The following is a 57,671-nucleotide window of genomic DNA, read 5'->3' on the forward strand; positions in this document are numbered from 1 at the left end:
TGATGTGACAAAGGTGCTGGAACGCGCCCCAGTTCAAACCGGAAAGGAAGCAAACCCATCGAAAAACACATAATCACGGCAGAGTTGAAAATTCCCAAAAAGGGACCTATCGTTCCCTTTTTGGGACTTATAGAATTGACCATGCCCGCCATCCCGCTCAGCGATGCTCTGTTCACTGCTACTCAGCAAAAAGTGCTGGGCATTTTGTATGGCAAACCGAATCAGAGCTTCTATGCCAATGAAATATCCCGCTTGGCGCAGGTCGGCAAGGGCAGTCTGATGCGTGAGCTGGAGCGTTTGCACGGCGCGGGCATTCTCACAATGAGTCGACGGGGTAATCAGACCCACTACCAGGCCAACCCTGAGTGCCCCATCTATATGGAACTACTTGGGATCGTGCGTAAGACTTTTGGCATAGCAGAGCAGCTGCGTATGGCACTGTCTCCGGTGTCTGATCAGTTTGTATGGGCGTTCATCTATGGCTCCATTGCCAAGGGTAATGAGCATGCAGGCAGTGACATTGATCTGATGTTGATCGGCGAAAATCTCAGTTACAGCGACTTGATGGAACGGCTGTTACCCGTAGAAGAACAACTCGGCCGCACCATTAACCCAACGCTCTACACACTGGCCGACTGGCAAGCCAAGAAAGCGGCCGGCAACAGCTTTGTCGTGCGGGTTGAACAACAGGAAAAAATTGATTTGATTGGCCGTAATCCAGCGGAGATAGCTGTGTAAACCCACCACGTTGTTCACAAATGCTATCCGGCTAATCGGCGGCAAATAATTCAATCTGGCTGAGTACGAAGGTTATATGGATGTGGACGAAACCCTTCTGGCTGGGCTGCTAGCGGCGACTGATGCACTGTTGTTACTGGTGCAAGACGCGATGCTTGCTAGCAAATAACACTTCGACTCTTCGTTATTTCCAGGGCTGAACAGCCCCCTCGACACTGTCAGCCCAAACACCCACCAAAGGAATATCCCGCACCGCCCGCATCCGTTCCAGCATTGGCCCGGTGAACACAACTTCATACGTATCCGCCGGCCGCCCCCACTGCTCGACGATAGCCATGCCGTCGACCAACGCCACGGCCAACCCGGCAATCGTTTCGGCTTGATCCTCTATGATTTTTTGCGTCCGAACCCACACCCGATCCGTCATGGCTTTTAGCTGCGCCGCTATTCGCTCAGACGACGCCGGGTCGATTTCGGGATAGACGATGTTGCGCAGCAGATGTTGCAGCTCCCTGATTTTTGCGTAGTCCTGTTCCGCCCCCTGCTCGCCTTTGAGGATGGCTGTGGCTTTGGGCTTGTCGACGCGTTTCGGGGCTGAAGGTTTTGATGGGAGTGTCTGCGCCATCGCGCCCGCCAGGAGCACCATCATCCGGGCTTCGAGATGTTCTTTCATGGCGCCCAGCGATGAAATTGGCCGCACCAGCGTAATGCAGGCCCCGCCCTGGTGGCGCAAGTCCATGGTCACCGTCAGGGTTACGCCGCCCGTGGCAAAACCCAGGGCGCGGGCCACGACGTAGTGGCCCATTTCGTGATGGGCGATCTGCAATGCGCGTTCGCGTACTGCGGTCGGTAGCTTAGTTGTCATGTCCTTCGCCTCGCGCCCTCGACTGCCTCAATCCTAGCCGATTTCCACGCACACTTTTTCGCCCGACAAAACGCCTCAGCCCTTACTCGCAAGCGTCGTGCATTAACTGCCTGTAACATGCTTGCGCATCGATTCATGCCGCTGGAGACATTTCTTTGCCTGACACTCGCCCACCCGTTCTCGATGAAATCGATCGCCAGTTGATCGCGGCCCTGCAAATCAACGCCCGCGAGAGCGTGGCCATGCTAGCCCGGCAATTGGGCATCGCCCGCACCACCGTCACCTCACGCCTGGCGCGGCTGGAAAAGGCCAAGGTGATTACCGGTTATGGCGTGCGTCTCGGGCAACGCGTGGTGGATGGCGGGTTGCAGGCGTATGTCGGGATTACCGTGCAGCCGCGCTCGGGCAAGGAAGTGTTGCGACGGCTGAGCGCGATGGCGCAGGTGCAACAATTGTGTGCGGTGAGTGGTGAGTTCGATTATGTGGCGTGGTTACGCACCGATTCGCCGGAGCAGCTGGATCAGTTGCTGGATCAGATTGGCAGTGTGGATGGGGTGGAGAAGACCACGACGTCGATCATCTTGAGTAGCAAGATTGATCGGGGGCAGCCGGTGTGACATTCCCATTCAAGGTTCCTGGGTGTCTGAACTGACCGCTATTGCGAGCACGCTCGCTCCAACGTGGGCAGAATGCGCAACTCGATCGTCACACTGATAAGCAATCTAGCAAAACGACGACACTTTGCGTCTTATTAACGTGTTCTGTGCTCTCTAGAATGGCTGGCATCTTTTCCTATACTCAGATGCGCATTCCGCGTCGGGTCGCCAGCAAGGTCAGCCATGAACAAGAACAATCGCCATCCTGCAGACGGTAAAAAACCAGTCACCATTTTCGGCCCGGACTTTCCTTTCGCTTTCGACGACTGGATCGAACACCCGGCCGGCCTGGGCAGCATTCCCGAGCACCATCACGGTGCCGAAGTGGCGATTGTCGGCGCCGGTATCGCAGGACTGGTGGCCGCTTACGAATTGATGAAGCTTGGCCTCAAGCCCGTGGTCTATGAGGCGTCGAAGTTGGGCGGTCGCTTGCGCTCCCAGGCCTTCAACGGCACCGACGGCATCGTCGCCGAGCTCGGCGGCATGCGCTTTCCGGTGTCGTCCACCGCGTTCTATCACTATGTCGACAAGCTGAACCTCGAAACAAAACCCTTCCCCAACCCCTTGACCCCGGCCTCCGGCAGCACCGTCATCGATCTGGAAGGCAAGACTCACTACGCACAGAAACTGGCGGATCTTCCTGCACTGTTCCAGGAAGTCGCCGACGCCTGGGCCGACGCCCTGGAAGCCGGCTCGCAATTCGCTGATATCCAGCAGGCCATCCGCGACCGCGACGTACCGCGCCTCAAAGAGCTGTGGAACACCCTTGTACCGCTGTGGGACGACCGCACCTTCTACGATTTCGTTGCCACCTCCGAAGCCTTCGCCAAGCTGTCGTTCCATCATCGCGAAGTGTTCGGCCAGGTCGGATTCGGGACCGGTGGCTGGGACTCGGACTTCCCCAACTCGATGCTGGAAATCTTCCGCGTGGTGATGACCAACTGCGACGATCACCAGCACTTGGTGGTCGGTGGCGTGGAACAAGTGCCTCAGGGCATCTGGCGCCATGTCCCGGAACGCTGCGTGCACTGGCCGCAAGGTACTAGCCTGAAGTCGTTGCACAGCGGTGCGCCTCGTTCCGGCGTGAAGAAAATCGCCCACGCGCCGGACGGGCGTTTTGCGGTCACCGACAACAACGGTGACACCCGCGAATACGCCGCAGTGCTGACCACCTGCCAGAGCTGGCTGCTGACCACCCAGATCGAATGCGACGAAACCCTGTTCTCGCAAAAGATGTGGATGGCTTTGGACCGCACCCGCTACATGCAGTCGTCGAAAACCTTCGTGATGGTTGACCGCCCGTTCTGGAAGGACAAAGACCCGGAAACCGGCCGCGACCTGATGAGCATGACACTCACCGATCGCCTGACCCGCGGCACTTACTTGTTCGACAACGGCGACGACAAGCCGGGGGTGATTTGCCTGTCGTACTCGTGGATGAGCGACGCGCTGAAAATGCTTCCGCACCCAGTGGAAAAACGCGTGAAGCTGGCATTGGATGCGTTGAAGAAGATCTACCCGAAAGTCGACATCGCCGCACGAATCATCGGCGACCCGATCACTGTTTCGTGGGAAGCCGACCCGCACTTCCTCGGTGCCTTCAAAGGCGCCCTGCCCGGCCATTATCGCTACAACCAGCGCATGTACGCGCACTTCATGCAGGACGACATGCCAGCCGAGCAGCGCGGAATCTTCATCGCTGGCGACGACGTTTCGTGGACGCCAGCCTGGGTTGAAGGCGCGGTGCAGACCTCGCTCAACGCGGTGTGGGGGATCATGAAACACTTCGGCGGTGCAACTCACGCCGAGAATCCGGGTCCAGGAGATGTGTTCAACGAGATCGGACCGATCGCCCTGCCCGAGTAAGAGGAATCCGAAATGCGCGTAGCCCTTTACCAATGTCCACCGTTGCCTTTGGATGTCGCCGGCAACCTGCAACGCCTGCATCAGCTCGCACTGGAAGCCAAAGGTGCAGATTTGCTGGTGCTGCCGGAGATGTTCCTGACTGGCTACAACATCGGCGTCGATGCCGTCAGCGTGCTGGCGGAGGTGTACAACGGTGAGTCGGCGCAACAGATCGCGCGCATTGCCAAGTCTGCCGGGATCGCCATTTTGTATGGCTATCCCGAGCGCACCGAAGACGGGCAAATCTACAACGCCGTGCAACTGATCGACGCCACCGGCGAGCGCGTCTGCAACTACCGCAAGACGCACTTGTTCGGCGATCTCGATCGTTCGATGTTCAGCGCCGGCACCAACGATTTCCCGGTGGTTGAACTCAACGGCTGGAAGCTCGGTTTCCTGATCTGCTACGACCTGGAGTTTCCGGAAAACGCCCGACGCCTGGCGCTCGAGGGTGCCGAGCTGATTCTGGTGCCGACGGCGAATATGATTCCTTTTGATTTCATCGCCGACGTCACGGTCCGCGCCCGCGCCTTCGAAAACCAGTGCTATGTGGCGTACGCCAATTACTGCGGGCATGAGGGCGACATCCATTACTGCGGCCAAAGCAGCATCGCCGCGCCGGATGGCAGCCGCATCGCCCAGGCGGGTCTTGATGAAGCGTTGATCGTCGGTGAACTGGACCGTCAGTTGATGAGCAACTCGCGCGCCGCCAACCGCTACCTGCTCGACCGGCGCCCGGAGCTTTACGGCGACCTGAACAAGCGCTGATCCCCTGTTATCCGCTAGCATGGGCACTTCACTGTTCTGGAAGTGCCCATGCCTGCGCTGAATCACCTTCGCCCCCACACTGAAACCCTGGCCAACGGCTTGCGGGTGACGCTTCGTCATGCCCCGAACTTGAAGCGTTGCGCGGCGGCGTTAAGGGTCGCTGCGGGCAGTCACGACGTGCCGCTGGCGTGGCCCGGCCTCGCGCATTTTCTTGAGCACTTGTTGTTTCTCGGGACTGAGCGTTTTCCTGCGGGCCAGGGGCTGATGGCCTACGTACAGAGCCACGGCGGGCAAGTGAATGCGCGCACCAGCGAGCGCACCACGGATTATTTTTTTGAATTGTCCCCCTTGGCGTTCGCCGGTGGTCTGGAGCGTCTGTCAGACATGCTCGCCCACCCGCGTATGAATCTGGACGATCAGCAGCGGGAACGGGAGGTGCTGCACGCGGAATTTGTCGCGTGGTCGCAGGATCCGGCGGCGCAACAGCAGTTGGCGTTGTTCGAGGGGCTGTCCGAGCGTCATCCGCTGCGGGGTTTCCACGCCGGCAATCGCGATAGCCTGCCGCTTGAGCAACCGGAGTTTCAGCAGGCATTGCAGGCCTTTCATCAGCGGTATTACCAGACCGGACAAATGACCTTGAGCCTGGCCGGGCCGCAGAGTCTGGAAGAGCTGCGGGGGATGGCCCAAGCATTTGGCAATGTCCTCGCCCACGGTGAAAAAGTCCCGCAACAACGGCCCGTTCCGCTGATGACCACCTTAAATCGAAGTTATCAACAGGCTGGCGAACGTCGGCTGGATTTGCTGTTTGCCCTCGAAGCGCTGCCCGATGCCTCCAGTGAAGCCCTGGAGTTCCTGTGCCATTGGCTCAACGCCGAGAAACCGGGCGGTTTGCTGGCGGATTTGCGCGAGCGCGAACGGGCGGAAAAACTCAAGGCAGCGCTGTTGTATCAGTTCGCCGGACAAGCCTTGCTGCACATCGAATTCACATTGCCGGGGCAATCTCTGGTAACCGGCATTCGTGAGCGACTAAGCGACTGGTTGGGTTTCTTCGCCCGGCAAGACTGGAATACCTTGCGAGAAGAATACGCCGCCCTGCGCCAGCGCCAGCAACACGTCAGCCCTGCTTTGCAATTGGCCCGACTGGACAGCGAACAGCGCGATGTCGGGTTATCCGAAGCGGGGGTCAGAGCCCTTGAACATATCCTCAAACAGATCGGTGCTGTGGATAACTTCAGCGGTCCATGGCGGCTGCCCGCACCGAATCCGTTCCTGAGCACCGAAACGCCAGCGCCCAACGCCGGATTGATTCGCGGCCAGAACAGCGCCCACCGCGGCTTGCGCACATTTGCCCAGGATCGCTCGCGCAGCCGTCGCGAACGTTCGCCGATGCAATTCAGCCAGGCCTTGCCGGACAACGGCGTTGATGGCGCGATTTATCTACGCTGGCGCCTGGAATCAACACCCGGCAACCGGCTTCAAGCACGGCTGGACAACAACCTGCAAGCGTTAGGCGAAGATGCGCGTCAGGCGGGCGTGGACTTTTCCTTCAGCGCCTCGGGCAATGAATGGCTGCTGAAGATAACCGGTTTACAGGAGCCGATGCCCAAGGTCCTGGAGCACGCGCTGAAAACGCTGACAACGCCTGACGCCGACGTCTCACCATCAGAACCGCCAAGCGTTGCGCTCATACCGATTCGACAGCTGCTCAAGTCTTTACCGGATCACTGCCTTGAGCACACCGACAATACCGACGACCTGCAGCAACTATGGTCGAGTGCACGCTGGGACGGTCTGGCGATGGGCCTGTCCGCCCAGACTCAAGTAGCCATGGGCCTGGCCTTGAGCCGCATCCCCGGCACGCCGGACAGTCAGTTGACCCCGCCGCCTTCGATGCCGTCGCAACGTTTGTGGAGCGCTGTCGATACCGACTCGAGCGAGCATGCGATCCTGCTGTTCTGCCCTGCAGCCACCAACGAATTGGCCGACGAAGCCGCGTGGCGATTGCTGGCACATGTCTGTCAGACACCGTTCTACCAGCGCCTGCGGGTGGAGCTGCAGTTGGGCTATGCGGTGTTCAGTGCCCTGCGCCAGATTCACGGGCAAACCGGGCTGCTGTTCGGCGTGCAATCACCGACCAGGGCGCCGGCGGACCTGTTGCAGCACATCGAGCAATTCTTCAGCAGGTTGCCGGAGCTGATCAACGCCATCGACGACATCGCCTTCATCGCCCAGCGCCAGAGATTGGCCGAGCAGTTTTCCGGCGTTGCTCTGCCCACTGCCCTGGCGGCGGAATTGCTTTGGCAGGGCAAGTTGGCGGGCCGCTCGTCGGATTATCTGGCGCAATTGCCCGAGTCCATTCTGCAGATAGACCGGACCCTTTTGCTGGCCGCCGCACAACGTTTGAATCAGGCGTCGGGCGGCTGGCGCTGCCTGGCCAACAGCCCTGCACCGGGCGCGCCCTGGCAAGCGACAAAATGATCATTACCGGGGCTGCAATGAGCTTTCTCAAAGTTTCAAGGACAATCACTTTGAAATTTTGAGTAACATAGCAGCCTAACTATTTGGAACATCTCTGACTTGAGGTGGACTATACCTATAGATAGCGCTATCCCACCCTACCTGAAGGAGTTCAATTTATGGCCTGGACCAAACCGGCTTACACCGACCTGCGTATCGGCTTTGAAGTCACCATGTACTTCGCAAGCCGCTAATCTCTGCCCTGGCAGATGAGCAGCACAACGCCTCGGATATCCGAGGCGTTTTATTTTCAGCGTTGAAATGATGGAGCGCCCATGTTTGTCCAGATTCTAGGTTCCGCTGCCGGCGGCGGTTTCCCCCAGTGGAACTGCAACTGCGTGAACTGCGCGGGTTTTCGCGACGGCAGCTTGCGGGCCAAGGCGCGGACGCAATCGTCCATCGCGATTTCCGATGACGGCGTGAACTGGGTGCTGTGCAACACCTCCCCGGACATCCGCGCCCAGCTTCAGAGTTTCGCCCCGATGCAACCGGGCCGTGCCCTGCGCGATACCGGAATCAGCGCGATCATCCTGATGGATAGCCAGATCGACCACACCACCGGCCTGCTCATGCTGCGTGAAGGTTGCCCGCATCAGGTCTGGTGTACCGACATGGTCCACGAAGACTTGAGCACCGGTTTTCCGCTGTTCACCATGCTCAACCACTGGAATGGCGGGCTGACCTGGAACCGCATCGAGCTCGACCAGAGCTTCAGCGTGCCGGCCTGCCCGAACCTGCGTTTCACGCCGCTGCCCCTGCGCAGCGCCGCGCCGCCCTATTCCCCGCATCGATTCGACCCGCATCCGGGCGACAACATCGGCCTGATGGTCGAAGACCTGAACACCGGCGGCAAGCTGTTCTATGCACCGGGCCTGGGCAAAGTCGATGCCTCGCTGCTGGAGATCATGGCCGGTAGCGACTGCTTGTTGGTGGATGGCACGTTGTGGGACGACGATGAAATGCAGCGCCGCGGTGTCGGCACCCGCACCGGTCGCGAGATGGGGCACCTGGCACAGAACGGCCCTGGCGGCATGCTCGAAGTCTTCGAGCAACTGCCCCAGCCGCGCAAAGTGCTTATCCACATCAACAACACCAACCCGATTCTTGATGAAGATTCGCCGCAGCGCGCGGAGCTGGATCGGCGCAATGTTGAAGTGGCGTATGACGGCATGAGTATTGTGCTGTAAGCAGTCGAGACCGCTGCGCGGTCTATCGCGAGCAGGCTCGCTCCCACAGGGGCACGCGCTTCAATTGTGGGAGCGAGCCTGCTCGCGATGAGGCCAGCTCAGGCACTGAAGAATCCACCGGTCCTACCCGGAGAACCGAAATGACTGACACCCCGATGTCCCCCGCCGAATTCGAGGCCGCCCTGCGTGCCAAGGGCGCCTACTATCACATCTATCACCCGTATCACGTGGCGATGTACGAGGGCCGGGCGACCCGTGAGCAGATCCAGGGCTGGGTCGCCAACCGTTTCTACTATCAGGTGAACATCCCCCTGAAGGATGCGGCGATTCTGGCCAACTGCCCGGACCGCGAGATCCGTCGCGAGTGGATTCAGCGCCTGCTCGACCACGACGGCGCGCCCGGTGAAGACGGCGGTATCGAAGCCTGGTTGCGCCTGGGCCAAGCCGTTGGCCTCGACCCGGACCAACTGCGTTCCCAGGAACTGGTGCTGCCCGGCGTGCGTTTTGCCGTCGATGCCTACGTCAATTTCGCCCGCCGCGCCAGTTGGCAGGAAGCCGCCAGCAGCTCGCTGACCGAACTGTTCGCACCGCAGATCCACCAGTCGCGCCTGGACAGCTGGCCCCGGCACTACCCGTGGATCGACCCGGCCGGCTACGAGTATTTCCGCACTCGCCTGGGCCAGGCGCGGCGCGATGTCGAGCACGGTCTGGCGATCACCCTTGAGCATTACCAAACCCGGGAAGGCCAGGAGCGCATGCTGGAAATTCTCCAGTTCAAACTGGACATTCTTTGGAGCATGCTCGATGCCATGAGCATGGCCTACGAACTCAAACGCCCGCCGTATCACAGCGTGACCGGAGAACGGGTCTGGCACAAAGGAATCACCTTATGAGTTTCGATCGCAGCAAGACCCCGACCTGGCGTCCCGGCTATCGCTTCCAGTACGAACCGGCACAGAAAGGCCATGTGCTGCTGTACCCGGAAGGCATGATTAAGCTCAATGAAAGTGCCGCGTTGATTGGTGGTTTGATTGACGGCGAGCGCGACGTCGCGGCGATCATCAAGGCGCTCGACGAACAATTCCCTGGCGTGCCCGAGCTAGGTGATGACATCGAGCAATTCATGGAGGTTGCCCGTGCGCAGCACTGGATCGAACTTGCCTGAATCATCGGTGCAAGTACCGCCCAAACCTGAAATTGGCCTGCCGCTGTGGCTGCTGGCCGAGCTGACGTACCGCTGCCCGCTGCAATGCCCGTACTGCTCCAACCCGCTGGACTTCGCCGAGCAAGGCAAGGAGCTGAGCACCGAACAGTGGATCAAGGTGTTTCGTGAAGCGCGGGAAATGGGCGCGGCGCAACTGGGCTTTTCCGGTGGCGAACCGCTCGTGCGTCAAGACCTCGCCGAGTTGATTGGCGAAGCCCGCAAACTGGGCTTTTACACCAACCTGATCACCTCCGGCATCGGTCTGACCGAACAGAAAATCAGCGATTTCAAGAAGGCCGGGCTCGATCATATCCAGATCAGTTTCCAGGCCAGCGACGAGCAGGTGAACAACTTGCTGGCCGGCTCCAAAAAGGCTTTCGCGCAGAAGCTGGAAATGGCCCGCGCGGTGAAAGCCCACGGCTATCCGATGGTGCTCAACTTCGTTACCCATCGGCACAACATCGACAAGATCGACCGCATCATCGAGCTGTGCATCGCCCTTGAAGCGGACTTCGTCGAACTCGCCACTTGCCAGTTCTATGGCTGGGCACAGCTCAACCGCGTCGGGCTATTGCCGACCAAAGAACAACTGGTGCGCGCCGAACGCATTACCAACGAATACCGCGCCAGACTCGAAGCCGAAGGGCATCCGTGCAAGCTGATTTTCGTCACGCCAGACTACTACGAAGAACGTCCGAAAGCCTGCATGAACGGCTGGGGCAGCATTTTTCTGACCGTCACACCGGACGGAACCGCGTTGCCGTGTCACGGTGCCCGACAGATGCCGGTGCAGTTTCCCAACGTGCGCGACCACAGCATGCAGCACATCTGGTACGACTCGTTTGGCTTCAACCGCTTTCGCGGTTATGACTGGATGCCTGAGCCGTGCCGCTCCTGCGACGAGAAAGAAAAAGACTTCGGCGGCTGCCGCTGTCAGGCGTTCATGCTCACCGGTGACGCGAGCAACGCCGACCCGGTGTGCAGCAAGTCGGAACATCACGGCGTGATCCTCAAGGCCCGCGAAGAAGCCGATCACGCTACCCAGACCATCGAACAACTGGCCTTTCGCAATGAACGAAACTCACGCCTCATCGCCAAAAGCTGAACCTTTCAGTGCCGCCAACGCCGTGGCTGCCGGCATCGACTTTGCCGAGTTGCAAGTCGGCCAACACGGCTTGTTCTGGAACGAATATCGTCCCCAGGAAGCCGCGTGCCGGGTCTGGCATTGGCGCGCAGGCGCAGCGACATGCCTGACGCTGCCAGGGTTCAGTGTGCGCAGTCGGGTGTACGAATATGGCGGTGGCGCGTTTTGTCTGACGGACGACGGGATCGTCTTCGTCAATGAGACTGACCAGCAGCTGTATCGTCAATCACTCCAGGGCGAGACGCCCGAAGCGCTGACTTCCGGTGAGTGCCGCTACGGTGATTTACAGTTCGCCCAGGGGCAGGTGCTCGCCGTTGAGGAGAACCGCGACCGACACCGATTGGTGGCGATTGATCTGGCGGATGGCGAACGGCATCTGCTGGCCGAAGGCGCCGACTTTTACGCCGCCCCGACGCTCAGTCCTGATGCGAGTCGACTGGCCTGGATTGAGTGGAGTCGCCCGGATCAACCCTGGACCGCAACCCGCTTGATGGTTGCCGAACGCCAGCGTGACGGCAGCTTTGGCCCGGCCTCCTGTGTGGCTGGAGAGCACGCTGAAGAATCCCTGCAGCAACCGCGATTTGATAGCGCCGGCCGTTTGTTCTGCCTGACCGATCGGGGTGGCTACTGGCAGCCTTGGATGGCCTCGCATAACGCGCTGACCCCACTGCCGAGCGCCGCCGCCGATCATGGCCCGGCACCCTGGCAGCTCGGTGGCTGCACCTGGCTACCGCTGCACGACGGCAATTATCTGGCGAGTTGGACTGAAGACGGTTTTGGCCGGTTGGGTCTGCGCGGCAATTGCTGTGAAGACTTTACCGGCGACTACAGCCGCTTCCGTCACCTCGCCATGGATGAGCAGTTCATTTACTGCATCGCCGCCTCGCCAGTCAGCTCCGCCGCCGTGATCGCGATCGATCGCCAGTCGCGGCAAGTCAACGTACTGGCCGGTGGTGTTGCGCCGCTACCCGCTGAAAAAATCAGTCGCCCGCAAACCCTGCGCTATCCAAGCGGCTCGGGCGAGGCTCACGGTTTCTTCTATCGCGCGATGACCGGCGAAGCCAAACCACCGCTGGTAGTGTTCATCCACGGCGGCCCGACTTCGGCGTGCTATCCAATGCTCGACCCGCGTATTCAATACTGGACGCAGCGCGGTTTCGCCGTGGCAGATCTCAACTACCGAGGCAGCAGTGGTTATGGTCGCGCCTACCGTCAGGCCCTGCATTTGAGTTGGGGTGAGGTCGATGTCGAAGATGCGTGCGCGGTGGTCAGCCATCTTGCCGATCGTGGTTTGATCGATGGCGACCAGGCGTTCATCCGTGGCGGCAGCGCGGGGGGTTACACCACGCTGTGCGCGCTGGCTTTCCATGACGTGTTCCGCGCCGGCGCCAGTCTTTACGGGGTCAGCGATCCGGTCGCGTTGGGCCGGGCTACCCACAAGTTCGAGGGCGACTACCTCGATTGGCTGATCGGCGATCCCGTGCGAGACGCCGAGCGCTATGCCGCACGCACGCCGTTACTGCACGCGGGCAACATTCGCGTGCCGGTGATCTTTTTTCAAGGGGAACTCGACGCCGTCGTCGTGCCGCAACAGACCCGTGACATGGTCGATGCCCTGAAGAACAACGGCATCCTGGTTGAAGCGCATTACTACGCGGATGAACGCCACGGCTTCCGCAAGGCTGGCAATCAGGCCCATGCGCTGGAGCAGGAGTGGTTGTTTTATCGCCGGGTGATGGAGAGTACAGGCTGAAATCGATGGTGCTTCAATCGCTGGCAAACCAGCTCCCACAGAACGCTCATTTCCTGTAGGAGCCTCGTTTGCCTAATTCAGCGCTTGGCGATGATGTACACCGCGTGCACGATCCCGGGAATGTAACCGCACAACGTCAGCAGAATATTCAGCCAGAACGCCCCGCCGAATCCCACTTGCAGAAACACGCCCAGCGGCGGCAACAAGATGGCGATGATGATGCGAATGAAGTCCATGAACAGCTCCTGATTGAAGTGGACTCGTGCGAGCCCTACAGCTAATCGACCTTTACCGCTGGTCAGGGTTCAGCCCGACTCGTCAGGCCAGTATTTCCAGGCCGTGTTTCTGAACGATGCTCAGCAGCTTCAGCGCCATGCCGCTGGGGTGCTTAGCCCCTGCTTCCCACTGTTTGACCGTGGAGGCGCTGGTGTTCAGGTATCGCGCGAACACCGGCTGACTGACATTGTTGCGCTCGCGCAATGCCTTGATCTCTTCTGCTGCGATCACATCAGGGACTGTCGCGAGGCACGACTCATCGAACTCGCGCATGGTCGCTTTGCTAATGGCTCCGATGGCATACAAAGCGCTGGCTGATTCGTGGATTGATTCGAACGCCTCGCTCTTGAATTTCTTACTCATAAGTTATCTCCAGAAACGCCTTCGTATCCAGCAGGTACTGAACCTGCATCGCTGTCAGCCCCTCGTAGGTTTTTGCCATTTTTCGAAACCCGATTAGCTCAGCCTGGCTGATATTGGCCTGATCCGGCTTCGCGTACAGGAACTGATAAACCCAGTGATGGCCTCCTTTGGCTAAAACAATCGCTCGATGACGGTTGGCATTCAAATGTTTCTTCCAAACCCCGCCACCGAGATTGTCAGCCTGGCCGTTGAGCATTTCAGTGAATGCTTCCCGAAGCTCATCATCAATCCAGGCCTTCGCGGCCTGCATTGCAAAGCGTTTTGTCTTGAACAGCCTTGGTGACATCGGCATCCCGTCCTAAAACATACCACTGAGTGGTATAGAACTCAAAGCCAACGCCTTAAAGCCTCAGCTGCATTGGCATCGACACTCCTTGCCGATACCCACTAGAAAGACATTGATGCAGGCAACGCTCAAGTCGAATTCGCCGTTGGCAATACCCGGCCACAAAAAAGCGCCCCACGCCAAAAGAATCAGGCGTGGGGCGTGCGTTTTACCGCGAGACGGTTCGGAAAATTCTGTAGGGCGCGTCTGATCAGACGGCAATCCCTTTGCGGCACTGCAGTTGCGCAGTGCGCACGCGGGAGAAAGCGCGGGCCAGGCGCAGGAGCATTTCATCGATGTTGGCCTTGCTGACGGTGAGCGCCGGGGAGAAGCGCAAGCAGTCCGGCTGCGGGGCGTTGAACAGCAAGCCTTCGAACAACGCTGCCTTGACGACGGCATCAGCAGAATCTTCGGACAGCGTCAGCCCCCAGAGCAGCCCTTGTCCCCGCAGTTCGCCGTGGCCATAGCGATGGGACAAGCGCTGCAAACCTTCGCGCAGGTGCTGTGCGGTTTCGCCGACATGCTCGAGAAAGCCTTTGTCCTGCACGCTCTCGAGCACCGCCAAACCCGCCGCGGTCATCAGTGCATTGCCATGATGGCTGCCACTCAGTTCGCCGGTGTCGATACAGCACGCCTGGCCCCGCGCCAGTAACGCCGCCAGAGGCACGCCACCGCCCAGCCCTTTGCCAAGAACGACGATATCGGCGCGTACGCCGTAGGACTGTTCGGCAAGCAAAGTGCCGCAGCGCCCCATTCCGGTTTGCACTTCGTCGAGGATCAACAGGATCCCCAGCTCGCGACACAGACGTTCGACGCCTTTGAGGTAATGCGCAGCGGCCGGGATCACTCCGGCTTCGCTCTGAATCGGTTCGAGCATGATCGCCACGGTCCGCTCATCTACCGCCGCGTGCAACGCCGGAAGATCGTTGAAGGGAACATGACTGAAGCCCGGCAACTGCGGTTCAAATCGATTGGTCAGCGTCGAACTGTCCGACGCAGACATCGTCGCCAGGCTACGACCATGGCAGCCGTTATTGGCGACGATGATCCGCGAAGCGCCACCGCGATGCTGTTGACCCCATTTGCGCGCCAGCTTGATCGCCGCTTCACAGGCCTCGCTGCCCGTGTTGAGCAAGTAAGCCTGATCACTGCCGGTGCTCAGACACAGGCGTTCGGCGAGATTGAGCATGCCGCGGTTATGCAGGTTGCAACCGGGATTGATCAGCGTCTGCGCTTGCGCCGTGATGGCATTGACCAGCGCCTTTGGACTGTGGCCGAGGCTATTGGCCCCGCCACCCTGGGAAAAGTCCAGATACGCGCGACCATCGCTGTCCCACAGCCACGAACCTTGGCCGCGGACAAATATCTGTTGCGGCCGCTCGACACTGGGCATCAGGCACTCACTGGAGAGGTTGTCGTTTCTGGCGGCGAATGAAGCATCCGCTACCAGGTCATCAAGACACGGCGAAGCGCGGCGCAGGCTGAACAGACTCATCGATTCAACCCTCGTTTCGGGTTTTTTGCGTTACCTATGTAAACACCAGCAAAGCAAGCGGTATTCATCGCGTTCTGTGGCCCTGTACGCCCCGTAAATGCGGTTAGACTAGGCTCAGACCCGGCGTTGAGCCATTTCGATTTACCAGCATTTTCGATAAGTATTACTTATGGATTTCAAGCAACTGCGTTATTTCGTCGCGGTGTATGAAGAGGGCCATGTCGGGCGCGCCGCCGAACGGCTTTCCATTTCTCAACCGGCGCTGTCGCAGCAAATCCGCCACCTCGAACAAACCCTGGACGTGAGTCTGTTCGAACGCAGCAGTAAACGCCTGTTGCCGACGCTGGCGGCCCACACGCTGTACAACCACGCCCTGCCCTTGCTCGATGGCCTGCAACGGGCGCGCGAAGCGTTGGGTAACTTCAAGGGGCAAGCGCTGCGTACATTGGCCATCGGCGTCTTGCAAACCGTGCATACCAGCCTGGTGCCGCAGATGCTGGAACGCGTGCGCAAGGCGCAGCCGCATCTGGTGGTGCAGATCTATGAATTGACGGGCCTGGAAATCGAACGGCGACTGCTCAATGGCTCGCTGGACATTGGCATCAGCTATTTGCCACCTCGGCAGCCTGGCCTGCATGGCGTGATGTTGTATGAAGATGAGCTGACACTGGTCATCCCGGCGGACCACCCTTTGCGGGAATTCAAGAAGGTCTCGATGAGCCAGGCTGCGGAGTTGCCAATGCTGCTCTTGGGTGAGGAGTTCCAGATCCGCCAGATCTGGCAGGCGCAACTGGCCAATCTGGGACGGCGCCCACATGTGCAGGCCGAACTGAACAACATGGCGGGTATTCTCGACAGCCTGCCGCACACGCGACTGGCGACGGTATTACCCGGACGCTCGCAAAAGACCCACGGCAACGACGAACTGCTGTGGAAGCCGCTCAGTGAGCCGCGGGGGCCTTTAAATGTGGGTTTGGTGTGTCGCGATGTGCAACGGCAACAAGCCTCGCTGGCGTTGTTACGAACATTGCTGGAAGACGTGATAAATCGGCCGGATGAACGTTTGAACAGCCCGCCGACACGGGATGGACTGAGCTGAATACTTTTTCGCAGGCATAAGAAAACCCCGCCGAAGCGGGGTTTTGCAGACTGTTTCCCTGACATCCATTTCACTACGCCGTCCTGGCAGAATCCTACGTGTCCGTGTTGTTGCTTTTGCGCTTCCTGCGCTACGTCCATGTGAAGTAGATTAGCCGTGGATCCAATCTGCATCTATGGGAGATATGCAGCACGCCATGTAAGAGAAAGCTTACATGGCGTTACATCATCAGAACTGAGCCGCATCCAGCAGGAAAAGCGACTCGCTCCCGGCCTTCACCGACGCGCTCAATGAGTGAATACGCGGCAGCAGGCGTGCGAAATAAAACCGCGCTGTGCCCAGCTTGCTGGCATAGAAATCGTCCTGCGCTTCTTTGCCGAAAGCGGCCTTGGCCATCAATGCCCACATGTAAGCGTAAGCGACATAACCGAACGCTTGCAGATACTCGACTGACGCCGCGCCGATTTCATTCGGGTTGGATTTAGCCCGGTCGAGCAACCATGCGGTCAGTTCGTCGAGGGTGGTCACCGCGTCGTTCAACGGCTTGGTGAACTCGGCCAGATCGGCGCTGGCAGTGGCGGTGAAGTGACGAATCTCGTCGGCGAACAGGTTATAGAACGCACCACCGCTACCGACGATCTTGCGCCCGACCAGGTCCAGCGCCTGAATGCCGTTGGTGCCTTCGTAGATCTGGGTAATGCGCACATCGCGCACCAGTTGTTCCTGACCCCACTCACGGATGTAGCCGTGGCCACCGAAAACCTGCTGGCCGTGTACGGTGGTTTCCAGGCCGAGATCCGTCAAGAATGCCTTGGCAACAGGCGTCAGCAACGCCACCAGGTCTTCCGCGCGTTTGCGGGTGGCTGCATCTTCGCTGAACTTGGCGGTGTCCAGTTGCATGGCCACGTAAGTCGAGAATGCACGACCACCTTCGTTCGACGCTTTCATGGTCAGCAGCATGCGACGCACGTCCGGATGGACGATGATTGGGTCAGCCACTTTGTCCTTGTTTTGCGCGCCGGTCGGCGAACGGCTTTGCAGACGGTCGCGAGCGTATTCAACGGCGTTCTGATACGAGCGCTCGCCAGTGGCAAGGCCCTGGATGCCTACGCCCAGACGTTCGTAGTTCATCATGGTGAACATCGCGGCCAGGCCTTTGTTCGGCTCGCCGACCAGATAGCCCACGGCTTCATCGAAGTTCATCACGCAGGTCGCGGACGCCTGGATGCCCATCTTATGTTCGATCGAACCGCAGTTAGCCGGGTTGCGCGCGCCCAGGCTGCCATCGGCATTGACCATGAACTTCGGCACCAGAAACAGCGAAATGCCTTTCGGACCGGCCGGTGCATCCGGCAGTTTGGCCAAGACCAGGTGAATGATGTTTTCGGTCAGGTCGTGTTCGCCGCCGGTGATGAAGATCTTGGTGCCGCTGACTTTGTAGGAACCGTCAGCCTGAGGTTCCGCTTTGGTGCGGATGATGCCCAGGTCGGTGCCGGCGTGTGGTTCGGTCAGGCACATGGAACCGGCCCAGACACCGGCGTACATGTTTGGCAGGTAGGCGGCTTTCAGTTCTTCGCTGGCGTGGGCGTTGATCGACAGGCAGGCACCGGCAGTCAGCATCGGGTACAGACCGAACGACAGGCTCGCGGAGTTGACCATTTCTTCGACCTGGGCCGATACGGCTTTGGGCATGCCCATGCCACCGTACGCCGGATCGCCACCGACGCCGACCCAGCCGCCTTCAGCATATGTCTGATAAGCCTGTGGGAAACCGGCCGGTGTGGTGACGGCACCGTCCGCCCAGTGGCAGCCTTCTTCGTCAGCCGCACGGCTTAGGGGCGCGATGCTTTTGCTGGTGACCTTGCCGGCTTCCTCGAGAATGGCTTCGACGGTTTCCGCATCAACGGTCTCGGCCAGAGCAGGCAGTTCGGCCCAGAGTTTGGCGACCTCGAAAACTTCGTTGAGAACGAAGCGCATATCGCGCAGGGGCGCTTTGTAATCAGCCATGGCAAACCTCGCAAGATCTAAACAGGTGAATCGTAGGAGTGTGTTTTCGTTGGGTCCGAGTGTAACCCAACAACTTTTGTGACACATAGGGTCAGCTCATGACCTGTTTGTTATTTTTAGTCACCAGCAAAAAAGCCCGCACCAGGCGAGCTTCTTTAGTAACGGATTTACATGACTAAAGCGCAAACAACTCCGCGGGCAGTTGCATCAGGCAATCACTGCCCGCCTCGATGGCTGCCCGATGAGCGGCAGTGCGCGGCAGCAAACGCTTGAAGTAAAACGCGTTGGTTGCCAGTTTGCCCCGGCAGAAGTCGGCATCACCGCTACCGGCCTCCAATTGTGCCTGCGCCACCATCGCCATCCGCAACCACAAATAGCCGAGGATGATGTAACCGCTGTACATCAGGTAATCCACTGATGCCGCGCCAACTTCGTCCGGATTTTTCATCGCGGCCATGCCGATCTGGGTCGTCAACTCACCCCACTGCCGATTCAATTCGTTGAGCTGTGCGACGTAGACCGCCAGTTGCGGATGCGCGGCGTTCGTTGCACAGAATTTGTGGACGATTTTGGTGAAACCGCGCAGCAGTTTGCCTTGGCTGCCTAGAACTTTACGCCCGAGCAGGTCCAGCGCCTGAATACCGTTGGTGCCTTCGTAGATCGGCGCGATACGGCAATCACGCACCAGTTGCTCCATGCCCCACTCACGAATGAAACCGTGCCCACCGAATACCTGCATGCCGTGGTTGGTCACCTCCAGGCCGGTGTCGGTCATGAAGGCTTTGCAGATTGGCGTAAGGAACGCCAGCAGGTCTTCAGCATCCTGGCGCGCCGTTTCGTCTGCACTCAAATGCGCGACATCCAACAACTGCGCCGTGAAGTAGGTCAACGCGCGGTTGCCTTCGTTGAAGGCCTTCATGGTCAGCAACATCCGCCGTACGTCGGGGTGCACAATGATCGGGTCGGCGGCTTTGTCCGGCGCTTTCGGGCCGGTCAGGGCGCGCATCTGCAAGCGGTCGTTGGCGTACTTGATCGCGCCCTGGAAACTCGCCTCGCCCAGACACAACCCTTGCATGCCGGTGCCCAGCCGCGCGTGGTTCATCATGGTGAACATGCAATTGAGGCCCTTGTTCGGCTCGCCGATCAAGAAGCCCTTGGCGTCGTCGAAATTCAGCACGCAGGTGGCCGAGGCCTTGATGCCCATTTTGTGTTCGATCGAGCCGCAGGAAACGCCGTTGCGCTGACCCGCCTCACCCGTCGCGTCGGGCAGGAATTTGGGCACGATAAACAGCGAAATGCCTTTGGTCCCGGCCGGGGCATCCGGCAGTTTCGCCAGCACCAGGTGAATGATGTTGTCGCTCATGTCGTGTTCACCGGCGGAGATGAAAATCTTGCTGCCGGAGATCGCGTAGCTGCCGTCGGCCTGGGGCACGGCGCGAGTCTTGATGATTCCCAGGTCGGTGCCGCAATGGGCTTCGGTCAGGCACATGGTGCCGGTCCATTGGCCGGCGGTGAGTTTGCTCAGGTAGGTCTGTTTCTGCTCTTCGGTGCCGTGGGCGTGAATGGCCGACATGGCGCCATGAGTCAGGCCCGGGTACATGCCCCAGGAGGTGTTGCTGGAACCGACCATTTCGCTGATGACCAATCCCAGAGAACTGGGCAAGCCCTGGCCGCCGTAAGCCGGATCGGCCGCCAGGCCATGCCAGCCGCCTTCCACGTATTGTGCGAAAGCCTGCTTGAAGCCTGTAGGCGTCGTGACCACGCCATTGTCGAAATGGCAGCCTTCTTCGTCGCCGCTGCGGTTGAGGGGCGAGAGCACGTTCTCACAGAATTTCGCACCTTCTTCGAGGATCGCACTGACCATGTCCGGGCTGGCATCGGTCGCCCCCAGCGCCGCGTAGTTACTGTGAAAGTCGAAGACGTGGTCGATCAGAAAGCGCATGTCGCGCAGGGGAGCTTTGTACTCGGGCATGGTCATTTCTCCGTCAGCAGATTTCTTCAACCTACTGCCGCCGACCACGCCTCACAATCACAGTCCAGACGCTGAATGCGCCATCATCACTCAACCGTAGCGGCGTCCATGCGCACCGCACCACGGCGGTTCTGACCGAACGCCATCACGCAATTGCGCCCCGCACCTTTAGCGCTGTACAGCGCCTGGTCAGCGGACTTGAGCACTTCTTCCGGAGTGCGCTGCTCAATCCGCTCAGCGACACCAATACTGACGGTCACCGACACACTCGATGCGCCGGAACCCGCGCGACGCTGGCGACCCTGGCTGTCATCCTGAGGACGGCTGTCCTGATTGCGCAAGTGAATGTTGTAGGTGGCGATGGACTCGCGGATGACCTCCAGGTGCGGCATGCACTCTTCGAGGGTTTTGCCTGCAAACACCAGGGCGAACTCCTCACCACCGTAGCGATACGCTTTACCGCCGCCACCGATTTTCGCCAGTTTGCTGGCAACCAGCCGCAGCACCTGATCGCCGACGTCATGGCCGTGGGTGTCGTTGAATTTCTTGAAATGGTCGACGTCGCTCATGGCCAACACGTAACTGCGTCCCAGTCGCTGCATGCGTTCATTCAGCGCGCGACGGCCCGGCAACCCGGTCAGTTCATCGCGGAAGGCCATTTGATAGGCTTCGTGGGCAACAGCGGCGGCGATCATCAGCATCACCTGGCTGCACATGATGTTGAGGGTAAACGGCAGGATGAAGGTTTTCGGCAGCATCCAGAACAACCCGAGCAAACCCACAATCTGCGCGGCGTGGAGTGGCCTGGGGTTGCGCCAGTACTGATACGCCAGCAGCACGAACGATGCGATGAACACCGGATAGGACAGCTGGATCAGGCTCATCCAGGCACCGTGCAAGGCTGGCCAGCGAATCTCCGACAACCAGATCAGCAGCGCCTGCGGGTAACTCTGCTCAAGCCCCAATGCCACGCTGCCCACCGCCAGCAGCACAGCGAAGCGCGCCACCATGTCCTGAAACAGATGCGTGCGTTCTTGCCATGCCGCAAACACACCAAACAGCAACGGCAGCAACAAGCAACACAGATGGAAGACTACGGCCGCGTCTTCACGCACCTTGCCGTTGTCGCGATAGAAGTCAGTCTGAGTGTCGAGCAGGAAGTAGGCGATGTACACCGTGACCATCAGAAACAGTTCACGTTGGCGTCGGTAAACCGCGCAGTAGGCACCGCCGAGCAACAACACCAGGGTTGGCAGCACGTTGAACAGCGAAGTGAAGAATACGTTCAGGTCTTTGACATAGGCAGCCGCGAGGCCCGCCAGCAGAAGAAGTAATGACGGTAGGAAATGACTGAAACGTACAGCGGAAGAACGCGGCAAGGGTAAAGCTCCGACCCGTCATATCAATAGATGGCAATGTGCCCATTACTGTAACGGCAGAAACCCCGACTTGCTGAGCGTTTTACTGAGGTATTTTTCAAAGAGCGTCACTGGCGGCACCGGAGCTACCAGTGACGCAAGGGAATCAGGTCATAAGTCGTTGTTGAACGGCTGTAGCGGTCCTTTCTCGGGTTGGTCAAACCAAACTGCAAAAAAAACCGCCGCTCCCAAGAGAGCAGCGGTTTTTCAGAGTGCATCGTTAAGGCTTAGTAGCCCAGGTCGAAGTGCTCTTCTTTCATGTCCATCAGGTTGTTGGCGCCCGACAGCATGGTTGCCACGTGAGTGCGGGTACGCGGCAGGATGCGCTGGAAATAGAAGCGCGCAGTCTGCAGCTTGGCGGTGTAGAACGCCTCTTCGGAAGTGCCGGCAGCCAGTTTTTCGGCAGCCAGGCGCGCCATGTCAGCCCAGAAGTAGGCCAGGCAGGCATAACCGGAGTACATCAGGTAGTCCACGGAGGCCGCGCCGACTTCTTCGCGATCTTTCATGGCGGCCATACCGACCTTCATGGTCAGCTCGCCCCATTCCTTGTTCAGTGCAGCCAGCGGTGCGACGAATTCCTGAACGGCTTCGTTGCCTTCGTTGGTCTGGCAGAACTTGTGAACGATCTTGGTGAAGCCTTTGAGGGCTTCGCCTTGAGTCATCAGCACTTTACGACCCAGCAGGTCGAGAGCCTGGATACCGGTGGTGCCTTCGTACAGCATCGAAATGCGGCTGTCGCGAACGTTCTGCTCCATGCCCCACTCGGCGATGAAGCCGTGGCCGCCATAGATTTGCACGCCGTGGTTGGCCGATTCGAAACCGACTTCGGTCATGAACGCTTTGGCGATTGGCGTCATGAACGCCAACAGAGCATCGGCTTTCTTCTTCTCTTCTTCGTCCACGCCGTACTTGACGATATCGACCTGTTTGGCGGTGAAGTAGACCATTGCACGGTTGCCTTCAGCGAATGCCTTCATGGTCAACAGCATGCGGCGTACGTCCGGGTGCACGATGATCGGGTCAGCGGCTTTGTCTGGCGCTTTCGGGCCAGTCAGCGAGCGCATTTGCAGACGATCGCGAGCGTATTTCAGGCCGCCCTGGAAGCCGATCTCGGCGTGGGCCAGACCTTGCAGCGCAGTACCCAGGCGTGCGGTGTTCATGAAGGTGAACATGCAGTTCAGGCCTTTGTTCGCCGGGCCGATCAGGAAACCGGTTGCCGCGTCGAAGTTCATCACGCAAGTGGCGTTGCCGTGGATGCCCATCTTGTGTTCCAGGGAACCACAGGACACCGCGTTACGCTCACCGATCGAACCATCAGCGTTTGGCAGGAACTTCGGCACGATGAACAGCGAAATGCCTTTGGTGCCAGCCGGTGCGTCCGGCAGGCGGGCCAGCACGATGTGGACGATGTTGTCGGCCATGTCGTGTTCACCGGCCGAGATGAAGATCTTGGTGCCGGAAACTTTGTAGGAACCGTCGGCCTGAGGTTCGGCCTTGGTACGCAGCATGCCCAGGTCGGTGCCGCAGTGCGGTTCGGTCAGGCACATGGTGCCGGTCCATTCACCGGAAACCAGTTTGGTCAGGTAAGCGTTTTGCTGTTCCGGGGTACCGTGCTCGGAGATGGTGTTCATCGCGCCGTGCGACAGGCCTGGGTACATGCCCCACGACCAGTTGGACTCGCCAACCATTTCGCTGACTGCCAGACCGAGGGACTCCGGCAAGCCTTGGCCGCCGTGTTCTACGTCGTGCGCCAGGCTTGGCCAGCCGCCTTCAACGAATTGCTTGTAGGCCTCTTTGAAACCAGTCGGGGTCTTAACGCCAGACTCGCTCCAGGTGCAGCCTTCGGTGTCACCCACGCGGTTCAGCGGAGCCAGCACCTGCTCACAAAACTTGGCGCCTTCTTCGAGAATGGCGTCAACCATGTCCGGAGTTGCGTCTGCGCAAGCCGGAAGGCTCTGATAGTGCGCTTCGTAGCCGAGCAGTTCGTCACGAACGAAGCGAATATCACGCAAGGGGGCCTTGTAGTCAGGCATAGCGATAAACCTCTGCTGATGAAACCGGGAATGAGCGACCGTGTCGATTTGTTGTGACGGTCAAACAGTTGTTTGAAACATACGTTTACGCCCAAATCTTGTCAAGCGTCGATCTTTTGCCGTTCGTCATCCCTTACGAAAACACCAGGCACACGGCCGCTCAACGCCGCTGACAGAGCAACAACGCAGTGTAGGAAAGATTAGTTTAGGGAGAAGGACTTACGCAGAAAAACGCCGCGAAATATCGCGGCGTTCGCAGTACGGTTTCAGTCGCCGATCAGGCAAACGTATCGATCAGCGTTCCGAGCACTTCATCGGATGCCTTTGCGACCTTCGCGCCCAGTTCAACCTGGAATTTGCCCTGAGACATCTCGACCATGTTGCTGGCCAGGTCCGATTGCTGACTACGATCAACCGAACGCAAGCGATCGACCTGGGCGTCAGAGGACTGACTGGTGACCGAACGTTCGATGGTGTTGTTGGCGATTTGCCCTGCGGCTTGATCGACACGGTTCTGCCCTGTCTGAATAGTGCTCAGACCGGCATAAAAAGCGGTGTTACCTGAGATTTCCATGGGAGAACTCGTCCTTGCAAAGAATAACCAACACTCATTGAAGCAGACCTGCTGACAAAACGCCCGACAAAAACACTAATGGCACTGTGCCTTGTCATAGGCAAATTCTAGTCCAGCAGATCCAGCTGAAGATGTTCGGCCACGGCTTCGGCCGTCACCAGCTTGAGTTTAGGCACCCGCCCCAGGCACGGCGCTGGAATGCGTTCGGCCAAGGTGGCGAGGTTTTCTTCCAGACGCGAAGTCTTCGGATCGATGATATTGGCCACCCACCCCGCCAGTTGCAAACCGTCCTTGGCAATCGCTTCGGCGGTGAGCAGCGCGTGGTTGATGCAGCCCAAGCGTACGCCAACCACCAGGATCACCGGCAGTCCCAGTGCCATCGCCAGATCCGACAGATTGTCCTGATCGGCCAATGGCACGCGCCAGCCACCGGCGCCTTCGATCAAGGTGAAATCGGCCTGCCTGTCCAGAATCTGCCGCATCGGCGTAACCAGAGATTGCACGGTCAGCGCGATGCCGGCCTCGCGCGCGGCCAGGTGCGGCGCAATTGCCGGTTCCAGCGCCACCGGATTGACCTGCGAATAAGTCATCGGCAGCGAACACTCTGCCAACAATGCCAACGCATCGGCGTTACGCAGCCCCTTGGGGGTCACGGTGCATCCGGAGGCCACCGGTTTGCCTGCTGCGGTGCTCAGGCCCGCCACACGTGCGGCATGCAGCAAACCAGCGGCCACCGTGGTTTTGCCGACATCGGTGTCAGTACCGGTGATGAAATAGGCTGCGCTCATAAGGGTTTCTCCAAAACGGCGTACACCACTTGATAAGTCGCCGGCAGACCTTGGGCCTGACGAAACTGCTCATAAGCCTCAACCAACCCCAAAATCCGCGCCCGCCCCGTCAAACCGCCAGGCCGGCCGGGATTGAGGTTATGCGCGCCCAGGGCCTTGAGTTCATGGGTCAGGCTGCGCACGTCCGGGTAATGCAATACATGCGCACGGGTTTCCAGCGTGTGCGTCTTCAAACCGCTGGCCGCACACAGCTGTTGATAAACAGCGAACTCGCGGAAGCGGTTGACGTGCACCATGCCATCGACCTGACGCCAGCTGTCGCGCAACTCGTACAACGTGCCTGCGCACAGACTAGCAAATGCAAAAACACCGCCCGGTTTCAGCACCCGATAGGCCTCGCTGAGCACCGAAGTGAAGTCCGCACACCACTGCACCGCCAGGCTGGAGTAGATCAGGTCGCAAGTCGCCTCGCGCAATGGCAGGTGTTCAGCATCGCCGGCGATGAAATGCGCGGCGCCACCCAATGGCCGGGCGTGATTGAGCATGCCTTCGGCGATGTCCAGCGCAACCCCGTGCCCGAGCGCAAAGCGCTCGCCCAGCGCACGACTGAAATGCCCGGTGCCACACCCAAGGTCCAGCCAACGCTGAGGGGTGAACGACGCCGGCAAGCGGCGCAACAATTGACTGCCCACCTCTCGTTGCAATTCGGCCACGCTGTCGTAGCTCGCCGCCGCGCGGGAAAAAGAAGCCGCGACCTGGCGCTTGTCGGGCAAACCGCCGGGCGGGTTGGGTAGGGATAAATCAGTCATCACCGGACTCATGCAAAAAGGCCTGGATGGCCCCCGCTACACCGTGGGGATCTTCCAGAAGAAACGCGTGGCCGGCCTGTTCAATCAGACCGATTTCGATATCCGGGGTCAGCGCGAACAACTCGCCTGCCGCCTCGGCGGGAACCAGCCCGTCAAGACCGCCAAACAGATGCAGTTGCGGGCCACGGAAAGCTTGCAAGGCCTGTCGGGTATCCAGCTGTGCGAGCACTTCCAGCCCACTCATCAACACCGACGCAGCCGTGTGTGGCGCCCCACCGAGCAACAGCCGCGACAACCCGCGAGGGTCTTCGGCACCTTGGGCGCACAGCAGCGAAAAGCGCTTCAATGTTCCGCGCGGGTCCGCAGCACAGCCGGCCAGAAACGCATCGAAGGTTTCACCCGCCATCGCGCTCGGCCACTGATCATGAGCGACAAAAGAAGGATTGCTCGCCAGGGTCAGCAAGCCGCAGCAACGGTCTCCACGACGCGCTGCCAGTTCAGAAGCGAACATGCCGCCCAGAGACCAGCCGCCAAGCCAGGCATCCTGTGGCAACGTCGCGTCGAGCTCATCGAGCCATTCTTCGAGATCACTGGAGTCCAGCTCCGGCAGCGGCTCGATCTCCACTCGCAAGTGTTCATCCAAACCGTGCAAGGCTGCCGTCAGCGGCTCCAGCGGAGAAACACCAAGGCCCCAGCCGGGCAGCAAAATCAGTCGATTACGCATGGCTTGGCTCCGGTCCCAGCTGGTCGAAACAATCGGCCAGTCCCTCTAACAATAGTTGCACCTGCGCCTCGCTATGGGCCGCGCTCAGGGTCACCCGCAGACGGGCGCTGCCGGCGGGCACGGTCGGTGGGCGAATCGCGGTCACCATCAGCCCGCGCTCGCGCAACATTTGTGACAACCGCACCGCCCGAGCGGCGTCGCCAATCATGATCGGCTGGATCGGCGTGAAGCTGTCCATCAGCGCCAGGCCAATCTGTTCGGCACCCTGGCGGAACTGCCGGATCAGCGTGTGCAGGTGCTCTCGGCGCCAGTGCTCGCTGCGCAGCAGTTCGAGGCTTTTGAGGGTGGCGCAGGCCAGTGCCGGCGGCTGGCTGGTGGTGTAGATGTACGGCCGGGCGAACTGGATCAGGCTCTCGATCAATTCTTCACTGCCGGCGACAAACGCACCCGCCGTGCCGAACGCCTTGCCCAGCGTGCCGACCAATACCGGCACATCGTCCTGACTCAAACCGAAATGCTCGACGATGCCGCCACCATTGGCACCCAACGGACCGAAACCGTGGGCGTCATCGACCATCAGCCAAGCGCCTTTGGCTTTGGCTTCCCGGGCCAGCGCCGGCAGGTCGGCGAGGTCGCCGTCCATGCTGAACACGCCATCAGTGACCACCAGGGTATTGCCGGTGACTTTCTCAAGACGTTTGGCCAGACTCGCGGCATCGTTGTGCAGATAGCGACTGAAACGCGCACCGGACAACAGCCCTGCATCCAGCAACGATGCGTGATTGAGCCGATCTTCGAGCACCGTGTCGCCCTGCCCCACCAGCGCGGTGACGGCGCCGAGGTTGGCCATGTAACCGGTGGTGAACAGCAGGGCGCGCGGGCGTCCGGTGAGATCGGCCAGTGCTTCTTCCAGTGCGTGATGCGGGCCGGCATGGCCGATAACCAGGTGCGACGCCCCGCCACCCACGCCCCACTTCAACGCGCCGGCGCGCCAGGCTTCAATCACGTGCGGGTGATTGGCCAGGCCCAGGTAATCGTTGTTGCAGAACGCCAGTAACGGCTGGCCATCGACCACCACTTCCGGGCCCTGAGGGCTATCAAGCAGCGGACGCTGGCGGTAGAGGTTTTCGGCACGACGGGCAGCAAGGCGTGCGGCGAGATCGAAAGACATGCAGGCCTCGACTATCAAATGACACAGATCCACTGTGGGTGCGAGCCTGCTCGCGAAGAGGCCTTCACATTCAACATAAATGTCGACTGTTACATCGCTTTCGCGAGCAAGCTCGCTCCCACAGGATTTTGCATTCCTTCAGAAGGTTCAAACGGCGGCGTTATAAAACTGCTCGCTGCTCTTCTGCTCAACCAGCGCCTGTTCGATCGCGGCTTGATGCACTTCGTCGGCGTGCTCTTCGCGGGCTTCCGGCAGGATGCCCAGGCGCGAGAACAGTTGCATGTCCTTGTCGGCCTGCGGGTTGGCAGTGGTCAGCAGTTTTTCGCCGTAGAAAATCGAGTTGGCGCCGGCGAAGAACGCCAGGGCCTGCATCTGCTCGTTCATCGCTTCGCGACCGGCGGACAGGCGCACATGGGATTGCGGCATCAGGATCCGGGCGACGGCGAGCATGCGGATGAAGTCGAACGGGTCGACGTCGTCAGCGTTTTCCAGCGGCGTACCGGCGACTTTCACCAGCATGTTGATCGGCACCGACTCCGGATGCTCCGGCAGGTTGGCCAGCTGGATCAGCAGGTTGGCGCGGTCGTCCAGCGACTCGCCCATGCCGAGGATGCCGCCCGAGCAGATTTTCATTCCCGACTCACGCACATAGGCCAGGGTTTGCAGGCGCTCGCTGTAGGTACGGGTGGTGATGATGCTGCCGTAGAACTCCGGCGAGGTGTCGAGGTTGTGGTTGTAGTAGTCGAGGCCGGCCTTGGCCAGTGCTTCGGTCTGATCCTGGTCCAGGCGACCCAGCGTCATGCAGGTTTCCAGGCCCAGCGCTTTCACGCCTTCAACCATTTTCAGCACGTAAGGCATGTCTTTGGCCGACGGGTGTTTCCACGCCGCGCCCATGCAGAAACGGGTCGAACCGATGGCCTTGGCGCGAGCGGCCTCTTCGAGCACCTTCTGCACTTCCATCAACTTTTCTTTTTCGAGGCCGGTGTTGTAGTGGCCGGACTGCGGACAATATTTGCAATCTTCCGGGCAGGCGCCGGTTTTGATCGAAAGCAGGGTTGATACCTGCACGCGGTTGGCGTCGAAATGCGCGCGGTGCACCGTCTGCGCCTGGAACAGCAAGTCATTGAAGGGTTGAACGAAGAGTGCTTTGACTTCGGCCAAAGTCCAGTCATGACGCAGGGTTGCAGAGGTGCTGGCGCTCATGGGCGTTTCCTTTGTTTTATGCTTGGCAAGCGCTGGGGACGGCATACCCACAGGCGCGACACGGATGTTCGGCATATTTAAGGAAGAGCAATGCGCTGTCAACCACGATACGAAGGACCGGTTTACATCTGGTTAAAAAACAAGCAGCCCTGTTTGCTGTGTGATGAAGTGGCCGATGGCGCCACGCCCATCTGCATGGCTTGCGAAACCGAACTGCCCTGGCTCGGCGACCACTGCCAAAGCTGTGCCTTGCCGTTGCCTTCGGCCGGCCTGACGTGCGGCCAGTGCCTGGCGCATCCGCCCGCCTTCGAACACGTCATCGCTCCTTGGACTTACAGCTTTCCGGTTGACAGCCTGATTACCCGTTTCAAGCACAGCGCGAAGTGGCCGTTTGGCCACCTGCTCGGCGAACTTCTCGTCCAAGCCCTGCAACATCGCTTCAATGATGATCTTGCGCGACCGGACCTGTTGCTGCCGGTGCCGCTGGCTTCCCGACGATTGCGTCAACGCGGGTTCAATCAAGCCGCCATGCTCGCGCGCTGGGTCAGCGCGGGGCTCGACATACCCCGCGATGAACGCCTGTTATTGAGGATTCAGGACACCAATGCGCAACAGGACCTCAATGCCGAGGCGCGCAAAAAGAATTTGCGCAACGCCTTCGCCCTTGCCCCTGGCGCCGCGTTCAAGGGCCGTCACCTGGCGCTGCTGGACGATGTCCTGACCACCGGCGCCACCGCGCAGGCATTGGCCCGTTTGCTGATGGACGCCGGTGCCGCTCGGGTGGATGTCTATTGCCTGGCCCGCACACCCAAACCCGGCGAGTCCTGACTTGACTAGTCCGCCCCAAGCGGCCAACGTCCTTGCCACCGACACAACCCAAAGCGTCTTGCCATGTCCTTGCCCAGCCTGTTATCCCAGCATATTGTCCGCCGCCCGCAACGCATCGCCCTGCTGCAGCACATTGCTGAACAGGGCTCGATCACCCGTGCCGCGAAAAGCGCGGGGCTGAGCTACAAGGCAGCATGGGATGCCATCGATGAGCTGAACAACCTCGCGCAAAAACCGTTGGTGGAGCGCAGTGTCGGCGGCAAGGGCGGCGGTGGCGCCAGGTTGTCCAGCGAAGGTGAGCGGGTTTTGCGCTTGTATCAAAAGTTGCAGGCGCTACAGGCCCAGGTACTGGAAGCGGCTGAAGATGCCAGCGACCTGGATCTGCTCGGGCGCTTGATGTTGCGCACCAGCGCACGCAACCAACTGCACGGCACGGTCGCGGCGATAGAGCCTCAGGGGCGCAACGATCTGATTCGCCTGGAGATGGCAGAGAACCTGATTGTCGCCGCACAAATCACCCACGACAGTACCGAACGGCTGGAGCTGAAAGTCGGCACCGAAGTGGTGGCTCTGATCAAGGCAGGCTGGCTCGACCTCATGGCAATCGACTCCGCCGCAACCCCCGGAAACAATAGCTTGATCGGCACGATCGAACAGATCCTCGACGCCGAGGACGGTCCCAGTGAAGTGCGCATTGCCCTGCCCAACGGCATGACGCTGTGTGCCTTGGCCGAACCCTGGTGTCAGCAATCTTTGGGGCTGAGCAGTGGTAATCCGGTGCGTGTCGAATTTTCGCCGTCGCGGGTTTTGTTGGGCACACCACTGTAAAACCGCTGCAACAAAACTTTCATCTCCCATCATTAAGGTGACTGCAAAAATCGCAGGAAGCCTGATATGAGCCTTTTGGAAGACAACCAGTCCACCGACCTCGAACAGATGGTCGGCCTCAGCCGCCGTGGATTCATCAGCGCGGGCGCCCTGTGTGGCGCCGCCCTGTTCATGGGTGGCAACTTGTTGAGCCGCAGCGTGCTGGCCGCCAGTGTCAGCGCCGGCAACAGCAAACTTCTGGGTTTTGCGAGCATTCCCGCCGCGACCGCCGACAGCATCAGCCTGCCGCCAGGCTACAAATCTTCGGTGCTGATCAGTTGGGGCCAGCCCCTGCACAAAAACGGTCCGGCGTTCGATCCGAGCGGCCATGGCAGCGCCGAGCAGCAGGAAGTCCAGTTCGGCGACAACAACGACGGCATGAGCCTGTTTGCCTTTCCCGGCGACGACAACCGTGCGCTGATGGCGATCAACAACGAATACACCAACTACCGCTACCTCTTCCCCCACGCGGGCATGCCGCAATCGGCCGAGGAGGTGCACAAAGCCCTGGCAAGTGAGGGGGTGTCGGTGATTGAAGTGCGACGCAAAAACGGTCACTGGCAGTTCGTCCAGGACTCGCGTTACAACCGACGCATCCACGGTAATTCGCCGATCACGTTGAGCGGCCCGGCCGCCGGGCACGACCTGCTCAAAACCAGCGCCGATCCGCAAGGCACAACCGTCCTCGGCACCTTCCAGAACTGCGCCAACGGCCAGACGCCCTGGGGCACTTACCTGACCTGCGAAGAGAACTTCACCGATTGCTTCGGCAGCAGCAACACCGAGCAGAAGTTCGACGCCGCACAGAAACGCTATGGTGCGGTGGCAACCAGCAAAGAGATCAACTGGCATCAACACGATCCGCGTTTCGACCTGGCCAAGAACCCCAACGAACTCAATCGTCACGGCTGGGTGGTGGAGATCGACCCGTTCGACCCGCAATCGACCCCGGTCAAGCGCACCGCACTGGGCCGCTTCAAACACGAAAACGCCGCCCTGACGCAAACCCGCGACGGCCACGCCGTGGTGTACATGGGCGACGATGAGCGCGGCGAATTCATCTACAAGTTCGTCAGCCGCGACAAAATCGATCACAAGAACCCCAAGGCCAACCGCGATCTGCTCGATCACGGCACCTTGTACGTGGCGCAGTTCGACGCCGGTGACGGCAATGCCGACCACCCCAAAGGCAAAGGTGTATGGGTGGAGTTGACCCACGGCAAAAACGGCATCGATGCCGGCAGCGGTTTTGCCGATCAAGCCGAGGTGCTGATCAACGTGCGCCTGGCAGCGAGCGTCGTGAAGGCCACGCGCATGGATCGCCCGGAATGGATCGTGGTCAGCCCCAAGGACGGCCAGGTCTACTGCACGCTGACCAACAACGCCAAACGCGGCGACGACGGGCAACCGGTGGGCGGGCCGAACCCGCGGGAGAAAAACGTCTACGGGCAAATTCTGCGCTGGCGCACCGACCGTGACGATCACGGCTCGAATACCTTTGCCTGGGATCTGTTTGTGGTGGCCGGCAACCCGCAAGTGCATGCCGGTACGCCGAAGGGCGGCTCATCGAACATCACCCCGCAGAATATGTTCAACAGCCCGGATGGCCTGGCGTTCGATAAGGCCGGGCGGTTGTGGATTCAAACCGATGGCGATGCCAGCAATGCCGGTGACTTCGCCGGCATGGGCAACAACCAGATGCTCTGCGCCGACCCGGTGACCGGGGAAATTCGCCGCTTCATGGTCGGGCCGATCGGTTGCGAGGTGACGGGGATCAGTTTCTCGCCGGATCAGAAGACGTTGTTTATCGGCATCCAGCACCCGGGTGAATTCGGTGGTTCGACCTTCCCCGAGCATCTGCCCAATGGCAAGCCGCGGTCTTCGGTGATGGCCATTACCCGGGAAGATGGCGGGATCGTCGGCGCCTGATCGGGCCCATCGCGGGCTTGCCTGCGATGGCGTTTGCACGGTCACCACCTATCTGCGCCGGTCTGCGCTACCATGCCTGGCCGGACGCAGCAGCCTGCTGCGCGCAGGAGTCAGCATGGCCCACCCGTTTGAAACCCTCACCCCAGACCTCGTGCTCGATGCCGTTGAAAGCATCGGCTTCCTGAGCGACGCGCGCATTCTGGCGCTCAACAGCTACGAAAACCGTGTCTATCAGGTCGGCATCGAAGACTCCGAGCCGCTGATCGCCAAGTTCTATCGCCCGCAACGCTGGACCAACGAAGCGATCCTGGAGGAGCACCAATTCACCTTCGAACTGGCCGATGTCGAGGTCCCGGTCGTCGCTCCGCTGATCCACAACGGTGAAACCCTGCACGAACACAACGGCTTTCGTTTCACCCTGTTCCCCCGCCGAGGTGGCCGTGCGCCGGAGCCGGGCAACCTCGATCAGTTGTATCGCCTGGGACAATTGCTCGGCCGCCTGCACGCGGTAGGCGCGACAAAACCGTTCGAGCACCGTGAAGCGCTGGGTGTGAAGAACTTCGGTTATGACTCGCTGACAACCTTGCTCGAAGGCAACTTCATCCCCCGCAGCCTGCTGCCGGCCTACGAGTCGGTGGCCCGTGACCTGCTCAAGCGCGTGGAAGAGGTCTACGACGCCACGCCGCACCAGAACATCCGCATGCACGGCGACTGCCACCCCGGCAACATGATGTGCCGCGACGAGATGTTCCATATCGTCGACCTCGACGACTGTCGCATGGGCCCGGCGGTACAGGACATCTGGATGATGCTGGCGGGAGATCGCCAGGATTGCCTGGGGCAGTTGTCGGAGTTGATGGACGGCTACAACGAGTTCCACGATTTCAACCCGCGTGAACTGGCGTTGATCGAACCGTTGCGCGCCCTGCGCCTGATGCACTACAGCGCCTGGCTCGCCCGTCGTTGGGACGACCCGGCCTTCCCGCGCAGCTTTCCGTGGTTCGGCACCGAGCGTTATTGGGGTGATCAAGTGCTGGCGTTGCGCGAGCAGCTGGCGGCACTCAATGAAGAGCCGCTGCAATTGTTCTAAGTCACCTGAATCCCTGTGCGAGCCTGCTCGCGATAGCGATGGATGAGCTTGCGTTGATGTTGGAATGGCAGCCTTCATCGCGATCACGCTCGCCCACAGGTTTTGCTTTCGCAATTACCCTGCCTATTCAGCCAAGACATTCGTAGACAAATCTCCTTACAATCGCCTCTTTGTTAGCTGCCTAAGCAAGGACTCTGCATGCAAGCCGCCAACCCGCGTCGCGGGTACATATTGGGCCTGAGTGCCTACATCATCTGGGGACTTTTCCCGATCTACTTCAAAGCCATCGCCAGCGTGCCCGCGGTGGAGATCATCATTCACCGCGTGTTGTGGTCGGCGCTGTTCGGTGCCCTGCTGCTGATGGTGTGGAAGCACCCGGGCTGGTGGCGCGAGTTGCGCGATAACCCGAAACGGCTGGCGATCCTCGCACTGAGCGGGACCTTGATCGCGGCCAATTGGCTGACCTATGTCTGGTCGGTGAACAACGGGCGCATGCTCGAAGCCAGCCTCGGTTACTACATCAATCCGCTGGTGAACGTGTTGCTGGGCATGCTGATCCTCGGCGAACGGCTGCGGCGCATGCAATGGATTGCGGTGGGGCTGGCGGCCGTGGGCGTGGCGCAACAGGTGTGGCAAGTCGGCAGTCTGCCGTGGGTGTCGCTGGTGCTGGCACTGACCTTCGGGTTCTACGGGCTGATTCGCAAGCAAGCACCGGTCAAGGCGCTGCCCGGGCTGGTGGTGGAAACCTGGATGCTGGTGCCGATTGCCATTGCCTGGCTGCTGTTCAATTCGACGGCGGCAAGCGCTCAACCTGAATTCTGGACCACCTCCGAGGCCTGGTGGCTGGTGGCCGCAGGCCCGGTTACGCTGGTACCGCTGGTATGTTTTAACGCCGCCGCGCGGCATTTGCCCTACACGACGCTGGGATTTCTCCAGTACCTGGCGCCGACATTGGTGCTGTTGCAGGCGGTACTGCTGTTTGGCGAACACTTGTCGTCCAGCACGTTGGTGGCCTTCATGTTCATCTGGGCCGGTCTGGCGGTTTACAGCGTTGATGCGTGGCTGAGCCTGCGTCGCCGCAGCTGATCAAAAAACGCACAAACCTCTACAGGCCACGTTTTACGTGGCCTGCACCGTTCCTTCCCAAGGTTATCCACAGTGTGATCCCCGGCGTTTGTGCGCAAGTTCTTGAAACTGCTGGTTTTTTGATCAAATCCTGAAAAGCCCCGGCCAGCAAGGCCTGGCGGGCTGTCTCTACAGGTTATCCACAGGCAGGTGCACGTTAAACTTGGATAACCCGTTCAAGGTTCACTGCGCAGCACCAACTCCACCATCAAATCGTCCGCCAGGGTTTCCAGGCGCGATTGCAGCACGTCCAGAGAGAGGGTTAACGGCACCGCCAGAATCGCCTCGGCGTGAAACAGCGGCTCACTGCTCATCGGCGCCGGACGCACTTCCGTCACCAGCCGCTCCAGGTTGACGCCCTGCTCGCTCAACAGCCGGGTGATGTCCCGCACGATGCCCGGACGATCATTTCCCACCAGTTCCATGGCAATCGGCTTCCAGGTACAGGACTGCTCAATGCCGCTTTCGGCGATCAACACGCGAATGCCATGAGCGGACAATGCCTGTAGGGCATCCACCAATGCGTCGTAAGACTCTGCCGGCACTCCCACCCGAAGGATCCCGGCGAACTGGCCGGCCATGCGCGACATGCGGCTTTCCAGCCAGTTGCCGCCCTGCTCGGCAATGCATTGGGCAATGCGCTCGACCTGCCCTGGCTTGTCCGGTGCAAAAACGGTGAGTACGAGGTGGTCCATGGCGCAGCCCTCTGGTCTTGTGTTTTGTTATAGAAAAATAAGTATAGGCAAGGGTAGCTGCAGCGCTGAATCGACTGACGCCATCGCTGGCAAGCCAGCTTCTAAAGGGATTGCGCAAGGCCCTGGGAGCTGGCTTGCTAGCGATCGAACACTCCGCCAATCTGCAGCGAACCACAAATCGTGTACAACTTTTTATATTTAACTGGAACAATCTCATGGTTTTTTGAGAACATCCCGATCCCCGACGTGACTGCAATGCGTCACGGGGTCGCAGAACGACGTAATTAGTCTAATTTTCACAAGCGCAATTCATCATGTAGTATGCCGCAGCGCGCACTACATAACGTTGGTTCGATGTCTGCCACAGGCGCAGTCGCATCCCTGAAAGCCCCGTCAGCAAGGCCCTCAAGCCGTTGATTGGTCCCCACCCAGCCGTCAGAAATGGCATGTACTGGTCGCAGGGTTTGTGGTTTAAATGGCCAGAGGCTCCATTGTTAAATTGAAGAGCTGAAAAGCGAAATAGCTGAGCAGAGTGAGGCAAGCAATGACTGAACACGTTCAAGTCGGTGGCCTGCAGGTCGCCAAAGTCCTGTTCGACTTCGTGAACAACGAAGCCATTCCCGGTACCGGCCTCACCGCCGATAAGTTCTGGGCCGGTGCAGACAAGGTCATCCATGACCTGGCACCGAAGAACAAAGCCCTACTCGCCAAACGCGATGATTTCCAGGCTCGTATCGATGCCTGGCACCAGGAACGCGCCGGTCAGGCGCACGACGCCGTGGCCTATAAAGCCTTCTTGCAAGACATCGGTTATCTGCTGCCAGAAGCGGCCGATTTCCAGGCAACGACGCAAAACGTCGATGAAGAAATCGCCCACATGGCCGGTCCACAACTCGTGGTGCCGGTGATGAACGCCCGCTTCGCTCTCAATGCTTCGAATGCCCGCTGGGGTTCGCTGTACGATGCGCTCTACGGCACCGACGCCATCAGCGAAGCTGACGGCGCGGAAAAAGGCAAAGGCTACAACAAGGTTCGCGGCGACAAGGTTATCGCCTTCGCCCGCGCCTTCCTCGACGAAGCGGCGCCCCTGGCAGCCGGCTCCCACGTCGATTCCACCAGCTACAAAATCGTCGACGGCAAACTGGTTGTCGCCCTCAAAGGCGGCAGCAACAGCGGCCTGCGCAACGACGCACAACTGATCGGCTTCCAGGGCGATGCTTCGGCACCGACCGCGATCCTGCTGAAAAACAACGGCCTGCATTTCGAAATCCAGGTCGATGCCAGCACCCCGGTCGGCCAGACCGACGCGGCCAGCGTCAAAGACATCCTGATGGAAGCCGCGCTGACCACCATCATGGACTGCGAAGACTCCGTCGCCGCCGTCGATGCCGATGACAAAGTGGTGATCTACCGCAACTGGCTCGGCTTGATGAAGGGCGATCTGTCGGAAGAAGTCGCCAAGGGTGGCAAGACGTTTACCCGCACCATGAACGCCGACCGCGCCTACACCGGCGTCGATGGTAATGCGGTAAACCTGCACGGCCGTTCGCTGTTGTTCGTGCGTAACGTCGGTCACCTGATGACCATCGATGCGATCCTCGACAAGGATGGCAACGAAGTGCCGGAAGGTATTCTCGATGGCCTGGTGACTTGCCTGGCATCGATGCACAACCTCAACGGCAACACCACGCGCAAAAACACCCGCACCGGTTCGATCTACATCGTTAAGCCGAAGATGCACGGCCCTGAAGAAGCGGCGTTCACCAACGAGCTGTTCGGTCGCATCGAAGACGTGCTGGGCCTGCCGCGCAACACACTCAAAGTCGGGATCATGGACGAGGAGCGCCGTACCACGGTCAACCTCAAGGCCTGCATCAAGGCTGCCAGCGAGCGTGTGGTGTTCATCAACACCGGCTTCCTCGATCGCACGGGCGACGAAATCCACACGTCCATGGAAGCCGGGCCGATGGTGCGCAAGGCCGACATGAAGGCGGAAAAATGGATTGGCGCCTACGAGAACTCCAACGTCGATATCGGCTTGAGCACCGGCCTGCAAGGTCGCGCACAGATCGGTAAAGGCATGTGGGCGATGCCTGACCTGATGGCGGCGATGCTTGAACAGAAAATCGCTCACCCACTGGCCGGCGCCAACACTGCCTGGGTCCCTTCGCCAACCGCCGCGGCCCTGCACGCGCTGCACTACCACAAGGTTGACGTGTTCGCCCGTCAGGCCGAACTGGCCAAGCGTGCGCCTGCTTCGGTGGACGACATCCTGACCATCCCGCTGGCAGTGAACCCGCAGTGGACCGCCGAGCAAATCAAGAACGAACTGGACAACAACAGTCAGGGCATCCTGGGTTATGTGGTGCGCTGGATCGACCAGGGCGTTGGCTGCTCAAAAGTGCCGGACATCAACGATGTCGGCCTGATGGAAGACCGTGCGACGCTGCGTATTTCCAGCCAGCATATCGCCAACTGGCTGCGTCATGGCATCGTCACCGAAGAGCAAGTGATGGAAAGCCTCAAGCGCATGGCGCCGGTGGTTGACCGTCAGAACGCCGGTGACGCGCTGTACCGCCCACTGGCCCCGAACTTCGACAGCAACATCGCCTTCCAGGCGGCGGTCGAACTGGTGATCGAGGGCACCAGGCAGCCGAACGGCTACACCGAGCCGGTCCTGCACCGCCGTCGTCGCGAGTTCAAGGCTGCCAACGGCCTGTAACCGAGCGTTGACGCCGGACATGAAAAAGCCCTGATCGAAAGATCAGGGCTTTTTCGTTTGCGTCACGTTGTAAAGCAGGGGGTGGCTACAGATCCATCCCCAACTCATGCTTGACCAACCCCAGCAATTTGCCGGTATCGATCGGCTTGAGCAGAAAATCCACCACGCTCAAATGCATCGCGGCAATGGCGTCTTTCACGTCAGCATCGCCGGAGACAATGATAATCGGCATCGCCGCCCGCACCGATTCACGCACCTGGCGGATCAGATCCAGGCCATCGACATGTCCCATCCGCAGATCGGTAATGACCAAACCAATCGAAGGTTTCTCCTCCAGCATCTTCAGTGCGGTTTCGCCACTGGCCGCCGTCATGCAACGAATACCATCCAACCCCAGGATCTCTGACAGCAGCTCCCGGGCATCTTTGTCGTCATCGACGATCAACACCCGTTGCGGCGGCAAGTCAGGTTCCAGCATGACTGCACTCAGCGCTTCGCGCTCGGCGTCACTCAAAATATCGTGGTCGGACATGGCGTACTCTACATGTTCAATTCAATTCCCTAGCACAGTGGTGAGACATCGCTAAGCAGACCTTCAATGTGCACTTCGTCGGATATTTTTCCAATAGGCAAATCGAGAGGTTTTTCTCACGTTTACGTAGGTGTTTTCTGACAATGCATCACGTTTACGGCCTACCTAGACTTACGTCCAATGGGCACCCCGGTCGCGGGGGTCGACCATGGTCGAGTCACCCGACAACAACAACTCCAAAAAAAGACTGCGGTAATGGTTATGAGTAGAGCGGACGCCTTCACCCAGGCAGGGAAAACCGCGGTGTTGCAGAACATCCAGGGCACCTTGCAATTTCTTCAGCGATTCCCGCCTTTCAATCAGATGGAACACGCTCACCTGGCGTACCTGGTTGAACAATGTCAGCTGCGTTTTTATGCCCCCGGCGAAAGCATCATCAAGCCCGCCGACGGCCCGGTTGAACACTTCTACATCGTCAAACAGGGCCGGGTCGTGGGCGAGCGCCCACACTCGGCCAAGGGCGGTAACGAAACCACCTTCGAGATCACCACCGGCGAATGTTTTCCCCTCGCCGCGCTGCTGGGTGAACGTGCGACGCGCACTGAACACCTGGCGGCCGAAGACACCTTTTGCCTACAGCTGAACAAGCTCGCATTCATCAAACTCTTCGCCATTTCCTCCACCTTTCGCGACTTTGCCCTACGTGGCGTGAGCAGCCTGCTGGATCAGGTCAATCAGCAAGTCCAGCAGAAAGCCGTGGAAACCCTCGGTACGCAGTATTCGCTCAATACCCGTCTGGGCGAATTGGCCATGCGTCACCCGGTCATGTGTGGTCCTTCAACGCCCCTGCGCGAGGCCGTGACCCTGATGCACGAGCAACAAGTGGGCAGCATCGTGGTGGTCGATAAGCTGCAAGCGCCGCTGGGGATTTTCACCCTGCGCGACCTGCGGCACGTGGTGGCCAATGCAGCCGGTGATTTTGCCGAAGCCATCGAACGCCACATGACGCCCTCGCCGTTTTACCTGACACCGGACCACAGCGCGTTCGACGCCGCAATTGCCATGACCGAGCGGCATATCGCCCACGTCTGCCTGGTCAAGGACCAGCGCCTGTGCGGCGTGGTGTCCGAGCGCGATCTGTTTTCACTGCAACGTGTCGACCTGGTGCACCTGGCGCGGACCATCCGCAATGCTCCGCGCGTGGAAAACCTGGTGGCGATCCGCGGCGAGATCGGCCAATTGGTCGAACGCATGCTGGCCCATGGCGCTTCGTCGACCCAGATCACCCACATCATCACCCTGCTCAACGATCACACCGTGTGCCGGGTGATTGAACTGACCCTCGCCGAGAAAGGTGACCCCGGGGTTGCGTTCAGCTGGTTGTGTTTCGGCAGCGAAGGTCGTCGCGAGCAAACGCTGCACACCGATCAGGACAACGGCATTCTGTTTGAAGCCCGCGACGCGGCGCACGCTGCCGAGATCCGCGGCAAGCTGCTACCCATCGCCCATCAGATCAACCAAAGTCTGGCGTTGTGCGGTTTCACCCTGTGCAAGGGCAATATCATGGCTGGCAACCCCGAACTGTGTTTGTCCCGGGTCGAATGGGCACGTCGTTTTGCCGCGTTCATCCGCGAGGCCACGCCGGAAAACCTGCTGGGTTCGAGCATTTATTTCGACCTGCGCGTGGTCTGGGGCAACGAACAAGGTTGTGAGCAGTTGCGTCGCGGGATCCTCGACCAGGTCGCCGACAACCGTTTGTTCCAGCGCATGCTGGCCGAAAACGCATTACGCAATCGCCCGCCAGTGGGGCGTTTCCGCGAGTTTGTGCTGGCGCGTAAAAATGGCGAGAAAGCCACGCTGGACTTGAAGATTCAGGGGCTGACGCCCTTCGTTGACGCGGCACGATTGCTCGCCCTGGCCCACGGCATCGAAGCCAACAACACCCTTGAGCGGTTTCGCCAACTGGTGGATAAAGAAATCATCGAGCCGCTGGACGGCGCGGCGTACGAAGAGGCCTATCACTTCATTCAGCAAACCCGCATGCAGCAACATCAATTGCAGTCCCGGGAGAATCTGCCTTACTCCAACCGCGTCGATCCGGACAGCCTGAATCATCTGGATCGGCGAATCCTGCGCGAATCCTTGCGCCAGGCGCAACGCCTGCAAAGCAGCCTGTCGCTGCGGTATCAGCTATGAGTCTGTTTTCATGGCTGCGCCCGGCCGGCCCGAGCCTGACCGCAGAGCTGCAACAACGCCTGCAACGCTTGCCTGCGGCAGCCGGTTTGAGCGAGTGCAGCCTGCGCGAACAGCGCTGGGTGGTGCTGGACCTGGAAACCACCGGACTGAACCTGAACAAGGATCGGGTACTGTCCATCGGCGCGGTGGTGATCGAGGACGGCGCGATCGACTTCAGCCAGCAGTTCGAACGTACCCTGCAATGCGCCGAAGTCAAACTCGGCCCCAGCGTGCTGATTCATGGCATCGGCCCCAGCGCGATTGCTGCCGGCAGCGATCCGGCCCTGGCGCTGCTCGATTTCATGGAATTCGTCGGCGACAGTCCGTTGCTGGCCTTCCACGCGCCCTTCGATCAGCACATGCTCGGACGCGCGCTCAAAGAACACCTGGGCTACAAGTTGCAGCACAGCTTTATGGACGTCGCGGACATTGCCCCGCTGGTCTGCCCACAAGCGCAGATTCGCGAGGCCGGGCTGGACGAGTGGATCGACTGGTTCAAGCTGGAAGTGTTCGAGCGTCATAACGCCAGTGCCGATGCCCTGGCCACGGCGGAACTGGCGTTGATTCTGTTCAGCCGCGCACGCCAGCAACAGATTCATAGCCCGTTGAATTTGCAGCAGCGGCTGAATCAGTGGAAGCGACGCCAGCAAACCCCATCGTTTTAATCTTCGGCGTCTGTCCCGCCCCATCGCGGGCAAGCCCGCTCACACAGGGATTTCACTGCTCCTGTATGAGCGGGCTTGCCCGCGATGAACGATGACGCGGTCACCCGACCAGCGCCAATTGCGCACCACCTTCGCCTCTGACACAATCGCGAACTATTCTCGTTAGTTAACATTTCCCAAACGGTGATGCTGCGTGTCGTCAGTCCCAAGCCCTCAAAGTGAGCTCGTCGGTGCGCTATATCGCGACCATCGCGGTTGGCTATTGGCCTGGCTTCGTCGCAACGTCGCCTGCCCGCAACGGGCCGAAGACCTGAGCCAGGACACGTTCGTACGCTTGCTCGGCCGTGATGAGTTGAAAGAGCCGCGCGAACCACGGGCGTTTCTGGTGGCCATTGCCAAGGGCCTGCTGTTCGACTATTTCCGCCGCGCCGCGCTGGAACAGGCTTACCTCACCGAGTTGATGCTGATTCCCGAAGCCGAGCAGCCGTCGGTGGAAGAACAGCAAATGATCCTCGAAGACCTGAAGAATATCGATCGTCTGCTTGGCAAGTTGTCGAGCAAGGCCCGGGCGGCGTTTCTCTATAGCCGCCTCGATGGCCTGGGGCATGCGGAGATCGCCGAACGCCTCGGCGTGTCGGTGCCACGCGTGCGCCAATACCTGGCCCAAGGCGTTCGTCAGTGCTACATCGCACTGTACGGGGAGCCGACATGAGCCCGCTCAGTTCCAAACCGGTCTCGGCGCAAGTGCTCGATGCCGCCATCGCCTGGCAACTGTCGCTCGATTCCGGCAACCCGGTGGAGCGCGAAGAGTTCACCAAATGGCACGCCGCCCACGAAGAACACGCCCGGGCCTGGCGCCAGCTGGGCATGCTCGACCAGCGTTTCAGCGTCGCCAGCGGCCCGGCCCGCACAGCCCTGCTGCAATCGCGTGAAGGTATTCGCCGCCGGGTGCGCAGGCTCGGCAGCGGATTAGCCAGCATCGTCGCGGTGATCGGTTTGGCGCTGTTTGCCGGGGAGCGTTACCTGCCGCTGGATTACTGGCTGGCCGACCAACGCACCGCGACCGGCGAACAGCGCAGCATTCGACTGGCCGACGGCACGCTGATCAACCTCAACACCCACAGTGCCGTGGACGTGCGCTTCGATGCGAAGCAGCGACGGGTGATCCTTCAGGAAGGGGAAATCCTCGTTGAAACCGGCCATGGCGATGCCCGGCCCTTTATCGTCGAAACCCGCGAAGGCAGCATGCGCGCGCTGGGCACGCGGTTCCTGGTCAAGCGTGAAGAAGAAGGGACGCGCCTGAGCGTCTTGCAATCGGCGGTGGCGGTTCATCCGCAATCGAGCAGCGACGAACACATACTGCGCGAAGGTCAGCAAATGCTGATCCGCAATGACAGCCTGGGGCCGATGACTGCGCTCAACCTCGGCGCGGATGCCTGGACCCGCGGCATGCTGGTGGTGGACAACGTGCGACTGGAAGATCTGTTGCACGAACTCGGTCGCTATCGCCATGGGTATTTGGCCGTGGCGCCGCAAGTGGCGGACCTGCGGATCACCGGCAGCTTCCCCCTGCACGACACTGATCAAGCGCTGAACACGCTGCTACCGACACTGCCGGTGCAGATAGAACGACACACGCAATGGTGGGTGACGGTGGCGGCCAAGCGTGATGCCAAGCCCTGAGTAAAAGTGGAACCCTGTGGCGAGGGAGCGTGCTCCCTCGCCATACGTATGCAGACTGATTTACTGAATCGAAATTATTTTCATCCAGCCCTATCACTTTTTGATTTTCGTTCGGCACCTAGGTAATTGAGAAGTATTCCCTTTCAGGAGCCGCTGTATGTCCCGTTCGCTAGACACCTTGTTGCGCCCCAGTTTGCTGGCGGTTGCCATCGCCCTTTGCACCCCTTTGGCCAGCGGCCAACTGGTCGCCGCTGAACAGGCATCCAGCGTTCGCGCTTACAACCTCCCGGCCGCGCCATTGGCCAGTACCCTGAACCAGATCGCCAGCCAGGCGGGCCTCGCGTTGTCGCTGAACCCATCGCTGGCCGCGGGCAAAACCTCTGCTCCGGTCAATGGTCAGTTCGATGCTGCGGCTGCGTTGCGTGAAGCACTGCGCGGTACGGGTTTGCAGTTGGAGCAAAGCGGCACCGGCACTTTTAGCCTTGCCCCCGTGCCTGAAGGTGCGATGGCGCTGCCAGCGACCAGCGTGATTGGCGTGGAAAATCTCGAAAACGCGTGGGGGCCTGTCGAAGGCTACGTTGCCACTCGCACCGCCGCTGGCACCAAGACCGACACCCCAATTGTCGAAGCACCGCGTTCGATGTCGGTGATTACCCGCGCTCAAATGGAAGATCGTGGCGTCCAGAACCTGGATGATGCGGTGCGCTACATGCCCGGCGTGATCGCCAGCAGCTATGGCAGCGACTCGCGTGCCGACTGGCTGCGTGTTCGTGGCTTCGAACCGACTCAGTTTCTCGATGGCCTGCCGTTGCCAAAAGGCTCCTATGCCAACCCGAAAGTTGAAACCTGGGACCTTGAGCGCATCACCCTGCTGCGCGGCCCGGCTTCTTCGGTCTACGGCCAGACCCCGCCGGGCGGCATGCTTGACATGGTCAGCCGCCGGCCCGATGCCCTTGCGAGCCATGAAGTGCGTGCCGAAGTCGGCAGCAACAACCGCAAACAGATCAGCTTCGACAGTACCGGCAAGATCGATGAGGAGGGCCAGTTCCTCTACCGCGTCGATGGCGTGGTACGCGACAGCGGCATGCCGATCGACCATACCGACGACAAGCGCTACAACCTGGCACCCAGCCTGACCTGGAACATCGACGACGACACGCACCTGACCTTCCTCTCGCAGTTCACCCGCGACGATACCGGTGTCTCCGGTCAGTTCCTGCCGCTGCAAGGCACCAAGCTGGATTCGGAAGCGGGCAAGATCTCTCACCACAAGAATCTCGGCGATCCGGATTCCGATCACTACGACCGCACCTACTACGCACTGGGTTACGCCTTCGATCATCGCCTGAACGATGTCTGGCAGTTCAAGCAAAACCTGCGCTACACCAAGAGCGATCTGGAATTCCAACAAGCTTATGCCTCGTTCGGTAATTCGGTCTCGCCCGATGGCACTCTGGCCCGTCTGGTCGACAAGGTTGACGAAGACATCAGCCAGTTCGCCGTGGACAACAACTTTCAGGCTGACTTCGAGACAGGTCCATTGTCCCACGTCGTCCTCCTGGGTCTTGATCACCAGCGCACCAACACCCGCTACAAATGGCTGGAGGGGAGCGCCCCGCCGAGCAACGTGATCAATCCAATACGTGGCGCGGACTTCTCCAACGTGGCGTACGCCACCTTCTATGACTACAACCAGAAGACCAACCAAACCGGGATCTACGCTCAGGATCAGATCTCCCTGGACAAATGGCGCCTGACCCTGGGCGGTCGTGAAGACTGGATCCACACCGCGACGCAGTTCTACAACCTGAACGATGCCACCAACACCCAGCGCGACAAGGCTTTCAGCGGTAACGCCGGCCTGAGCTACGTGTTCGATTCGGGGATTACGCCTTACATCTCTTACACCGAGTCGTTCCAGCCATCGATGGGGGCTGACGCCAGTTCCAGCAATTCGTTCAAACCCACCGAAGGCAAGCAAACCGAGGTGGGCGTCAAGTACATGCCACCGGGTAGCCGCACCTTGCTCACGGCTGCAGCGTTCGACCTGCGCCAGCAAAACGTTTCGGTTTCGCAGAACAACGTCACCAGCCAGATTGGTGAGCTGAAAGTACGCGGTATCGAGCTTGAAGCCACCTCCGACGTCAGCGAAAACCTGAAACTGGTGGGTTCCTACACCTACACCGATACCGAAATCCTCAAGGGTGCCGACAAGGGCAACCGGATGAAACTGGTGCCACGCAATCAGGCTTCGCTTTGGTCTGACTACACCTGGCATGCCGGTTTTCTCGACGGCTTCGGTGTGGGCGCGGGCGTGCGTTACGTCGGAGACACCTACGGCAGCACCAGCAACACCGACAACTCACATGTGGGCTCGTACACCGTGTACGACGCCGCCGTGCACTACGACCTGAGCCGCCTCAACTCGGCACTGGCTGGCATTTCGGTCGATGTCACAGCGAAGAACCTGTTCGACAAGGATTACATTTCCACTTGCGACGGCTTCTGGTGCTACTACGGCGACGAACGAAATGTCGTAGCCGCCGTGAACTACAAGTGGTAACCGCTTGACCTGACATGCCCACGCCCCGGCCGTCCTTTGTGGGCGGCTTTGGTTTTTCTGAAGGCCAAGAAATGAAAAGTAAAACAATCCGCCGCTGGTCCTTTGTCCACACCTGGTCCAGCCTGATCTGTACCGTGTTTCTGCTGTTGCTGGCATTGACCGGCCTGCCCTTGATCTTTCACCACGAGATCGACCATCTGCTGGGCGATGCCGCCGAGTTGAAGGTCATGCCGGCGGATACCCCGCAGCTGAATTTGCAGCAGTTGGTGCAGGCCGCTGAAAAGCATCGCCCGGGCGAGGTCATGCAGTACTTCGGTTTTGAAGAAGACGCGCCCAATGCCGCCATCGCCATCATGGCGGCCACGGCCGGCACCGAGCCGAACTCGTCCCACACCTTCATGCTCGATGCCCGTACCGGCGAAGCGCTGGAGATGCCGTCGGCCAATGGCGGCTTCATGATGGTCATGTTGCGCCTGCACGTGGACATGTTTGCCGGACTGCCGGGCAAGTTGTTGCTGGCGTTCATGGGTTTGCTGTTCGTCGTCGCGATCGTGTCGGGCACCGTGCTGTACCTGCCATTCATGCGTCGCTTGAAATTCGCCACTGTGCGCCAGGATAAATCCACGCGCCTGCGCTGGCTCGACCTGCACAACCTGATCGGCGTGGTGACGTTGACCTGGGCATTGGTGGTCGGCGTGACCGGTGTGATCAGCGCCTGCGCTGACCTGTTGATCGCCGCGTGGCGCAACGACAGCCTGAGCGCGATGGTCGCGCCCTACCGCGATGCACCGCCGTTGACGCATCTCGCGCCGGCCACTCGATTGCTCGACATCGCCAAGGAGGCTGCGCCGGGCATGCTGCCCGACTTCATCGCTTTCCCTGGTACGCGGTTTTCCAGCGAGCACCATTACGCGGTGTTCATGAAAGGCAGCACGCATTTGACCTCGCACTTGCTGACGCCGGTATTGATCGATGCCAGCACCCTGAAAGTCACTGCTGTGGCCGAACGTCCGTGGTACATGGACGCGATGGGCATGTCGCAGCCGCTGCACTTCGGTGATTACGGCGGCATGCCGATGCAAATTCTCTGGGCGACCCTGGATGTGCTGACCATTATCGTCCTCGGCAGCGGGGTTTACCTGTGGGTGGTGCGGCGCAAGGCTGCCAAACCCGTGCTGGAAAAAGCGGAGAGTGTGGCATGAGACCTCGGCAGTCGAGTTTCTGGAAGGTATTTGCCACGCCCACGGTCATTGCTCTCTTCAGCGCGGCGGGATTGTTTGCCGCGTTGCTGGGGGATGGCATTTGGGATGCCTTGAGCTGGCTGGGCCTCGGCATCCCGGCCTTCCTCGGCGTGCGCGGCCTCCTGCAACGCCGCATCTGAAGCGGGGCAGACACTACAACCTGCCAGTTAAAATGCAGTCCCTGAGGGAGCGAGCCTGCTCGCGATAGCGGTTTGTCAGGCAGGATTGATGTTGAATGTTAAGCCGCCATCGCGATCAGGCTCGCTCCCACAAGGGGTCCAGGCCATGGCATTTGAGCTCACGGCTCAACACGCTATGCTGCCCGTCACTGCCACCGATCGAGACGTTGCCATGTCCACCCCGAGCATGACCCTTTACCACAACCCGCTTTCGCCCTTCGTTCGTAAAGTCATGGTGCTGCTGCACGAAACCGGTCAACAGGACCGTGTAGCCCTGCAGAACTGCGTGCTCACCCCGGTCGATCCGGACCTGACGCTGATCGACGACAACCCCCTGAGCAAAATCCCCGCCCTGCGCCTGGCCGATGGCAACATCATCCACGACAGCCGGGTGATCCTCGATTACCTCGATCACCAACACGTCGGCAATCCGCTGATCCCTCGCGACGGCTCGGCCCGCTGGCGGCGCCTGACCCTCGCCTCGCTGGCCGACGGAGTCATGGATGCCGCCGTGCTCGTGCGTTATGAAGTCGCCCTGCGCGCGCCGGAAAAACACTGGGACGCATACCTCGACGCCCAACGCGACAAAATCCGCCGCGCCCTGGCGTTGCTGGAAAAAGACGCGATCGCCGAACTGACCAGCCATTTCGACGTGGCGGCGATCAGCGTGGCCTGCGCCTTGGGTTACGTGGACTTTCGTCATCCTGATCTGGACTGGCGCAGCGCAAATCCGCAATTGGCCGCCTGGTATTTCGAGGTGAGTCAGCGGCCTTCGATGATTGCGACGATGCCCAAGATTTAAATTTTCGCGGATTGCCCCGGCCTTATCGCGAGCAGGCTCGCTCCTACTTTTGACCGCGATCTCATGTGGGAGCGAGCCTGCTCGCGATGGCGCCGCAACGGATCTAATGGAAACAACCCGGCAATCAGCGTCGCCAACAGCCTTCCCTCCTGCTGGTCTTCGCGCAATCCCACCCTGCGGCTCATTTCACCGCACCGATATCAAATTCCAATGGCTTGGCCGCTTTCTGCCCAACCCCATACCAATCCAGCTTGCGCGTCAGCACCATGAACACGCCGAGCAAGCCGAACAGCAACAGCGAGCCCATCAACAGCGCGTAATCCTCCGCGCTCAACAACCCATAGAGCAGACCGTAGAGCGCTGCCAACCCTGCAGAAAAGCTCAAGCCATGCCGCACACTGCGTAACACGTGGCAGACGTAAAACCCGATCAACAACACGCAACCACTGGCCGACAACAGATACGCCCAGGCAAAGCCAATGTGCTCGGACAAGGACAACAACAGCAAATAGAAGAACGCCAACGCTACGCCGACCAGCGCGTATTGCACCGGGTGCACCGCAAGGCTTTTGAGCACTTCGAAGAGGAAAAAACCGGCGAAGGTCAAGACGATAAACAGCAGCGCATATTTGATCGCCCGGTCGCTCTTCAGATACTGGTCCACGGGGTCGATGAAGCTCACGCCAAAACTGCGGCCGAACAACACCTCACAACCACCGCTGGACACGCAGCTGTTCAGGATTTCTTGCAGGTTGGTGGAGAAGAACGAAGTCTGCCAATTGGCAGTGAAGCCTTGATCGGTGATGTCGCGCTGAGCGGGCAGGTAGTTGCCGATGAAGCTGGGGTGCGGCCAGTTCGCGGTCAGCGAGACCTTGCTGGTCTTGCCCACCGGCAGAACCTGCAACTGGCCGGTGCCTTGCAGTTTCAGGTCGAATCCGAAGGCCAGCTCGGTAACTTGCTTTGGTTCCAAGGCTGGCAGGGGCACGTGAACACCTTCGCCCAGCCAGCCGACCTGACTGCCGGGGATGAAGTCCAGGCTCCGGCCATTGAGCTCCAGTTTCAAGGCGTTTTCGATGCCGCGAATGTCGCTGATGCCAACGGCGAGGAACGGCGGGTCGAACTGATAATCGCCAAAGTCTTCCTTGATACCCAGTTGTGTCGGTAACGAAAAATGGCCGCTGATACGGTTGTCGGCATGAAACAACCGCGCCTGGTAAATGCCCCGGGCGCGCAACTCGGTTTGCACCGCGCCATCGAGTTCGAAGCGCTCCGGCAGGAAGTACAGACGCCCGCGCTCTTCGCCGATTTCCTGATACCGCTCGTTGGTTTTTTCGCGGGTCTTCCAGGTACGCACCACTTTGCGATACGGCACCACCACCAGCGGGCCGCTCAATTGCTGGCTGTAACTGGAACTGCGGGCGATGTCTTCGAGCACACCATCGCGCAGTTGCTGGCGATCCCGAATCACGCCGTTGATCATCAAGAGCGGGATCAGCAACAACAGAATCAAAAGGGCAATGGCCCCGAGTTTTAGGGTCAGGCTACGGTTCATGGGACTCCCCCTGTTTTGGATGGGGAGAGTCTGGGATTGTCGTGTGAGGAATTTATGGGGGGAATGTGGAGAGTGTGTGGAGACTGGTCCAGCCAATCGCGACGGGGTCCTAAGCCAGGCGCAATACGACCTCCACCCCGCCCTCGACGTTACCGATACTCATGACCCCGCCATGCAACTTCACCACTTCCTCGACAAAGTTAAGCCCCAACCCCGTGCTTTTTCTGCCGCTATCTGGACGCGCTAGTGAGTAAAAACGCTCACTCAACCGTGGCAACGCATAGTCGGGAATCGCCTCAGCCTGGTTGAACAGCCTGAACTCGATTTGCCCCCCAATCTTGACGGCAGTAAATCGCAGCACGCCGTTGAAGGGGGTGAAGTCCAACGCATTCTCCAGCAGATTACCCAGCGCCTGGCGCAACAAAAACGGCTCGCCGATCAGCACCAGATCCGTCGCAATCGTTTGTTCAATCCGCAACTGCTTGCCTTCGATCCGCGCCGCCTGAGCACTCAACAATTCGTCCACCAATGCGGCCAACGGCACCGCAACCCGCTCGTCCAGTCCTTGCCGTTGCTCAACCTGCGCCAGGTTCAGCAGCCGCTCGATCAACTGCTGCATCCGCGCACTTTCGCTGTCGATGTTGCCGACAAAACGCTGCCGCTGGGGCAACGCCATCTCGCTTTGCAACAGTTCCGCCGCACCGCGAATCGCCGCCAGTGGGCTCTTCAGTTCATGGGTCAGCGTGTGCACGTAACGCTCGACGTACGCTTTGCCTTCGAGCTGCGTGCGCATCTGCTCCACTGCCGTGGCCAATTGCTCCAGCTCGCCGCCGCGATAATGCGGCACCTCGACCCGACGCCCTTCGCTCACGGCCTGGGCATAAGCGGTCAACCGCCGAAGTGCCCGACTCAACCACCACGACAACAGCGCACCGAACAACAGGCCGAGGCCGATCAGCCCGGCGCCGTAAGTGAGTAATCGACGCTCCGTGCGATCCACATAAGGTTGCAGCGAGCTATTGGGCTTGGCCACGGTCACCACCCCGATGATCTGCCCATTGTCGCGAATCGGCGCACCGACGTGCATCACCGAAGACGTCGCGTCATCGGGATCACTGCGGGTCGACCGCGCGCCATACTCGCCGCGCAGGGTCAGGTAAACGTCGTTCCAGCGTGAATAGTCCTGCCCCACCGCCGTGCCGCTGGAATCCAGCACGACGATGCCCTTGGCGTCGGTAACGTAGATGCGGTGGTTGACCTGATTCTTCGGCAAGCCCCAGATATTTGCCGCCGGTTGGCGCTCTCCGTAGGCCTTGAGCAATTGTGGCCAACGGTGTTGGCTGAGGGTGCCGGCCTTGAAATCATCGCGCAGGATTTCCGCCATCAGGTTGGCGGTGTCGACCAGGGTTTCCTCCGTGGACTGGCGCACACCGGGGCGGATTTCTTCCATCACCGTGTTGAGCACGAAGTAGCCGGTCAGGCCGATGAACAGCACGTAGACCAGAAAAATCCGGATTCCCAACGGCATCAGCTGTGTCCCGGGCTGTAGCTGTAACCGAGCCCGCGATGGGTCTGGATCGGCTCCGCGTCAGCCTTCACCAGTCGCAACTTGGCGCGCACACTCTTGATGTGGCTGTCGATGCTGCGCTCGTACCCGGCATCCGCAGCCACACCCAGCGCATCGAGCAATTGCTCACGGCTGAAGACGCGTTCGGGTTGTTCCAACAGGCATTGCAGCAGACGGAATTCATGGCGGGTCAGGCTCAACGGCTGATTGCGATAGCTGATCTGCACCCGCTCACTGTCGATTCGAAACAGCGTCGGTGAGGTTTCAGCCGCCACTCGCGGCGCCATGCGCTTGAGAATCGCCCGGACCCGCGCAGCCACCTCCCGAGGGCTGAACGGCTTGACCACGTAATCGTCGGCGCCGATTTCCAGCCCCACCACCCGGTCGATTTCCGCATCGCGGGCGCTGAGAAAGATCACCGGCACTTCGCTGAACCGCCGCAGTTGCTTGCAGGTTTCGAAGCCGCTGATGTCCGGCAGGCCGATGTCGAGGATGATCAGATCCGTCGGCGTCTGCCGCTGATGCTCCAACGCCGCCGCCCCCAGGGTCAGCCACGTGGTGGTAAACCCCTCGCCCTGCAGGGCGAAAATCAGGGTGTCGGCAATCGCCGCTTCGTCTTCGACAATCAGGATATGAGGCATGGCGTCCGAGCCCGCTGGTTGAGTGGGCGAACGGTGACTCAAGGCTTACCGCACGTCAATGAGCCCCCTTGCAATCAGCAGTCCGGTTTGTCCGCCGTATACCGTCGAGCCGGATTCACCGCCGCACCGAACTCACGCAGGGCCTTGGCGCCGATCAGCAACGGATAGTTGAAGCTGCTGCGATCCGTCAGGTTGACCTCGACCGTGCGCTTGACGTTGCCCAGGCACAGTTCAAGATCCACCACCGGACGCTTGGAGGGCGCGGCGTTGTCTTCGTCCTCGTCCTCTTCGGAACGGGTCTTGATCTTGCTGATCCGCGCCACTTTGTGCTCGTAGACCTTGTTGCTCGCCTCCTTGGTGGCGAGGCGGAAGCGTACCCAGTCTTCGCCGTCGCGGGTGAAGGTTTCGATGTCCTTGGCCGACAGCGACGCGGTCAGGGCACCGGTGTCCATCTTGGCCTTGAGCACTTCACCGCCGATTTCCGGCAGCGCGATGTATTCATAACGCCCGTACAGGGTCGGCTCGGCGGCCATGACCGGCAGGGCAACAAGGGACAGCAGTGCGAGAAGCGATTTCACGTGATGGGTGTCCTTGGAAGGAGGATGCAATGGCCAAATTCTAGACCGCAACAAACAAAGATAGTTGGGCCACTCGCCACAGGGTCATTCAATGCGCCGCGAGCCTAACGCTTCAAAGGTGAAACATTCGTTGTCACCGATTTGGCCTGCCGCCCGAAGCTGCTTATCATGGCGAGCCCAAACGCTTTCAAGAGTTGCCTATGCGCCGCCTGCTCACCGGCTGTTTCGTTACCCTGTTGCTATTGCTCAACACCCTGGTCCTGATCGGGCCCTTGATGGTGTTTGCCTTGCTCAAACTGGTTCTATCCGGCCGCTTTCGCGATTACGCATCAAATGCAGTGATGTGGATCGCCGAAACATGGTCCGAAATCGACAAGCTGATCTTCCGCCTGTGCATCCCGACCCAATGGGACATTCGCGGTGGCGACGATCTGCGGCGCGACACCTCGTATCTGGTGATCAGCAACCATCAATCCTGGGTCGACATCCCGGCGCTGATCCAGACGCTGAACCGACGCACGCCGTTCTTCAAATTCTTCCTCAAGAAAGAACTGATCTGGGTGCCCTTCCTGGGCCTGGCCTGGTGGGCGCTGGATTACCCGTTCATGAAGCGCTATACCAAGGCCTTCCTGGCGAAGCACCCGGAACTGGCCGGCAAGGATCTGGAAATCACCAAACAGGCCTGCGAGCTGTTCAAGCGCCAGCCGGTAACCGTGGTCAATTATCTGGAAGGCACGCGCTTTACTGCGGCCAAGAGCACTCAGCAGCAATCACCGTTCACCCACTTGCTCAAGCCAAAGGCGGGTGGCGTGGCGTTCGTGCTGGCGGCGATGGGTGAACAGCTGGATGCGATTCTCGATGTGACGGTGGTGTATCCGCAGCAAAAAATTCCAGGCTTCTGGGACTTGATCAGCGGCAACGTGCCGAGGGTCATCATCGACATCAAGACCCGCGAACTCGACCCGGCGCTGTGGCGAGGCGATTACGAAAACGATCCGCAGTTTCGTGAAACAGTCCAGAACTGGGTCAACCAGCTCTGGACCGAGAAAGACCAACGCATCGACGCGCTGCGCGCGGAAAACCGCTGATCAGCTACCGGTGACGCCTGTCCCCCAAATGCCGCCCAGGCTTTGCAGCAGCGAACCGGCGACGCCTTGCTGACCGAGGTATTGCAGGATCACCGGGGCAAACTGGCCGATCATGCCGGTGTCCATGCCCAAGGCGCTGAAGGCGCTGTTCAAGTCATTGGTGTCCTTGACGTTGCCCAAGGCGTTATCCAGCCCGGCGGCCTTGCCGCTGGAGCCGAGCAACGCTGCAAGGGCACCCAGCTCACCGCCGCCCGACAGCTTGTCGATGCCCGGCACGCTTTTGGCCAGTTCCGAATAGTCGGTCGAGCTCAACTGATTCTTCGCCAGACCCAGCATCGCCCCGGCGCCGCCGACGGCTTGCTGTGGCGTCACGTCCAACTGGGTGAGTGCGCCCAGCAAGTCTGCCGTTTCGGAGGTCGGCGCGGCCTTCGTTGTTGCATTGTCATCCTTCATCCCCGCGATAGCGTTAGCCGCATCGCCCAGACTGAACTGTGCGAAAGCCGGACTGGCTGCCAGGGTCAGCAGCGAAGCCAGTGCAAAACCGCGTGAAATTTTCATCCAGACATCCTCATGTGTCACGAAAAACGCCCGGTTGACGGGCGCAGAGCTGCCGGTTTGACCGGTCAGGCGCGGGCATGTTCCTCAGGCGCCCCGCCATTTCCCACCCGCTCGTCACAAAACAGCCACCAGGCCAGCGACCCTATCAGATCTGCTAGTAGGCAACCTTGATCCGTTGCGCCACAGTAACGCCAGACTGGGGAAAGATGCTCAGGAGCCCTCCATGCCACTTGGTCGCGAAACGTTGCTCTGCCACTACCACTACGACCCGCAGGATCGACTGGTGGATTGCACGCCTGCGGCGCAAGCCACCACCCGGCGCTTTTACCTGAAAGATCGGCTGGCCACCGAGATTCAAGGCGTAGTGCAACGTTCGATCATGCAGCATGACGATCACCTGTTGGCGCAGCAGCAGCGTCAGAGCGGTGTCGTCGAAACTCACTTGCTCGCCTCTGATCAACAGCGTTCGGTGTTGAACGTACTCGACGCGGCGCGTCTTACCCCCCTCGCCTACTCGCCCTACGGTCATCACCCGGCGGAAAGCGGATTGCTCAGCCTCTTCGGCTTCAACGGCGAACGACCGGATCCGGTGACGGGATGTTATTTGTTGGGGAATGGTTATCGGGCGTTTAACCCGGTGTTGATGCGATTTAACAGCCCGGACAGCTGGAGTCCGTTTGGGGACGGCGGGTTAAATGCGTATGCGTACTGCGTGGGAGATCCGGTGAACCGTACTGATCCCACAGGACACAAAGGAAACCCATTCAAGGCAATTTTTGGCTTTTTTAAACGTACGCCGAGGACCAGATCGACCGCAAACAGGGAACTTTTGAATCCACTGGCACACCCTCAAACATCCGCAACACTTTATGATGCAGGGCAATCATCGTCTTCAAGCTTGTCCCGCTCGTCAGTGTCATCACAGGTATCCAAGACAGATAGCGCTCCCTATGGCGTATCCTTCCACGAGGAGCTTCCTCCTTCATACCAAAATCTTTATCCGAATATAGAGCTGGTAGAACCGGATATAGGTTTCAGATTCGAACAAGCTTTAAGACGCTCTAAAAATGATCTCGACTATCTCGAGATGCTCCTACATAACCCCGAACAGGCGCCTGCCCTGAATGCGATAAAACATGACATTGGCGTCGTCGAAGGGATCATCAACAAACTATACGCATTACACGATGAAGCCACATTACCGATTTACCCAACTACGCCTGTAAATCGCCACTTGCGTCAAGCTTAAGGCAAGACCAACTTCTTACCTAGTATCAATAATTAAAGAGGGCGACATCAAGTCACCCTTTTTTATACCCAATTGAATTACGCCGCACTAAACAACTTATGCGGATCAATCACAAACTTCTTCGGCACGCCTGCATCGAACTCGCCATACCCTTCCGGCGCCTGGTCCAGGCTGATCACCTGCACACCCACCACTTCGGCGATGTTGATGCGGTCCCACATGATCGCCTGCATCAGCTGGCGGTTGTACTTCATGACCGGGGTCTGGCCGGTGTGGAAGCTGTGGGATTTGGCCCAGCCCAGGCCGAAACGGATGCTCAGGCTGCCCATTTTCGCGGCGGCGTCGACAGCGCCCGGATCTTCGGTGACGTAGAGGCCCGGAATACCGATTTTGCCGGCAACACGCACCACACCCATCAGCGAGTTGAGCACGGTGGCCGGGGCTTCGTGTTTCACACCGTCATGGCCATGGCCGCGGGCTTCGAAGCCCACGCAATCGACTGCGCAATCCACTTCAGGCTCGCCCAGCAATGCGGCGATCTGTTCGTGCAGCGGCGCGTCTTTCGACAGGTCGACGATTTCAAAACCCTGGGCCTTGGCGTGGGCCAGGCGGATGGTGTTGACGTCGCCGATGATCACCACGGCTGCGCCCAACAGACGGGCCGATGCGGCGGCGGCCAGGCCGACCGGGCCTGCGCCAGCGATGTAAACGGTGCTGCCCGGGCCGACGCCGGCAGTGACGGCGCCGTGGTAGCCGGTTGGCAGGATGTCGGAGAGGCAGGTCAGGTCGCGGATTTTCTCCATGGCCTTGTCGCGGTCCGGCAGCTTCAGCAGGTTGAAGTCGGCGTACGGCACCAGTACATATTCGGCCTGGCCACCGGTCCAGTCGCCCATGTCGACGTAACCGTAGGCGCCACCGGCGCGGGCCGGGTTGACGGTCAGGCAGACACCGGTGTGTTGCTCCTTGCAGGAACGGCAGCGCCCGCAAGCCACGTTGAACGGAACGGACACCAGATCGCCGATTTTCAGGTTCTCGACGTCGCTGCCTTTTTCGATCACTTCACCGGTGATCTCATGGCCCAGCACCAGGCCGGTTTGCGCGGTGGTTCGACCGCGCACCATGTGCTGGTCGGAGCCGCAAATGTTGGTGGAAACCACTTTGAGAATGACCCCGTGCTCGATCTTGCGACCGCGCGGGTCCTGCATTTTCGGATAGTCGATTTTCTGTACTTCGACCTTGCCAGCGCCGAGATACACCACACCACGATTGCCAGACATGCTTTCACCTCGCTGTTGTTTTTATGTAGCGGTCGCGTCGCCATGGAGCGGCGGCGCGTTGATTGCCCGGGTTATTGCCTGTTTGTCTTGCGTTGTCTGTCATGCCGTCATCGCGAGCAAGCTCGCTCCCACATTGGAATGCATACCTTTGTGGGAGCGAGCCTGCTCGCGAAGGCGATCTAAAGAACGACCGTGCGATTGGCGTTCAGGAACACCCGTCGCTCAATGTGATAACCAACGGCCCGCGCCAGGGTCAGGCCTTCGATATCCCGCCCCTTGGCGATCAGGTCTTCCGGATAATGACTGTGATCCACCACCTCGACACCCTGGGCAATGATCGGCCCTTCATCGAGGTCGTTGTTGATGTAGTGCGCGGTCGCGCCGACCAGTTTCACGCCCTTGTTGTAGGCCTGGTGGTACGGCTTGGCGCCCTTGAAACCCGGCAGCAGCGAGTGATGAATGTTGATCGCCTTGCCGTCGAGTTTGCGGCACAGTTCCGGCGACAGCACTTGCATGTAGCGGGCAAGAATCACCAGTTCGGCACCGGACTCTTCGATCACTTGCAACACCTGACGCTCCTGCGACGGCTTGTCGTTGGGGTCGAGGGGGAAGTGGTAGTACGGAATCTGGTGCCAGTCGGCCAGCGGCTTGAGGTCCGGGTGGTTGGAGATCACGGCGGCCACGTCCATCGACAACTGGCCGATGCGCTGGCGATAAAGCAAGTCGTTGAGGCAGTGATCGGCCTTGGAGACCATGATCACCACCTTCGGCCGATAGTGCGGCGGGGTCAGTTCGAAGACCATGCCGAAGGATTCGCCTCGTTCGGCCAGGCCTGCGCGGAACGACTGCTCGTCGAAGCCATCCGGCTGACGGAATTCCACGCGAATGAAGAAGCGACCCGAGAGCCGGTCATCGAAGGAATGGTGTTCGGTGACGTAGCAGCCCTGCTCG

Annotated in this window: 53 protein-coding genes (2 of these 53 cut by a window edge); 29 read left to right on the forward strand and 24 right to left on the reverse strand. The window is 59.8% G+C overall.

The genetic code is table 11. The features are described 5' to 3' along the window. Positions 1-73, forward strand: the end of a protein-coding gene (locus BVK86_RS09345) for a DUF3077 domain-containing protein (protein ID WP_075946168.1). Its footprint begins 248 nt before the window's first position; 73 of the gene's 321 nt are visible here — the last part of the coding sequence; its start codon lies beyond the left edge, outside the window; its stop codon occupies positions 71-73. A 68-nt stretch (positions 74-141) separates the two neighbouring features. Continuing rightward, entirely contained in the window at positions 142-738 is a 597-nt protein-coding gene (locus BVK86_RS09350) for a nucleotidyltransferase domain-containing protein (RefSeq protein ID WP_075946169.1), read from the forward strand. 184 nt (positions 739-922) lie between these two features. Here the strand turns inward: BVK86_RS09350 and BVK86_RS09355 are convergent, their stop codons facing one another. Further along, on the reverse strand, positions 923-1,603 hold the full coding sequence (locus tag BVK86_RS09355; RefSeq protein WP_075946170.1) for a zinc metalloprotease: 681 nt from the start codon (positions 1,601-1,603) through the stop codon (positions 923-925). A 155-nt stretch (positions 1,604-1,758) separates the two neighbouring features. On the opposite strand from BVK86_RS09355, the gene BVK86_RS09360 reads away from it, so the two are divergent. From BVK86_RS09360 to BVK86_RS09405, 10 genes are all read left to right on the forward strand, one after another. Then, complete coding sequence (locus BVK86_RS09360; protein WP_007980298.1) at positions 1,759-2,220, forward strand: Lrp/AsnC family transcriptional regulator; 462 nt, start codon at positions 1,759-1,761, stop codon at positions 2,218-2,220. 222 nt (positions 2,221-2,442) lie between these two features. After that, positions 2,443-4,125 carry a flavin monoamine oxidase family protein gene (locus BVK86_RS09365; protein WP_075946171.1) on the forward strand — a complete coding sequence of 561 codons (1,683 nt, stop codon included), beginning with the start codon at positions 2,443-2,445 and terminating at the stop codon, positions 4,123-4,125. Between the two features lie 12 nt (positions 4,126-4,137). Beyond that, positions 4,138-4,932 (forward strand): carbon-nitrogen hydrolase family protein, encoded by a 795-nt coding sequence (locus tag BVK86_RS09370; RefSeq protein ID WP_075946172.1) that lies wholly within the window; start codon positions 4,138-4,140, stop codon positions 4,930-4,932. 48 nt (positions 4,933-4,980) lie between these two features. Continuing rightward, positions 4,981-7,410: a pyrroloquinoline quinone biosynthesis protein PqqF gene (gene pqqF, locus BVK86_RS09375; RefSeq protein ID WP_075946173.1), complete on the forward strand. Its 2,430-nt coding sequence runs from the start codon at positions 4,981-4,983 to the stop codon at positions 7,408-7,410. Between the two features lie 158 nt (positions 7,411-7,568). After that, a complete protein-coding gene (gene pqqA / locus BVK86_RS09380; protein WP_003444522.1) occupies positions 7,569-7,643 on the forward strand; it encodes a pyrroloquinoline quinone precursor peptide PqqA in 75 nt (24 codons plus the stop codon). A gap of 81 nt (positions 7,644-7,724) precedes the next feature. Further along, on the forward strand, positions 7,725-8,636 hold the full coding sequence (gene pqqB, locus BVK86_RS09385; protein WP_075946174.1) for a pyrroloquinoline quinone biosynthesis protein PqqB: 912 nt from the start codon (positions 7,725-7,727) through the stop codon (positions 8,634-8,636). 140 nt (positions 8,637-8,776) lie between these two features. Next, positions 8,777-9,529, forward strand: a complete 753-nt coding sequence (gene pqqC, locus BVK86_RS09390; RefSeq protein ID WP_075946175.1) for a pyrroloquinoline-quinone synthase PqqC — start codon at positions 8,777-8,779, stop codon at positions 9,527-9,529. Further along, positions 9,526-9,801 (forward strand): pyrroloquinoline quinone biosynthesis peptide chaperone PqqD, encoded by a 276-nt coding sequence (gene pqqD, locus BVK86_RS09395; protein WP_075946176.1) that lies wholly within the window; start codon positions 9,526-9,528, stop codon positions 9,799-9,801. The genes pqqC and pqqD overlap by 4 nt, the downstream gene beginning before the upstream one ends. Beyond that, positions 9,773-10,945 carry a pyrroloquinoline quinone biosynthesis protein PqqE gene (gene pqqE / locus BVK86_RS09400; protein WP_075946177.1) on the forward strand — a complete coding sequence of 391 codons (1,173 nt, stop codon included), beginning with the start codon at positions 9,773-9,775 and terminating at the stop codon, positions 10,943-10,945. The genes pqqD and pqqE overlap by 29 nt, the downstream gene beginning before the upstream one ends. Continuing rightward, a complete protein-coding gene (locus BVK86_RS09405; protein WP_075946178.1) occupies positions 10,911-12,737 on the forward strand; it encodes a S9 family peptidase in 1,827 nt (608 codons plus the stop codon). The genes pqqE and BVK86_RS09405 overlap by 35 nt, the downstream gene beginning before the upstream one ends. Positions 12,738-12,814: 77 nt before the next feature. On the opposite strand, the gene BVK86_RS09410 is transcribed toward BVK86_RS09405, so the two are convergent. From BVK86_RS09410 to BVK86_RS09425, 4 genes are all read right to left on the reverse strand, one after another. Next, the gene (locus BVK86_RS09410) at positions 12,815-12,973 is read right to left on the reverse strand and encodes a YqaE/Pmp3 family membrane protein (RefSeq protein ID WP_003228885.1); all 159 of its coding nucleotides are present in this window, start codon (positions 12,971-12,973) and stop codon (positions 12,815-12,817) included. A gap of 82 nt (positions 12,974-13,055) precedes the next feature. Continuing rightward, positions 13,056-13,376: a helix-turn-helix domain-containing protein gene (locus BVK86_RS09415; RefSeq protein ID WP_075946179.1), complete on the reverse strand. Its 321-nt coding sequence runs from the start codon at positions 13,374-13,376 to the stop codon at positions 13,056-13,058. Next, on the reverse strand, positions 13,369-13,722 hold the full coding sequence (locus BVK86_RS09420; RefSeq protein ID WP_075946180.1) for a type II toxin-antitoxin system RelE/ParE family toxin: 354 nt from the start codon (positions 13,720-13,722) through the stop codon (positions 13,369-13,371). The genes BVK86_RS09415 and BVK86_RS09420 overlap by 8 nt, the downstream gene beginning before the upstream one ends. A gap of 250 nt (positions 13,723-13,972) precedes the next feature. Continuing rightward, positions 13,973-15,256 (reverse strand): aspartate aminotransferase family protein, encoded by a 1,284-nt coding sequence (locus tag BVK86_RS09425; protein WP_075946181.1) that lies wholly within the window; start codon positions 15,254-15,256, stop codon positions 13,973-13,975. 169 nt (positions 15,257-15,425) lie between these two features. On the opposite strand from BVK86_RS09425, the gene BVK86_RS09430 reads away from it, so the two are divergent. Beyond that, the gene (locus BVK86_RS09430; protein ID WP_075946182.1) at positions 15,426-16,355 is read left to right on the forward strand and encodes a LysR family transcriptional regulator; all 930 of its coding nucleotides are present in this window, start codon (positions 15,426-15,428) and stop codon (positions 16,353-16,355) included. A gap of 228 nt (positions 16,356-16,583) precedes the next feature. Here BVK86_RS09430 and BVK86_RS09435 read toward each other — a convergent pair whose 3' ends face one another. The 10 genes from BVK86_RS09435 to bioB all read right to left on the reverse strand — a co-directional run bounded on the left by BVK86_RS09435 (position 16,584) and on the right by bioB (position 29,054). Then, positions 16,584-18,362, reverse strand: coding sequence for an acyl-CoA dehydrogenase C-terminal domain-containing protein (locus BVK86_RS09435; RefSeq protein WP_075946183.1), 1,779 nt, complete (start codon positions 18,360-18,362; stop codon positions 16,584-16,586). A gap of 175 nt (positions 18,363-18,537) precedes the next feature. Next, positions 18,538-20,334 (reverse strand): acyl-CoA dehydrogenase C-terminal domain-containing protein, encoded by a 1,797-nt coding sequence (locus BVK86_RS09440; RefSeq protein ID WP_075946184.1) that lies wholly within the window; start codon positions 20,332-20,334, stop codon positions 18,538-18,540. Between the two features lie 86 nt (positions 20,335-20,420). Next, positions 20,421-21,713 (reverse strand): GGDEF domain-containing protein, encoded by a 1,293-nt coding sequence (locus tag BVK86_RS09445; protein ID WP_075946185.1) that lies wholly within the window; start codon positions 21,711-21,713, stop codon positions 20,421-20,423. A gap of 266 nt (positions 21,714-21,979) precedes the next feature. Beyond that, positions 21,980-23,785 (reverse strand): phenylacyl-CoA dehydrogenase, encoded by a 1,806-nt coding sequence (locus tag BVK86_RS09450; RefSeq protein WP_075946186.1) that lies wholly within the window; start codon positions 23,783-23,785, stop codon positions 21,980-21,982. Positions 23,786-24,062: 277 nt separating this feature from the next. Further along, the gene (locus BVK86_RS09455) at positions 24,063-24,359 is read right to left on the reverse strand and encodes a pyrroloquinoline quinone biosynthesis protein PqqE (RefSeq protein WP_075946187.1); all 297 of its coding nucleotides are present in this window, start codon (positions 24,357-24,359) and stop codon (positions 24,063-24,065) included. Between the two features lie 107 nt (positions 24,360-24,466). Further along, entirely contained in the window at positions 24,467-25,147 is a 681-nt protein-coding gene (bioD, locus tag BVK86_RS09460; RefSeq protein WP_075946189.1) for a dethiobiotin synthase, read from the reverse strand. Next, the gene (gene bioC / locus BVK86_RS09465) at positions 25,144-25,956 is read right to left on the reverse strand and encodes a malonyl-ACP O-methyltransferase BioC (RefSeq protein ID WP_075946190.1); all 813 of its coding nucleotides are present in this window, start codon (positions 25,954-25,956) and stop codon (positions 25,144-25,146) included. The genes bioD and bioC overlap by 4 nt, the downstream gene beginning before the upstream one ends. Further along, a complete protein-coding gene (locus BVK86_RS09470; RefSeq protein WP_075946191.1) occupies positions 25,949-26,680 on the reverse strand; it encodes an alpha/beta fold hydrolase in 732 nt (243 codons plus the stop codon). The genes bioC and BVK86_RS09470 overlap by 8 nt, the downstream gene beginning before the upstream one ends. Beyond that, entirely contained in the window at positions 26,673-27,851 is a 1,179-nt protein-coding gene (gene bioF, locus BVK86_RS09475) for an 8-amino-7-oxononanoate synthase (RefSeq protein WP_075946192.1), read from the reverse strand. The genes BVK86_RS09470 and bioF overlap by 8 nt, the downstream gene beginning before the upstream one ends. Before the next feature lie 147 nt (positions 27,852-27,998). After that, positions 27,999-29,054, reverse strand: a complete 1,056-nt coding sequence (gene bioB, locus BVK86_RS09480) for a biotin synthase BioB (RefSeq protein ID WP_075946193.1) — start codon at positions 29,052-29,054, stop codon at positions 27,999-28,001. A gap of 90 nt (positions 29,055-29,144) precedes the next feature. Here bioB and BVK86_RS09485 point away from each other — a divergent pair, with 90 nt between their 5' ends. From BVK86_RS09485 to rarD, 5 genes are all read left to right on the forward strand, one after another. Then, positions 29,145-29,882, forward strand: coding sequence for a ComF family protein (locus BVK86_RS09485; protein ID WP_075946194.1), 738 nt, complete (start codon positions 29,145-29,147; stop codon positions 29,880-29,882). Between the two features lie 63 nt (positions 29,883-29,945). Beyond that, positions 29,946-30,710: a TOBE domain-containing protein gene (locus tag BVK86_RS09490; RefSeq protein ID WP_075946195.1), complete on the forward strand. Its 765-nt coding sequence runs from the start codon at positions 29,946-29,948 to the stop codon at positions 30,708-30,710. A gap of 66 nt (positions 30,711-30,776) precedes the next feature. Beyond that, the gene (locus tag BVK86_RS09495) at positions 30,777-32,678 is read left to right on the forward strand and encodes a PhoX family protein (RefSeq protein ID WP_075946196.1); all 1,902 of its coding nucleotides are present in this window, start codon (positions 30,777-30,779) and stop codon (positions 32,676-32,678) included. A 115-nt stretch (positions 32,679-32,793) separates the two neighbouring features. Beyond that, positions 32,794-33,768, forward strand: coding sequence for a serine/threonine protein kinase (locus tag BVK86_RS09500; RefSeq protein ID WP_075946197.1), 975 nt, complete (start codon positions 32,794-32,796; stop codon positions 33,766-33,768). Positions 33,769-33,966: 198 nt separating this feature from the next. Further along, positions 33,967-34,854: an EamA family transporter RarD gene (gene rarD / locus BVK86_RS09505; RefSeq protein ID WP_075946198.1), complete on the forward strand. Its 888-nt coding sequence runs from the start codon at positions 33,967-33,969 to the stop codon at positions 34,852-34,854. Positions 34,855-35,069: 215 nt separating this feature from the next. Here rarD and BVK86_RS09510 read toward each other — a convergent pair whose 3' ends face one another. Then, complete coding sequence (locus tag BVK86_RS09510; protein ID WP_075946199.1) at positions 35,070-35,588, reverse strand: glycine cleavage system transcriptional repressor; 519 nt, start codon at positions 35,586-35,588, stop codon at positions 35,070-35,072. A 544-nt stretch (positions 35,589-36,132) separates the two neighbouring features. On the opposite strand from BVK86_RS09510, the gene BVK86_RS09515 reads away from it, so the two are divergent. Beyond that, complete coding sequence (locus BVK86_RS09515) at positions 36,133-38,310, forward strand: malate synthase G (protein ID WP_075946200.1); 2,178 nt, start codon at positions 36,133-36,135, stop codon at positions 38,308-38,310. 85 nt (positions 38,311-38,395) lie between these two features. Here the strand turns inward: BVK86_RS09515 and BVK86_RS09520 are convergent, their stop codons facing one another. Continuing rightward, positions 38,396-38,842 (reverse strand): response regulator, encoded by a 447-nt coding sequence (locus tag BVK86_RS09520; RefSeq protein WP_075946201.1) that lies wholly within the window; start codon positions 38,840-38,842, stop codon positions 38,396-38,398. A 255-nt stretch (positions 38,843-39,097) separates the two neighbouring features. Here BVK86_RS09520 and BVK86_RS09525 point away from each other — a divergent pair, with 255 nt between their 5' ends. The 8 genes from BVK86_RS09525 (at position 39,098) to BVK86_RS09560 (ending at position 48,210) form a co-directional block, all read left to right on the forward strand. Beyond that, complete coding sequence (locus tag BVK86_RS09525; protein ID WP_173668852.1) at positions 39,098-41,038, forward strand: putative nucleotidyltransferase substrate binding domain-containing protein; 1,941 nt, start codon at positions 39,098-39,100, stop codon at positions 41,036-41,038. After that, positions 41,035-41,742 (forward strand): 3'-5' exonuclease, encoded by a 708-nt coding sequence (locus BVK86_RS09530; protein ID WP_075946202.1) that lies wholly within the window; start codon positions 41,035-41,037, stop codon positions 41,740-41,742. Before BVK86_RS09525 ends, BVK86_RS09530 begins: the two co-directional genes overlap by 4 nt. Before the next feature lie 193 nt (positions 41,743-41,935). Next, the gene (locus BVK86_RS09535) at positions 41,936-42,454 is read left to right on the forward strand and encodes an RNA polymerase sigma factor (protein ID WP_075946203.1); all 519 of its coding nucleotides are present in this window, start codon (positions 41,936-41,938) and stop codon (positions 42,452-42,454) included. After that, on the forward strand, positions 42,451-43,425 hold the full coding sequence (locus BVK86_RS09540) for a FecR domain-containing protein (protein WP_075946204.1): 975 nt from the start codon (positions 42,451-42,453) through the stop codon (positions 43,423-43,425). The genes BVK86_RS09535 and BVK86_RS09540 overlap by 4 nt, the downstream gene beginning before the upstream one ends. Positions 43,426-43,582: 157 nt before the next feature. Then, positions 43,583-45,988, forward strand: a complete 2,406-nt coding sequence (locus BVK86_RS09545; protein WP_075946205.1) for a TonB-dependent siderophore receptor — start codon at positions 43,583-43,585, stop codon at positions 45,986-45,988. A 71-nt stretch (positions 45,989-46,059) separates the two neighbouring features. Then, complete coding sequence (locus tag BVK86_RS09550) at positions 46,060-47,190, forward strand: PepSY-associated TM helix domain-containing protein (protein ID WP_075946510.1); 1,131 nt, start codon at positions 46,060-46,062, stop codon at positions 47,188-47,190. Next, entirely contained in the window at positions 47,187-47,369 is a 183-nt protein-coding gene (locus BVK86_RS09555; protein ID WP_075946206.1) for a hypothetical protein, read from the forward strand. Before BVK86_RS09550 ends, BVK86_RS09555 begins: the two co-directional genes overlap by 4 nt. 211 nt (positions 47,370-47,580) lie before the next feature. Next, positions 47,581-48,210, forward strand: coding sequence for a glutathione S-transferase (locus tag BVK86_RS09560; protein ID WP_092267227.1), 630 nt, complete (start codon positions 47,581-47,583; stop codon positions 48,208-48,210). A 181-nt stretch (positions 48,211-48,391) separates the two neighbouring features. Here the strand turns inward: BVK86_RS09560 and creD are convergent, their stop codons facing one another. The 4 genes from creD to rloA2 form a co-directional block, all read right to left on the reverse strand. Next, a complete protein-coding gene (gene creD / locus BVK86_RS09570; protein WP_075946209.1) occupies positions 48,392-49,762 on the reverse strand; it encodes a cell envelope integrity protein CreD in 1,371 nt (456 codons plus the stop codon). A gap of 109 nt (positions 49,763-49,871) precedes the next feature. Continuing rightward, positions 49,872-51,290 (reverse strand): two-component system sensor histidine kinase CreC, encoded by a 1,419-nt coding sequence (gene creC / locus BVK86_RS09575; RefSeq protein WP_075946210.1) that lies wholly within the window; start codon positions 51,288-51,290, stop codon positions 49,872-49,874. Beyond that, positions 51,290-51,970 (reverse strand): two-component system response regulator CreB, encoded by a 681-nt coding sequence (gene creB / locus BVK86_RS09580; RefSeq protein ID WP_075946211.1) that lies wholly within the window; start codon positions 51,968-51,970, stop codon positions 51,290-51,292. Before creB ends, creC begins: the two co-directional genes overlap by 1 nt. Before the next feature lie 74 nt (positions 51,971-52,044). After that, positions 52,045-52,548: a retropepsin-like aspartic peptidase RloA2 gene (gene rloA2, locus BVK86_RS09585; protein ID WP_075946212.1), complete on the reverse strand. Its 504-nt coding sequence runs from the start codon at positions 52,546-52,548 to the stop codon at positions 52,045-52,047. A gap of 200 nt (positions 52,549-52,748) precedes the next feature. On the opposite strand from rloA2, the gene BVK86_RS09590 reads away from it, so the two are divergent. Further along, positions 52,749-53,636: an acyltransferase gene (locus BVK86_RS09590; RefSeq protein ID WP_075946213.1), complete on the forward strand. Its 888-nt coding sequence runs from the start codon at positions 52,749-52,751 to the stop codon at positions 53,634-53,636. Here the strand turns inward: BVK86_RS09590 and BVK86_RS09595 are convergent, their stop codons facing one another. After that, positions 53,637-54,194, reverse strand: a complete 558-nt coding sequence (locus BVK86_RS09595; protein ID WP_075946214.1) for a DUF2780 domain-containing protein — start codon at positions 54,192-54,194, stop codon at positions 53,637-53,639. Positions 54,195-54,417: 223 nt separating this feature from the next. Here BVK86_RS09595 and BVK86_RS30100 point away from each other — a divergent pair, with 223 nt between their 5' ends. Then, the gene (locus BVK86_RS30100) at positions 54,418-55,443 is read left to right on the forward strand and encodes an RHS repeat-associated core domain-containing protein (RefSeq protein ID WP_231977845.1); all 1,026 of its coding nucleotides are present in this window, start codon (positions 54,418-54,420) and stop codon (positions 55,441-55,443) included. A 77-nt stretch (positions 55,444-55,520) separates the two neighbouring features. Here the strand turns inward: BVK86_RS30100 and fdhA are convergent, their stop codons facing one another. Both fdhA and purU read right to left on the reverse strand, forming a co-directional pair. Then, on the reverse strand, positions 55,521-56,720 hold the full coding sequence (fdhA, locus tag BVK86_RS09605; RefSeq protein ID WP_075946215.1) for a formaldehyde dehydrogenase, glutathione-independent: 1,200 nt from the start codon (positions 56,718-56,720) through the stop codon (positions 55,521-55,523). A gap of 179 nt (positions 56,721-56,899) precedes the next feature. Next, positions 56,900-57,671 carry the 3' portion of a formyltetrahydrofolate deformylase gene (gene purU, locus BVK86_RS09610; RefSeq protein WP_075946216.1) on the reverse strand. It continues 86 nt past the right edge of the window, so only the last 772 of its 858 coding nucleotides appear in the window; its start codon lies beyond the right edge, outside the window — the gene reads right to left on this strand; its stop codon occupies positions 56,900-56,902.

Source organism: Pseudomonas reinekei (genome assembly GCF_001945365.1).
Taxonomy (GTDB): domain Bacteria; phylum Pseudomonadota; class Gammaproteobacteria; order Pseudomonadales; family Pseudomonadaceae; genus Aquipseudomonas; species Aquipseudomonas reinekei.

Bases quoted from the DNA above. Each gene is read 5' to 3' on its own strand.
- BVK86_RS09425 (WP_075946181.1), bottom strand. From the start codon at position 15,256: ATGAGTCTGTTCAGCCTGCGCCGCGCTTCGCCGTGTCTTGATGACCTG.
- BVK86_RS09590 (WP_075946213.1), top strand. From the start codon at position 52,749: ATGCGCCGCCTGCTCACCGGCTGTTTCGTTACCCTGTTGCTATTGCTC.
- rarD (WP_075946198.1), top strand. From the start codon at position 33,967: ATGCAAGCCGCCAACCCGCGTCGCGGGTACATATTGGGCCTGAGTGCC.
- pqqF (WP_075946173.1), top strand. From the start codon at position 4,981: ATGCCTGCGCTGAATCACCTTCGCCCCCACACTGAAACCCTGGCCAAC.
- creB (WP_075946211.1), bottom strand. From the start codon at position 51,970: ATGCCTCATATCCTGATTGTCGAAGACGAAGCGGCGATTGCCGACACC.
- BVK86_RS09555 (WP_075946206.1), top strand. From the start codon at position 47,187: ATGAGACCTCGGCAGTCGAGTTTCTGGAAGGTATTTGCCACGCCCACG.
- BVK86_RS09430 (WP_075946182.1), top strand. From the start codon at position 15,426: ATGGATTTCAAGCAACTGCGTTATTTCGTCGCGGTGTATGAAGAGGGC.
- BVK86_RS09550 (WP_075946510.1), top strand. From the start codon at position 46,060: ATGAAAAGTAAAACAATCCGCCGCTGGTCCTTTGTCCACACCTGGTCC.
- BVK86_RS09420 (WP_075946180.1), bottom strand. From the start codon at position 13,722: ATGTCACCAAGGCTGTTCAAGACAAAACGCTTTGCAATGCAGGCCGCG.
- BVK86_RS09495 (WP_075946196.1), top strand. From the start codon at position 30,777: ATGAGCCTTTTGGAAGACAACCAGTCCACCGACCTCGAACAGATGGTC.
- BVK86_RS09490 (WP_075946195.1), top strand. From the start codon at position 29,946: ATGTCCTTGCCCAGCCTGTTATCCCAGCATATTGTCCGCCGCCCGCAA.
- BVK86_RS09410 (WP_003228885.1), bottom strand. From the start codon at position 12,973: ATGGACTTCATTCGCATCATCATCGCCATCTTGTTGCCGCCGCTGGGC.
- BVK86_RS09530 (WP_075946202.1), top strand. From the start codon at position 41,035: ATGAGTCTGTTTTCATGGCTGCGCCCGGCCGGCCCGAGCCTGACCGCA.
- BVK86_RS09355 (WP_075946170.1), bottom strand. From the start codon at position 1,603: ATGACAACTAAGCTACCGACCGCAGTACGCGAACGCGCATTGCAGATC.
- BVK86_RS09545 (WP_075946205.1), top strand. From the start codon at position 43,583: ATGTCCCGTTCGCTAGACACCTTGTTGCGCCCCAGTTTGCTGGCGGTT.
- fdhA (WP_075946215.1), bottom strand. From the start codon at position 56,720: ATGTCTGGCAATCGTGGTGTGGTGTATCTCGGCGCTGGCAAGGTCGAA.
- BVK86_RS09515 (WP_075946200.1), top strand. From the start codon at position 36,133: ATGACTGAACACGTTCAAGTCGGTGGCCTGCAGGTCGCCAAAGTCCTG.
- BVK86_RS09560 (WP_092267227.1), top strand. From the start codon at position 47,581: ATGTCCACCCCGAGCATGACCCTTTACCACAACCCGCTTTCGCCCTTC.
- bioC (WP_075946190.1), bottom strand. From the start codon at position 25,956: ATGACTGATTTATCCCTACCCAACCCGCCCGGCGGTTTGCCCGACAAG.
- bioF (WP_075946192.1), bottom strand. From the start codon at position 27,851: ATGTCTTTCGATCTCGCCGCACGCCTTGCTGCCCGTCGTGCCGAAAAC.
- BVK86_RS09435 (WP_075946183.1), bottom strand. From the start codon at position 18,362: ATGGCTGATTACAAAGCGCCCCTGCGCGATATGCGCTTCGTTCTCAAC.
- creC (WP_075946210.1), bottom strand. From the start codon at position 51,290: ATGCCGTTGGGAATCCGGATTTTTCTGGTCTACGTGCTGTTCATCGGC.
- BVK86_RS09450 (WP_075946186.1), bottom strand. From the start codon at position 23,785: ATGCCTGACTACAAGGCCCCCTTGCGTGATATTCGCTTCGTTCGTGAC.
- BVK86_RS09365 (WP_075946171.1), top strand. From the start codon at position 2,443: ATGAACAAGAACAATCGCCATCCTGCAGACGGTAAAAAACCAGTCACC.
- BVK86_RS09520 (WP_075946201.1), bottom strand. From the start codon at position 38,842: ATGTCCGACCACGATATTTTGAGTGACGCCGAGCGCGAAGCGCTGAGT.
- creD (WP_075946209.1), bottom strand. From the start codon at position 49,762: ATGAACCGTAGCCTGACCCTAAAACTCGGGGCCATTGCCCTTTTGATT.
- pqqB (WP_075946174.1), top strand. From the start codon at position 7,725: ATGTTTGTCCAGATTCTAGGTTCCGCTGCCGGCGGCGGTTTCCCCCAG.
- BVK86_RS09405 (WP_075946178.1), top strand. From the start codon at position 10,911: ATGAACGAAACTCACGCCTCATCGCCAAAAGCTGAACCTTTCAGTGCC.
- BVK86_RS30100 (WP_231977845.1), top strand. From the start codon at position 54,418: ATGCCACTTGGTCGCGAAACGTTGCTCTGCCACTACCACTACGACCCG.
- BVK86_RS09350 (WP_075946169.1), top strand. From the start codon at position 142: ATGCCCGCCATCCCGCTCAGCGATGCTCTGTTCACTGCTACTCAGCAA.
- bioB (WP_075946193.1), bottom strand. From the start codon at position 29,054: ATGAGCGCCAGCACCTCTGCAACCCTGCGTCATGACTGGACTTTGGCC.
- BVK86_RS09415 (WP_075946179.1), bottom strand. From the start codon at position 13,376: ATGAGTAAGAAATTCAAGAGCGAGGCGTTCGAATCAATCCACGAATCA.
- BVK86_RS09370 (WP_075946172.1), top strand. From the start codon at position 4,138: ATGCGCGTAGCCCTTTACCAATGTCCACCGTTGCCTTTGGATGTCGCC.
- BVK86_RS09485 (WP_075946194.1), top strand. From the start codon at position 29,145: ATGCGCTGTCAACCACGATACGAAGGACCGGTTTACATCTGGTTAAAA.
- bioD (WP_075946189.1), bottom strand. From the start codon at position 25,147: ATGAGCGCAGCCTATTTCATCACCGGTACTGACACCGATGTCGGCAAA.
- BVK86_RS09500 (WP_075946197.1), top strand. From the start codon at position 32,794: ATGGCCCACCCGTTTGAAACCCTCACCCCAGACCTCGTGCTCGATGCC.
- BVK86_RS09510 (WP_075946199.1), bottom strand. From the start codon at position 35,588: ATGGACCACCTCGTACTCACCGTTTTTGCACCGGACAAGCCAGGGCAG.
- BVK86_RS09525 (WP_173668852.1), top strand. From the start codon at position 39,098: ATGGTTATGAGTAGAGCGGACGCCTTCACCCAGGCAGGGAAAACCGCG.
- BVK86_RS09440 (WP_075946184.1), bottom strand. From the start codon at position 20,334: ATGCCCGAGTACAAAGCTCCCCTGCGCGACATGCGCTTTCTGATCGAC.
- pqqC (WP_075946175.1), top strand. From the start codon at position 8,777: ATGACTGACACCCCGATGTCCCCCGCCGAATTCGAGGCCGCCCTGCGT.
- BVK86_RS09455 (WP_075946187.1), bottom strand. From the start codon at position 24,359: ATGGAAATCTCAGGTAACACCGCTTTTTATGCCGGTCTGAGCACTATT.
- BVK86_RS09470 (WP_075946191.1), bottom strand. From the start codon at position 26,680: ATGCGTAATCGACTGATTTTGCTGCCCGGCTGGGGCCTTGGTGTTTCT.
- BVK86_RS09595 (WP_075946214.1), bottom strand. From the start codon at position 54,194: ATGAAAATTTCACGCGGTTTTGCACTGGCTTCGCTGCTGACCCTGGCA.
- pqqD (WP_075946176.1), top strand. From the start codon at position 9,526: ATGAGTTTCGATCGCAGCAAGACCCCGACCTGGCGTCCCGGCTATCGC.
- BVK86_RS09540 (WP_075946204.1), top strand. From the start codon at position 42,451: ATGAGCCCGCTCAGTTCCAAACCGGTCTCGGCGCAAGTGCTCGATGCC.